General features: G+C 53.7%; 47 protein-coding genes. 28 read left to right on the forward strand and 19 right to left on the reverse strand.

Annotated features, from left to right (window positions below; all coding sequences use genetic code 11):
- Positions 1 to 66 precede the first annotated feature (66 nt).
- Positions 67 to 999, reverse strand: coding sequence for a 50S ribosomal protein L3 N(5)-glutamine methyltransferase (prmB, locus tag B4U49_RS15070; protein ID WP_078085434.1), 933 nt, complete (start codon positions 997 to 999; stop codon positions 67 to 69).
- A gap of 199 nt (positions 1,000 to 1,198) precedes the next feature.
- Here prmB and folE point away from each other — a divergent pair, with 199 nt between their 5' ends.
- Both folE and B4U49_RS15080 read left to right on the forward strand, forming a co-directional pair.
- A complete protein-coding gene (folE, locus tag B4U49_RS15075; protein WP_078085435.1) occupies positions 1,199 to 1,738 on the forward strand; it encodes a GTP cyclohydrolase I FolE in 540 nt (179 codons plus the stop codon).
- 28 nt (positions 1,739 to 1,766) lie between these two features.
- Positions 1,767 to 2,123: a 5-carboxymethyl-2-hydroxymuconate Delta-isomerase gene (locus B4U49_RS15080; protein WP_078085436.1), complete on the forward strand. Its 357-nt coding sequence runs from the start codon at positions 1,767 to 1,769 to the stop codon at positions 2,121 to 2,123.
- Here B4U49_RS15080 and B4U49_RS15085 read toward each other — a convergent pair.
- The 8 genes from B4U49_RS15085 to B4U49_RS15120 form a co-directional block, all read right to left on the reverse strand.
- A complete protein-coding gene (locus B4U49_RS15085) occupies positions 2,120 to 2,983 on the reverse strand; it encodes an alpha/beta fold hydrolase (protein ID WP_078085437.1) in 864 nt (287 codons plus the stop codon). The two genes, B4U49_RS15080 and B4U49_RS15085, sit on opposite strands and share 4 nt — an antisense overlap.
- 93 nt (positions 2,984 to 3,076) lie before the next feature.
- Complete coding sequence (gene sixA, locus B4U49_RS15090; protein WP_078085438.1) at positions 3,077 to 3,535, reverse strand: phosphohistidine phosphatase SixA; 459 nt, start codon at positions 3,533 to 3,535, stop codon at positions 3,077 to 3,079.
- Positions 3,536 to 3,581: 46 nt separating this feature from the next.
- Positions 3,582 to 4,196, reverse strand: a complete 615-nt coding sequence (locus B4U49_RS15095) for a DUF4389 domain-containing protein (RefSeq protein ID WP_078085439.1) — start codon at positions 4,194 to 4,196, stop codon at positions 3,582 to 3,584.
- Between the two features lie 102 nt (positions 4,197 to 4,298).
- Positions 4,299 to 4,577 (reverse strand): DUF4389 domain-containing protein, encoded by a 279-nt coding sequence (locus B4U49_RS15100; protein WP_078085440.1) that lies wholly within the window; start codon positions 4,575 to 4,577, stop codon positions 4,299 to 4,301.
- 37 nt (positions 4,578 to 4,614) lie between these two features.
- Entirely contained in the window at positions 4,615 to 5,664 is a 1,050-nt protein-coding gene (locus tag B4U49_RS15105; protein WP_078085441.1) for an NAD(P)H-dependent glycerol-3-phosphate dehydrogenase, read from the reverse strand.
- A 270-nt stretch (positions 5,665 to 5,934) separates the two neighbouring features.
- A complete protein-coding gene (gene htpG, locus B4U49_RS15110; RefSeq protein ID WP_078085442.1) occupies positions 5,935 to 7,848 on the reverse strand; it encodes a molecular chaperone HtpG in 1,914 nt (637 codons plus the stop codon).
- 132 nt (positions 7,849 to 7,980) lie between these two features.
- Positions 7,981 to 9,180, reverse strand: coding sequence for a serine hydrolase domain-containing protein (locus tag B4U49_RS15115; protein ID WP_239692659.1), 1,200 nt, complete (start codon positions 9,178 to 9,180; stop codon positions 7,981 to 7,983).
- 444 nt (positions 9,181 to 9,624) lie between these two features.
- Entirely contained in the window at positions 9,625 to 10,227 is a 603-nt protein-coding gene (locus B4U49_RS15120; RefSeq protein WP_078085443.1) for a peroxiredoxin, read from the reverse strand.
- 372 nt (positions 10,228 to 10,599) lie between these two features.
- Between B4U49_RS15120 and B4U49_RS15125 the strand changes: the two genes are divergently transcribed.
- The 3 genes from B4U49_RS15125 (at position 10,600) to bfr (ending at position 13,137) form a co-directional block, all read left to right on the forward strand.
- A complete protein-coding gene (locus B4U49_RS15125) occupies positions 10,600 to 10,812 on the forward strand; it encodes a bacterioferritin-associated ferredoxin (protein ID WP_078085444.1) in 213 nt (70 codons plus the stop codon).
- A gap of 219 nt (positions 10,813 to 11,031) precedes the next feature.
- Positions 11,032 to 12,348, forward strand: coding sequence for a DUF2254 domain-containing protein (locus B4U49_RS15130; protein ID WP_158078637.1), 1,317 nt, complete (start codon positions 11,032 to 11,034; stop codon positions 12,346 to 12,348).
- A 306-nt stretch (positions 12,349 to 12,654) separates the two neighbouring features.
- A complete protein-coding gene (bfr, locus tag B4U49_RS15135) occupies positions 12,655 to 13,137 on the forward strand; it encodes a bacterioferritin (RefSeq protein WP_078085446.1) in 483 nt (160 codons plus the stop codon).
- A gap of 116 nt (positions 13,138 to 13,253) precedes the next feature.
- Here bfr and grxD read toward each other — a convergent pair whose 3' ends face one another.
- Positions 13,254 to 13,586 (reverse strand): Grx4 family monothiol glutaredoxin, encoded by a 333-nt coding sequence (grxD, locus tag B4U49_RS15140; RefSeq protein ID WP_078085447.1) that lies wholly within the window; start codon positions 13,584 to 13,586, stop codon positions 13,254 to 13,256.
- 247 nt (positions 13,587 to 13,833) lie between these two features.
- Here grxD and B4U49_RS15145 point away from each other — a divergent pair, with 247 nt between their 5' ends.
- From B4U49_RS15145 to B4U49_RS15170, 6 genes are all read left to right on the forward strand, one after another.
- Positions 13,834 to 15,021 carry an aspartate aminotransferase family protein gene (locus B4U49_RS15145; protein ID WP_204903058.1) on the forward strand — a complete coding sequence of 396 codons (1,188 nt, stop codon included), beginning with the start codon at positions 13,834 to 13,836 and terminating at the stop codon, positions 15,019 to 15,021.
- 18 nt (positions 15,022 to 15,039) lie between these two features.
- A complete protein-coding gene (argF, locus tag B4U49_RS15150) occupies positions 15,040 to 15,954 on the forward strand; it encodes an ornithine carbamoyltransferase (protein WP_078085448.1) in 915 nt (304 codons plus the stop codon).
- An 882-nt stretch (positions 15,955 to 16,836) separates the two neighbouring features.
- Entirely contained in the window at positions 16,837 to 19,782 is a 2,946-nt protein-coding gene (locus tag B4U49_RS15155) for a ribonucleoside-diphosphate reductase subunit alpha (protein ID WP_078085449.1), read from the forward strand.
- Positions 19,783 to 19,985: 203 nt separating this feature from the next.
- Positions 19,986 to 21,257: a ribonucleotide-diphosphate reductase subunit beta gene (locus B4U49_RS15160; protein WP_078085450.1), complete on the forward strand. Its 1,272-nt coding sequence runs from the start codon at positions 19,986 to 19,988 to the stop codon at positions 21,255 to 21,257.
- Positions 21,258 to 21,386: 129 nt separating this feature from the next.
- The gene (locus B4U49_RS15165; protein ID WP_078085451.1) at positions 21,387 to 22,232 is read left to right on the forward strand and encodes a hypothetical protein; all 846 of its coding nucleotides are present in this window, start codon (positions 21,387 to 21,389) and stop codon (positions 22,230 to 22,232) included.
- Positions 22,233 to 22,293: 61 nt separating this feature from the next.
- On the forward strand, positions 22,294 to 23,103 hold the full coding sequence (locus tag B4U49_RS15170; RefSeq protein WP_078085452.1) for an NYN domain-containing protein: 810 nt from the start codon (positions 22,294 to 22,296) through the stop codon (positions 23,101 to 23,103).
- A gap of 118 nt (positions 23,104 to 23,221) precedes the next feature.
- Here B4U49_RS15170 and B4U49_RS19130 read toward each other — a convergent pair whose 3' ends face one another.
- A complete protein-coding gene (locus tag B4U49_RS19130; protein WP_158078638.1) occupies positions 23,222 to 23,446 on the reverse strand; it encodes a hypothetical protein in 225 nt (74 codons plus the stop codon).
- A 144-nt stretch (positions 23,447 to 23,590) separates the two neighbouring features.
- Here B4U49_RS19130 and B4U49_RS15180 point away from each other — a divergent pair, with 144 nt between their 5' ends.
- The 8 genes from B4U49_RS15180 (at position 23,591) to B4U49_RS15215 (ending at position 32,112) form a co-directional block, all read left to right on the forward strand.
- Positions 23,591 to 24,178, forward strand: coding sequence for a class I SAM-dependent DNA methyltransferase (locus tag B4U49_RS15180; protein WP_078085454.1), 588 nt, complete (start codon positions 23,591 to 23,593; stop codon positions 24,176 to 24,178).
- A 160-nt stretch (positions 24,179 to 24,338) separates the two neighbouring features.
- Entirely contained in the window at positions 24,339 to 25,043 is a 705-nt protein-coding gene (locus B4U49_RS15185) for a tetratricopeptide repeat protein (RefSeq protein WP_078085455.1), read from the forward strand.
- 397 nt (positions 25,044 to 25,440) lie between these two features.
- Positions 25,441 to 26,121: a zinc metallopeptidase gene (locus tag B4U49_RS15190; protein WP_078085456.1), complete on the forward strand. Its 681-nt coding sequence runs from the start codon at positions 25,441 to 25,443 to the stop codon at positions 26,119 to 26,121.
- A gap of 65 nt (positions 26,122 to 26,186) precedes the next feature.
- The gene (locus tag B4U49_RS15195; RefSeq protein ID WP_078085457.1) at positions 26,187 to 27,047 is read left to right on the forward strand and encodes an alpha/beta hydrolase; all 861 of its coding nucleotides are present in this window, start codon (positions 26,187 to 26,189) and stop codon (positions 27,045 to 27,047) included.
- Positions 27,048 to 27,214: 167 nt separating this feature from the next.
- A complete protein-coding gene (locus B4U49_RS15200) occupies positions 27,215 to 28,546 on the forward strand; it encodes an erythromycin esterase family protein (protein ID WP_078085458.1) in 1,332 nt (443 codons plus the stop codon).
- 123 nt (positions 28,547 to 28,669) lie between these two features.
- Positions 28,670 to 29,152: a YcxB family protein gene (locus tag B4U49_RS15205; protein WP_078085478.1), complete on the forward strand. Its 483-nt coding sequence runs from the start codon at positions 28,670 to 28,672 to the stop codon at positions 29,150 to 29,152.
- A gap of 123 nt (positions 29,153 to 29,275) precedes the next feature.
- Positions 29,276 to 30,325, forward strand: a complete 1,050-nt coding sequence (locus tag B4U49_RS15210) for an oxidoreductase (RefSeq protein ID WP_078085459.1) — start codon at positions 29,276 to 29,278, stop codon at positions 30,323 to 30,325.
- Between the two features lie 149 nt (positions 30,326 to 30,474).
- Positions 30,475 to 32,112 carry a thioredoxin domain-containing protein gene (locus tag B4U49_RS15215; protein ID WP_078085460.1) on the forward strand — a complete coding sequence of 546 codons (1,638 nt, stop codon included), beginning with the start codon at positions 30,475 to 30,477 and terminating at the stop codon, positions 32,110 to 32,112.
- A 72-nt stretch (positions 32,113 to 32,184) separates the two neighbouring features.
- On the opposite strand, the gene B4U49_RS15220 is transcribed toward B4U49_RS15215, so the two are convergent.
- A complete protein-coding gene (locus tag B4U49_RS15220) occupies positions 32,185 to 33,114 on the reverse strand; it encodes an SGNH/GDSL hydrolase family protein (protein ID WP_078085479.1) in 930 nt (309 codons plus the stop codon).
- Between the two features lie 241 nt (positions 33,115 to 33,355).
- Here B4U49_RS15220 and B4U49_RS15225 point away from each other — a divergent pair, with 241 nt between their 5' ends.
- Entirely contained in the window at positions 33,356 to 34,729 is a 1,374-nt protein-coding gene (locus B4U49_RS15225) for a S41 family peptidase (protein WP_078085461.1), read from the forward strand.
- A gap of 59 nt (positions 34,730 to 34,788) precedes the next feature.
- On the opposite strand, the gene B4U49_RS15230 is transcribed toward B4U49_RS15225, so the two are convergent.
- A complete protein-coding gene (locus B4U49_RS15230) occupies positions 34,789 to 35,703 on the reverse strand; it encodes a LysR family transcriptional regulator (RefSeq protein WP_078085462.1) in 915 nt (304 codons plus the stop codon).
- A 148-nt stretch (positions 35,704 to 35,851) separates the two neighbouring features.
- Here B4U49_RS15230 and B4U49_RS15235 point away from each other — a divergent pair, with 148 nt between their 5' ends.
- Positions 35,852 to 36,343 (forward strand): DoxX family protein, encoded by a 492-nt coding sequence (locus tag B4U49_RS15235; protein ID WP_078085463.1) that lies wholly within the window; start codon positions 35,852 to 35,854, stop codon positions 36,341 to 36,343.
- Positions 36,344 to 36,413: 70 nt separating this feature from the next.
- Entirely contained in the window at positions 36,414 to 37,361 is a 948-nt protein-coding gene (locus B4U49_RS15240; RefSeq protein WP_078085464.1) for a glutathione S-transferase family protein, read from the forward strand.
- 65 nt (positions 37,362 to 37,426) lie between these two features.
- Here B4U49_RS15240 and B4U49_RS15245 read toward each other — a convergent pair whose 3' ends face one another.
- The 6 genes from B4U49_RS15245 to B4U49_RS15270 form a co-directional block, all read right to left on the reverse strand.
- Positions 37,427 to 38,326 carry an ExeA family protein gene (locus B4U49_RS15245; RefSeq protein WP_078085465.1) on the reverse strand — a complete coding sequence of 300 codons (900 nt, stop codon included), beginning with the start codon at positions 38,324 to 38,326 and terminating at the stop codon, positions 37,427 to 37,429.
- 9 nt (positions 38,327 to 38,335) lie between these two features.
- Entirely contained in the window at positions 38,336 to 40,714 is a 2,379-nt protein-coding gene (locus B4U49_RS15250; protein WP_078085466.1) for a tetratricopeptide repeat protein, read from the reverse strand.
- Positions 40,714 to 42,309, reverse strand: a complete 1,596-nt coding sequence (gene xrtD / locus B4U49_RS15255; RefSeq protein ID WP_143735689.1) for a VPLPA-CTERM-specific exosortase XrtD — start codon at positions 42,307 to 42,309, stop codon at positions 40,714 to 40,716. The genes B4U49_RS15250 and xrtD overlap by 1 nt, the downstream gene beginning before the upstream one ends.
- Positions 42,310 to 42,473: 164 nt before the next feature.
- Positions 42,474 to 43,034, reverse strand: a complete 561-nt coding sequence (locus B4U49_RS15260; protein ID WP_143735690.1) for a hypothetical protein — start codon at positions 43,032 to 43,034, stop codon at positions 42,474 to 42,476.
- 130 nt (positions 43,035 to 43,164) lie between these two features.
- Entirely contained in the window at positions 43,165 to 44,595 is a 1,431-nt protein-coding gene (locus B4U49_RS15265) for an undecaprenyl-phosphate glucose phosphotransferase (protein ID WP_078085469.1), read from the reverse strand.
- Positions 44,595 to 45,443 (reverse strand): helix-turn-helix domain-containing protein, encoded by an 849-nt coding sequence (locus B4U49_RS15270; protein ID WP_078085470.1) that lies wholly within the window; start codon positions 45,441 to 45,443, stop codon positions 44,595 to 44,597. Before B4U49_RS15270 ends, B4U49_RS15265 begins: the two co-directional genes overlap by 1 nt.
- A 940-nt stretch (positions 45,444 to 46,383) precedes the next feature.
- On the opposite strand from B4U49_RS15270, the gene B4U49_RS15275 reads away from it, so the two are divergent.
- The 6 genes from B4U49_RS15275 to B4U49_RS18900 form a co-directional block, all read left to right on the forward strand.
- Positions 46,384 to 46,962, forward strand: a complete 579-nt coding sequence (locus B4U49_RS15275; RefSeq protein ID WP_078085471.1) for a polysaccharide biosynthesis/export family protein — start codon at positions 46,384 to 46,386, stop codon at positions 46,960 to 46,962.
- A 32-nt stretch (positions 46,963 to 46,994) separates the two neighbouring features.
- Complete coding sequence (locus B4U49_RS15280; protein WP_078085472.1) at positions 46,995 to 48,125, forward strand: hypothetical protein; 1,131 nt, start codon at positions 46,995 to 46,997, stop codon at positions 48,123 to 48,125.
- Between the two features lie 5 nt (positions 48,126 to 48,130).
- Positions 48,131 to 49,720: a GumC family protein gene (locus B4U49_RS15285; protein ID WP_078085473.1), complete on the forward strand. Its 1,590-nt coding sequence runs from the start codon at positions 48,131 to 48,133 to the stop codon at positions 49,718 to 49,720.
- A gap of 9 nt (positions 49,721 to 49,729) precedes the next feature.
- Entirely contained in the window at positions 49,730 to 50,560 is an 831-nt protein-coding gene (locus B4U49_RS15290; protein ID WP_078085474.1) for a CpsD/CapB family tyrosine-protein kinase, read from the forward strand.
- Positions 50,561 to 50,691: 131 nt separating this feature from the next.
- On the forward strand, positions 50,692 to 53,082 hold the full coding sequence (locus tag B4U49_RS15295) for a discoidin domain-containing protein (RefSeq protein WP_078085475.1): 2,391 nt from the start codon (positions 50,692 to 50,694) through the stop codon (positions 53,080 to 53,082).
- Between the two features lie 325 nt (positions 53,083 to 53,407).
- The coding region (locus B4U49_RS18900) for a PQQ-dependent sugar dehydrogenase (RefSeq protein WP_143735691.1) at positions 53,408 to 57,523 on the forward strand (4,116 nt) is incomplete at its 3' end.

Here is a 57,523-nt window from a genome sequence, read left to right on the forward strand (position 1 = left end):
TCACGGCGTGTCTCACAAGGCTGCGCCCGGTAGCATCACCGCCACCCACCTTGCTGAAGAAGCAACCTAACTGGACGCACCCGCCTCAAACATTTCACGACAGGCCAGCAGATCTTCGCGCGTCAGCACAAACACCCCGTGGCCTCCGTCCTCCAGCTCCGGCCAGAAGAACGGCACCCGCGGATAGGCCTCTTCCAGCGCTTCCCAGCTGTTGCCCACCTCGCATACCAGTACACCTTCCGGCTGCAGGTAATCCGGCGCCTCCAGCAACAGGCGGCGGGTAAAGTCGAGACCGTCGTCGCCGGAACCCAACGCCAACCCCGGCTCCGCGTGGTATTCCGCCGGCATCTCCGCCAGATCCCGCGCATCCACATAGGGCGGGTTGCTCACGATCAGGTCGTAACTGCAGCCCTGCAGCCCGGTAAACAGGTCCGACTGTACCGCCCGCACCTCATCATTGAGCTGATGGTTGTTGATATTGATCTGGGCCACCTCAATGGCATCAGGGGAGATATCACTGAGGTCCACCCGTGCGCCGGGGAATGTCTCGGCACAGGCAATGCCAATACAGCCACTGCCACAACAGAGATCGAGGATCGCCAGCGGCTCCTGCTGCAGCCATGGCTCGAAGCGATGGCGGATCAACTCACCGATGGGAGAACGGGGCACCAGTACGCGCTCGTCCACATAGAATGGCAGGTCACAGAACCAGGCCTCATTGGTCAGATAGGGGGAAGGCAGGCGTTGCTCAACGCGCTTGTCCAACAATTCCATCACCGCACGGCGCTCATCCATGGTCAGGCGTGCCTGCAGGATCTCCGGCTTGCTATCCACCGGCAGGTGCAGCGCGTGGGTAACCAGCAACACTGCCTCGTCCCAGGCGTTGTCGGTCCCGTGACCAAACCACAAGTTTTCTTCATTAAAGCGGCTGGCGCCCCAGCGTACATAGTCCAACACAGTGCACAATTCGTGCAGATTGGACTCACGTTTCTCTATCATTAGCCTGATTCCTCGAATTTTGGCGCTTTACTACCGCTACACAAAGGCTTAGGGTAGCGCACCCTCCGGAGTCTCCGTGACTCCTCTGTGCCGCCGGGTTACCGGCGATATCGACGCCCCATCATCTCCAGTGTCTGTGTGCCTGGCGAGCTGGCAACGCTATGTTAGTCCCGGGGCGAGACGTTGGAAGCTGACAGACATGAAAGAACAATACGCGCAAATTATCGAAGCCATTGGTGAAGACCTCGATCGTCCGGGTCTGAAAGACACTCCCCTGCGCGCCGCCAAGGCCATGCAGTACCTCACCCGCGGTTATCAGCAGACCCTGGACGAGGTCGTTAATGACGCCCTCTTCCCCTCTGACTGCAGCGAGATGGTGCTGGTCAAAGACATCGAACTTTACTCGCTGTGTGAACATCACCTGCTGCCATTTATCGGCAAGGCCCACGTGGCCTATATTCCCGACGGCAAAGTAGTTGGCCTGTCCAAGGTGGCGCGCATTGTAGACATGTTTGCCCGCCGTTTGCAGATTCAGGAACAACTGACCGTGCAAATTGCACAAACTATCCAGCAGGTGACCGGTGCCGCCGGCGTGGGCGTGATCATCGAAGCGAAGCATATGTGCATGATGATGCGCGGCGTGGAAAAGCAGAACTCGGTGATGAAAACCTCTGCAATGCTAGGCTCGTTCCGCAGCCAGCAGGCCACCCGCAACGAGTTCCTGTCCCTGATTCGTTAACCATCACAGACGCAAGGAGAGTCCGGCGATGCCACATCTGGTGATTGAATATTCACAAAAACTGGAAGACAGCATTTCCATCGCAGCCCTGGTCAGTAATGGCCAGCAGGCAATGAGCGATACCGGACTCTTCAATGCCGGCGCGATCAAAACCCGCGCCCTGCCCTACCGGGATTTCGTGCTTGGCAAAAGCCACGAGGGCTCCAGCAATCTGTTTATCCACGCGGAAGTCCGGATTCTGGAAGGGCGCACGGTGCAGCAGAAAGAAGACCTGAGCGCAGCCATCTTCAACTACCTGTGCGAAGCGGCACCGGAAGTGCCGGAAATTTCTGTGGAAATCCGTGAGATGGAAAAGGCCAGCTACTCCAAGCGGGTTCCCTTCTAACTGGCCTGCTCCAGAAACGGCAGAAACCAGTGCGCGATAGCCTCGGCTCCCTCTTCCATATGCAGGTGGTGACCACCGGGGAATTCGCGAATCACAATATTCGGGTGCAACTCTGCCAGCGGCCGGATACGTTCGATCATCCCCTGAATTCCGTCCTCACCCAATGCCAGGCAAATGGGCATGGTGGCCCGCGCCAGAAAAGCCCTCACCTGAGCTTCATTCAGTTTGGCCAGTGAGCTCGCCATCAGTTGCGGATCGTTGCTCCAGGTGTAGCCACCCTCGCATTCACGTACCCCTCGCGCCACCAGGCGACGTGCGGCATCATCGGTCAGTTTGAACAGGCCATTCCGGCGCGCAGCCACCGCCACTTCCAGCGATTCGAATACTTTTGACTTCCGATCACGATACCGCGCGCGCTGCTCGATACCCCGGCGCAGTGTCTCCGGCGCCTCCTCGTCGGTGGTCGGTGGCGGCACCAGTCCATCGATCAGTGCCAGGCGCTGTATGCGCTCGGGGAAAGTGGCAGCGGCAATCGTGGAAATAACCGCACCGCGCGAATGGGCCAGCACGGAGAAAGACGCCCAACCCAAGGCGTCAGCGATACCGAATACATCTTCGATTTCCGTCCAGATGTTGTAGTTGGCATCCCGGTGACGATGATAACTCTGACCGTGGCCGGCGAGATCCACCGCCACCAGATTGAGACTATCCAGAAATGGCGCCATGGCATCAAAGCTGGCGCAATTGTCCAGCCAGCCATGCAGCGCCAGCACCGGCACGCCATCGGGGTTACCCCACTGGCGGCCGGCAATGGTGTTGCCCTGGATATCGAGAGTGATTTCGCGCGGAGATTGGCTCATTGGAAATACAGCATTGTCTGACGTTGGCACAAATGCTGACAGCGGCGCCCCGCGACCTCAATGGCCACAGGGTTCAGATTGCGTGGCCGCGATTTACGGCCGGTGTTGCAGCCATTCCAGTTCGGCGCAGTCCCGCGCCCAGACATCGGCCCTCAGGCAGGCGAGACTGGCGGTGCCCATCGGGTGCTCATCGCCGCTGCCACAGAGGCCGTTAACCAGGCTGCCGACGAGGGGCTGGTGGCTGACCAGCATCAGCGGGAAGACGGACGCATCTGCCTCCCCGAGCGCCTCCAGCAAGGCGCTTACGGGCGTTTCGCTGGTGAGTAGCTCCTGAAATTCGACCTGCAGTCCGAAGGTCTCAGCGACGATCTTGGCGGTCTGCCGGGTGCGTACAAACGGACTGGCCCAGATGGTTTTCAACTGTGCCAGCTCCGATGCCCGCTCCTTGCATACCGCGGCAACCTCAGCGCGACCTTCTTCGGTCAGCGCCCGGGTCTCGTCGCTTTTACTAAAAGGCTCCGCATGGCCATGACGCATGACAAACAACAGCACTACCGTCTCCCGTCAATTCAAATACAGCGGACCAAAAGCGACCCGGTTACTTGTGCTCACCAGAAGGCTTGTCTTCACTCTCGGAAGATGCCGTCTCGGTTGCCTCGGCGGTATCCTCTTGAGCGTCAGCGCCCAGTTCGATCACGGCTTCGTCTTCCGACTTCTCGGTTTTCTTCGCCTTGGCGGACTTGCGCTTCGCAGGCTTCTCTTCTGTCTTTTCCGGCTCCAAGACGGACTCGGTTTCTGAGATCACCTCTTCAGCTTCCACCTCTTCTACTTCCGCTTCTACAGCGGCTGTCTCTTCGGCGACCTCAGCTTCCTCCTCGGCAATGACTTCGCCATCGAGCTCTTCCGCGCTTTCGTAGGTGGAAAGATCTTCCTCCTCCGACTCCGGCCACTCGGAAAACGGGAATGGCTTCTCTTCGGAGTTGTAAATCAAAAATTGCAGAGTCTGGTAGATATACGAGGCAATCTGGTCACCCAGGCGACGCAGGTTGTCATTGGCACCACCGGAGACGATGGCAAACAGGAATTGGGCAATGACCACCGCCAGCATGACAAAGCCGGCAATTTCCAGCAGTACAGCGAACAACACCATATAAATCAGGCGCATCCACTGATTAGAGGAGGTCAGGTTCTGTTTCAGTTCTTCATTGCTCATTGGGCGATCACCAGTCCGTTGTTGGGCACCAAAAAATGGATTGGCCGGCGACTGCCGGCCGCGGGTACGTTTTTAAAAGGCCGATCATAGATCGGAAAAATGTCAGGGCTGTGGCCACTCCGCAAACGGGAATGGCTTTTCTTCGGTGTTGTATATCAGGAATTGCAGGATCTGATAAATATAGGATGCAATCTGGTTGCCGAGCTGTCGGAGATTGTCGTTCGGGCCGCCAGAAACGATCGAAAACAGGAATTGCAGTACGATCGTGGCCAGCATCACTACCCCGGCGACTTCCAGCAGGATCACAAACAACACCATAAACAGCAGCCGCAGCCAGTGGTCGGTAGAGGTGAGATTGTGCTTCAGCTGTTCATTATTCATGGCACGTCCTATCAGTAGAAATTGTGAGCTGTGAGACTCAGGGCTTGGCCGAATAGGCCACATCAAACGTCTGCTCGCCAGACATCAGCTCGCGGATGACCGTAGGAATCGGGGTACCTTCAAATAATATGGCGTGAATTGCAGAAACCAAGGGCATGTAGACGCCTAATTCATCGGCTTTCGCCTTAATCAGACGAACGGTGTTCACCCCTTCCGCTACCTGGCCGATTTCAGACACAGCTTCATCGAGCTTTTTGCCCTTGCCCACCAGATAACCCACCCGGTAGTTGCGACTGAGATCTGAAGAGCATGTGAGGATCAGGTCGCCGACCCCTGCCAGGCCGATAAATGTCATCGGGTCCGCGCCCACCGCCTCGGCAAAGCGCATCATTTCCGCCAGGGCGCGGGTAATCAACAGACTGGTGGTGTTCTGCCCCCGGCCCAGAGATACCGCCATACCGGTAACGATGGCGTAAATATTCTTCAGCGCACCCGCCAGCTCAACGCCGAAGACATCGTTGCTGGAGTAGACGCGGAAAGTCTCGGAATGCAGCACCTTCTGGATGGTGGTGCACAGGGATTCATCTTCGCTGGCAATCACCGTGGCGGTGTAGTGGCCGGCGACGACCTCCTTGGCAAAATTGGGGCCGCTCAGCACCCCCACGCGCATGCCTTCGGTTTCCGAGCGCAGGATATCGCTCATCAGGTGAAAGCTGTCGTGCTCGATGCCCTTGGTGAGGGAAATCAGCATGGTGCCCGGGGCCAGCACCGGAGCGGCGCGGTGCACCACTTCGCGGAAAGACTTACTGGGGATCGCAACAAATACAATCTGGCAGCCACAGACGGCCTGCTCCAGGTCCGCAGTTACATTGAGGTCCGGGTGCAGGGCCACACCCGGCAGGTAGTACTGGTTTTCGCGCTGGGCCATACACGCAGCAGCGCGCTCCGGATCACGCATCCACTGGCGGGTATCGTGGCCATTGCCGGCAACAATATTCGCGATGGCGGTACCAAAGCTGCCGCCGCCGAGGATAGCGATGGATTTACGAGATTCAGGGGCGCTCGAGGATACGTCTCTCTGGGTCATAACACTCTGTGTTGTTTGCTGTGCAGACGGGGATTATACGGAGCCTCGCGGCGGGGCCCAACGGCTCGGTAACAAATTGGTCATTTTTGCCAAGTTAACCCTCAAATGCCGTCTGATAACGACCATTTCGTGCAAAAAACCGGCAAGTAAGTAGTGAAGGAAATATAGCCCAGAGTATACGGGCTGCGCGGGTACAAAAACCCGGAAACAGACAGAAAGCGTCAGGAAAACGCCCGACCGGACGATGCCAGCCGGGCGCAAGGTCATCGCTTAGCGATTGAGCTCCAGCAGCAGCGCGTTCAGGCGACGCACGTAATCCGCCGGATCTGCCAACTGGTTGCCCGCCGCCAGGTTGGCCTGATCCATCAGGATATTGGTAAGGTCCGCGAAGCGATCCTCATCCTGCTCCTGATCCAGGCGCTGTACCAGCGGGTGACTTGGGTTCAGCTCGAAAATGGGCTTGGCATCTGGCAGGGACTGGCCAGCCTGCTCCAGGATACGGCGCATCTGCAGACCCATATCATTGTCGCTGGCAACCAGGCACGCAGGGGAATCCACCAGACGCGTGGTAGCGCGGACATCTTCCACACGCGCTTCCAGCACTTCTTTCACACGCTCTACCAGCGCACCGGATTCCTTCTCCACCTTTTCGCGCTCGGCCTTGTCGTCCTCGTTCTCGGCTTCGCCCAGATCCAGCGCACCTTTGGCCACGTCCTGGAACTGCTTGCCATCGAACTCCTGCATATGGCCAACGAACCACTCGTCCACCTGGTCGGTGAGCAGCAGTACTTCGATACCTTTCTTGCGGAAGACTTCCAGGTACGGGGAAGACTTGGCGGTGGCGAAGTTGTCCGCGCACACATAGTAAATGTGCTTCTGACCGTCCTGCATACGACCCACATAGTCTTCCAGGGACTGGTCCTGCTTGTCGCTGTCAGTGTGGGTGGTCGAGAAGCGCAGCAGCTTGGCGATTTTTTCCTTGTTGGAGAAATCTTCCGCCGGCCCTTCTTTCATCACCGAACCGAACAGATCCCAGAACTGCTGGTACTGGTCCGCGTCTTTCTTCGCCAGCTTGTCCAGCATATCCAGCACACGCTTGGTCAGCGCGCTCTTGATCGCGTCGGTGTTCTGGTCCTTCTGCAGGATCTCGCGGGAGACGTTCAGCGGCAGGTCATTGGAGTCCAGCACCCCTTTGACGAAACGCAGGTACAGCGGCAGGAACTGCTCGGCGTCGTCCATGATGAAGGTGCGCTGTACATAGAGCTTGAGGCCGCGGGCGGCGTCGCGCTGGTACAGGTCAAAGGGCGCACGCGCCGGGATGTACAACAGGCTGGTGTAGTCCAGCTTGCCTTCCACACGGTTGTGGCTCCAGGTCAGGGGGTCATCGAAATCGTGGGAGATGTGCTTGTAGAACTCCTTGTACTCCTCGGATTTCACCTCGGAGCGCGGACGGGTCCACAGGGCCTGGGCGGCGTTGACCGCTTCGAATTCAGGCGCCTTGGCTTCCGTCTCCTCGCCTTCTTCTGAGGGCGCTTCCTGCTTCAGCATCTCTACCGGGATGGCAATGTGATCGGAGTACTTCTTGATGATGGAGCGCAGGCGCCAGTCGTCGGCGAACTCTTTGGCCTCATCTTTCAGGTGCAGTACGACACGGGTACCGCGATTCGGCCACTCGACGTTTTCAACTTCGTACTCGGCTTCACCGCTGCACTCCCAGTGCACGCCCTGGCTCGCGTCGGAGCCCGCGCGGCGGGTGAACACATCCACCTTGTCGGCGACGATAAATGCGGAGTAGAAACCAACCCCGAACTGGCCGATCAGGTGAGCGTCCTTTTTCTGGTCGCCAGTGAGGTTCTGCATAAAACTGGCAGTGCCGGAACGGGCGATGGTGCCGAGGTTTTCGATCACCTCGTCGCGACTCATGCCGATACCGTTATCGCTGATGGTGAGGGTCCCGGCATCCTTGTCAAACTCGATGCGGATACGCAGATCCGGATCTTCCGCCAACAGTTCCGGCTTGGAGAGGGCTTCAAAACGCAGCTTGTCCGCGGCGTCGGATGCATTGGATACCAGCTCGCGCAGAAAAATCTCCTTGTTGGAGTACAGCGAGTGGATCATCAGGTGCAGCAGCTGTTTGGCTTCTGTCTGGAAGCCGTGGCTTTCTTTATGCGCCTCAACTGTCATGAATCGGTTCTCCCCTATTTAAATCATCTACAGCAGATCAGGTCAGGAGAGGTGATATTGGGCCACAATCAGCCAATTCAAGCACTGATTGCGACCCGCCTGTCGGGGAGGGAGCCGGTGGGGAGGTAACGTTTACTTTTTGGCCGCGGCGATCGCCTGGACCAGCTTCCCGCGGCCGGTGATATCGGCAATGAAATTGCCGGTCAGGTCTGAGATAACACGAGACTCGGCGTTCATCAGGATCGCGATACCCACTTTGCGCTTCTCGGAGTAAGCCACCGCAGCGCGGAAGCCGGCCACCCAGCCGCCGTGGAAGATGATGCGATCATCGCCCACGGAGTAGAGCCGCCAGCCGAGGCCGTAACCGGCGTGGTCGATATAGTCTCGCCAGATCCGGTGGCGCAGGTGGCGGCGGGTTTCCACGCGCTCGGTGGTCAGATCATCAATAACGTCGTGGGACAGCACATCCGGGTAATACCCCATCTGCGCCTTCAGCCACTGCCCCATATCGCTGATGCTGGCGTTCACTCCCGCGGCCGGGGCCGCCAGATAGTATTCCTTCTCCACCTTCACCGGACGCCAGCCGCGTCCGGTCTGCACATGGGGAGCGGCACGATTGTTGGCCGCCATAAAGCTCTCCCATCCCAGGGAGGCATCTTCCATTTCCAGCGGCGTAAAGAAGCGATCCTTGAGCTGTCGGCTGTAGGGCACGCCGGTGGCCTTCTGGATGACATCTTCAATCAGGCTGAACAGTACATTCTGGTAGCCGTAGCACTTGCCCGGCTTACAGTGGGGATCGATGGTGGCGAACATCGGCAGGATCTTGGACAGAGGCCGATTGTCTTCCAGATAGTTGTCGTAGGCGTTGGGCGTCAGCCCGGAGGAATGGCTCAGCAGGTGCTGCACCTGCAGCTGCATGGAAAGCGCCGGGGTCTTGAAGCTGAGCTTGGGCACATAGCGCACCACCTTGTCGCCCCAGCTGAACTTCTGCTCGTGCTCCAGCACGGCGGCCATACTGGCGGCAAAGGTCTTGGACACCGAAGCCAGGCGGAACACGGTATGTGAGGTGACCTTTTCGTGCTTGCCCTTGACCCGCACCCCATAAGTATTCATCGCCACCACCTGGTCGTGATCGACGATCACATAGGCGGCCCCGGGAATCCCGTGCTGCTCCAGCAACTGGCGGAAATAGCGATCAAATTCTTTGGCACTGGCCTGGACATCCTTTCCCACCGCCTTGCCAGCGGTGCGCGCGGATTTTTCCTGGCGTGCGGCATCCGCCACCACCTGGCCCGCAGCCAGCAGCGACAACATCGCCAGGAATGGTATCAATCTACCCCGGAGGCCCCGGAAACTGTTGGAAATGTCCTGAATCACCGTGAAAAACACCATGTGCCGTACTGCAGACTGCCCCGGCGGCGACGACCTACTGTGGGAGGTGTCCTGCCGAATATTTGTCGTGGAACTTTTATTAAGACTAGCAGCCCCGGAAAAAATTCTTGGCGATCGCACCTTTTTGCCGGGCCAGCGAACGCCACATATTCCACGCCTCAGCCACCGGTCCCCGCGGGTCCTGTCGCAGCTGCGCGCACATTGTAATAAAACTGGCACAAACGCGCACTGTTACGCAATTTTCACCCAGAGCCCATCACAAAACCCGGCCGAACACCGCGCCCGGCGGGCAACCCGCAGCAGATTCTGCGGGCACAAAAAAACCGCCTCGCGGCGGTTTTCGAGCGCTGGAGGGCAGTAACTGCCCTCCCTCACGACCAGGCCTTACAGCTTGTCGGAGTTCTCGCTCAGGTAAGCAGCAACGCCTTCCGGAGAAGCGTTCATGCCTTTGTCACCTTCCTGCCAGCCAGCCGGGCAAACTTCGCCGTGCTCCTGGTGGAACGCCAGCGCGTCAACCATGCGCAGCATTTCGTCAACGTTACGGCCCAGCGGCAGATCGTTCACTACCTGGTGACGAACAACGCCTTCTTCGTCGATCAGGAAGGAACCACGGAAAGCAACACCGCCTTCGGACTCAACGTCGTAGGCCTGGCAGATTTCGTGCTTGGTGTCGGCAACCAGGGTGTACTTGACCGGACCGATGCCGCCGTCGTTCACCGGGGTGTTACGCCAGGCGTTGTGGGAGAACTGGGAGTCGATGGAAACACCGATAACCTCAACACCACGCTTCTGGAACTCTTCCAGACGGTGGTCGAATGCGATCAGCTCAGACGGACATACAAAGGTGAAGTCCAGCGGGTAGAAGAAGATTACCGCTTTCTTGCCCTTGATGGTTTCCGCCAGGTTGTAGGTGTCAACGATCTCGCCAGTACCCAGTACTGCAGCTGCAGTGAAATCCGGAGCGGGCTTGCCTACTAATACGGCCATGAGAACCTCCTCAATGAGATATGTGATTTACTTTGGAATTGTTCAATTTATAACCTTCGGCTATAGATTGATAAAAGCTTGATAGGGGGCCGCTATGATACACAGGCGCCTATGCCAGTCCCATTAAATTTTTATATAAAGGCGATAGCAGGCGCCACCACTCCCGGTCCCCGCAGGCAGCGCTATTTCTCCCCCGCATTCGCACAGAAAATGCCGCCGACCAACCAGTCAGGCACAATCCTACCGACCACGCAACCAACAACTAGAATACTTACTGAACAGTCGAATAATCTTATTGACACTTATTCTCATTAACAATAAGATCAATCCTCCGTTCGATAGAGCATTGTTTTTGCGCCAGGGTTACCCGCGATGTACGTATGTATCTGTAAAGGCATTACCGACAGTCAGATCAAGGAAGCCGTCTACGATGGCTCCACTTCCGTCAAAGCCCTGCGTCGCCACCTGGGTGTTTCCTCACAGTGTGGCCGCTGCGCCGAGCTGACCCAGGAAATCATCGACGAGACCATGACCGCCGGTGTAATGGCTAGCGCCAACAGCGCCCTGTTTTATTCTGCGGGCTAAATACTCCGCGGGCTAAGCCGCCCTCTTCCAGACGCCAGATCTGAAGCGCGCGGCGCGGCCCTGATGGCACCGACTCCTCCGGTGCCTGCTCTCCCCCCCGAACCCAACTGCACTTCTCCTCCGGCCTATATCTGGCATCCCCACAGCCCTGACCTATCTTTAAAGCCTCGGCCGCAATGCCATTTGCCGGCTATCGCTTGCCAATTGTTCCGGGGCGCCATGAGACAACAGCTACTGCATCTTGCCGAACGCCTGCGCGCCAGCTTCTGGGTAATTCCGGCATTGATGATGGTTGCCGCGATTATCCTGGCGCAGATGTTCCTCGCGATTGACCAGCGCTGGGATATTCACCACATTCCCGGCCTCAGCTGGCTGCGCTTGCGCGACCCGGACAGTGCCCGCGCCCTGCTCTCCACCATCGCCGGCTCCACCATTACCGTGGCCGGCACGGTATTTTCCATCACCACGGTGGCGCTGACCCTGGCCTCCAACCAGTTTGGCCCGCGCCTGGTGCGCAACTTTATCCGCGACCGGCGCACCCAGGTTTCCCTGGGAATTTTCCTCTCCACCTTTGTTTACGCGCTGCTGGTGATGCGCGGTATCGACGCCAGCGGATCGGACAACCGCCAGACCCTGGTGGTGACCTTCGCGCTGCTGCTGGCACTGGCGTGTATCGCCTACCTGATTTATTTCATTCACAACGTTGCCCAGTCGATCCAGATCGACAACATCACCTTTCAGATCAACCGGGAGTTCCGCAATGCACTGGACGCGATCTACCCGAACGAAGACTGTCGCGATCCGCGCAATCACCGCAAGGATCTGCGCGAGGTCCACCTCGGCGATGACTGCCTCTGTGTGCCGGCAAGCAGCGGCGGATATGTGCAACTTATCGACCGCAATAAACTGATCCAATGGGCCAGCGAGCACCAGTGCACCATTCGCATGGAATGCCACCCGGGCACTTTCCTTTTCCACTGGAGCTGTATCGCACGGGTATTTGATCCACCCCGCGACATCGACAGCCAATCTATCGCCGACGCCATTCAGGGAGCGATTACCCAGGGCCCGCAGCCCACTGCAGAACAAGACGTCATTTTTTCTGTGCGGCAGCTAGCACAGATCGCCGTGCGCGCCCTTTCTCCCGGCATCAACGATCCGTTTACCGCCTATACCTGTATCGACAGACTGGTCGACGGTATCGGCGTCATCCTGCAACGCCCGCCCCTGCCCAATTGCTTTCACGATGATGCGGATAAATTGTGCCTGGTCACCAGCGAACTGGATTTCGCCGATGTGCTGGCGGCGGCACTGGATGAAATTCGCGAGTACGGTCGCGACAGCGGCGTGGTGATGCGACACCTGCTTAACGCACTCCATGCACTGGCGGAACTCTGCAGCCGACGGGAAGATCGCCACGCGATGAAATTCCTGATTCAGCGCCTGGTAGAAGATTGCGAAAACAGCGTCGATGACAAGTTTGATACTGCCGCTTTACAGAAGCAGCTTTCCGCCATGCGAAAAACTCTGAGCTGACACTCCAGCTGCCACAGAATGCCGGGATGCGGAACAATCTAAACGGCAATCGTTCTCGTTGTAGTTTTCGGCCTTTTTCCCGTTAATTTTCCCGCTTTTTTCACGCAAGATCGCCGATATTCGGCGCTTGACTTGTGGTTTTCAGCACCGCAAACTCCCTCCAATCTCGCGCGGTGACTCTACAATTTCAAAGGTGCCCGACATTCGACACCAACAGAGTTTTCGCTGCCGATTAATTGATTACCGACGAATACCAATTAATAAAATCCCGCACAGGACACAGCCATTCGGCTCAAGGAGACAACCATGAAGGGCGATCCCAAGGTCATCGAACACCTGAACAAAGCACTGGGCAATGAGCTCATCGCCATCAACCAGTACTTCCTGCACTCGCGCATGTTCAAGGACTGGGGCCTGAAGGAACTGGCCGACAAGGAATACCACGAGTCCATCGACGAGATGAAACACGCGGATTGGCTGATCGAGCGTATCCTGTTCCTGGAAGGTATTCCCAATCTGCAACACCTGGGCAAACTGCTGATCGGTGAAAACACCGAGGAAATGCTCAAGTGCGACCTGAAACTCGAACAGAAAGCCATTCCCGATCTGCGCGACGGCATCGCCTACTGTGAATCCGTGCGCGATTACGGCAGCCGCGAACTGCTGGAAAAAATCCTCGAGTCAGAAGAAGAGCACGTGGACTGGCTGGAAACCCAGCTGAGCCTGATCGACAAGGTCGGCATCCAGAACTACCTGCAGACCCAGATGGTCAGCGCCTCGGAAGAGTAATTCCGAACCGTAGGAGCCAGCCTGCGGGCGAGCTCCTACAAAATATCTGGAAGAAATTCCGGGCATAAAAAAACCGCGGTCATTGCCGCGGTTTTTTTATTGGCGGTAAAGGTCGATTACTCGCCTTCGCCAGCACCCTTGGACGCTTCTTCGATCAGGGTCTTCAGCTCGCCGCTCTCATGCATTTCCATGATGATATCGCAGCCACCGACCAGCTCCTGCTTTACCCACAGCTGCGGGAAAGTCGGCCAGTTGGCGTACTTCGGCAGTTCCTGGCGGATATCCGGGTTGGACAGTACATCCACATAGGCAAAGCGCTGGCCGCAGGCCATCACGGCCTGGGATGCGCGCATGGAAAAGCCGCACTGGGGCGCATTCGGGCTGCCCTTCATATAAAGCAGAATGTCGTTGTCTGCGATCTGCTGCTTGATGTTTTCCAGAGTATCCATAGTGGAAGCAAACCTCGGGTTGGGAAATTTCCGGCACAGGCGCTCGGCGCCGATCCGTCTCGAAAGCGCGCATTGTACCCGATTCCGCTCGCCGCGCACGTCTCGCAGGTGGTACTGCCACCTATCGACTTTAGGATTAACAGGCCCTATATTGGCCGGCTTCCCGGGAAAAGCGCGGTCAGAATACGTCAAAGACGAATTTTCTGCGGTTTCCCTATCCATGGCCCACTTACAGAGGAGATTTAACGTGGCCAGTCCCGCATTAATGCAAAACTACGGTAACAGAACCCTGACCCTGGTCAGAGGTGAAGGCAACTACCTGTGGGACGACAGTGACCGACGTTATCTCGACGCCCTCTCCGGAATTGCCGTGTGCGGCCTCGGCCACTGCCACCCGGCAGTCACCCTGGCCATCCAGGAGCAGGCCAACACCCTGCTGCACGTGTCCAATCTGTACAACATTCCCCCCCAGGAACAGCTGGCAGAAAAGCTGGTGTCCCTGTCGGGCATGGACAATGTGTTCTTCTCCAATTCCGGCGCAGAGGCCAATGAGGCAGCCATCAAACTGGCACGCAAGCTCGGCAACGAGCGCGGCCTGGCCTGCCCAAAGATTATTGTGACCGAAGGTGCGTTCCACGGTCGCACACTCGCCACCCTGACCGCCACCGGCAACCCCAAGGTACAGCAGGGCTTCGCACCGCTGCCGGAAGGTTTCCTGCGCGTCCCGTACAATGATGTCGCGGCCATCGAACAGCTGATCGATGCACACAACGACATCGTCGCCATCCTGGTAGAACCGGTGCAGGGCGAAGGCGGTATCCGCATCCCCGATGCCGACTACCTGCCGCGCCTGCGCAGCCTGTGCGACCAGCACGACTGGCTGCTGATGCTGGATGAAATCCAGACCGCCAACGGCCGCAGCGGCAAGCTGTTCGCCTACCAGCACTGCGACGACCTGCTGCCGGACGTGGTCACCACCGCCAAGGGACTGGGCAACGGCGTGCCCATCGGCGCCTGCCTGGCACGGGGCAAAGCCGCGGAGCTGTTTTCCGCAGGCAGCCACGGTTCCACCTTTGGCGGCAACCCGCTGGCCTGCCGCGCCGCCCTCGCCGTTCTGGATACCCTGGAAAGCGAGTGGCTGATCGAACGCGCACAACAGCTGGGCACCCAGCTGCTGGACCAGCTGAACAGTGAACTGGCAGACTGCCCCCACGTAAAAGAGATCCGCGGCCTCGGCCTGCTGATCGGTATCGAACTCGACCGCCCCTGTGGCGAACTGGTGGATCTGGCCCGCGCTCAAGGCCTGTTGATCAATGTCACCGCCGGCAACGTGGTACGCCTGTTGCCGCCGCTGACCCTGACCGACGCCGAGTGCAGCCAGATCTCCACCACCGTCGCCGCCCTGGTGCGCGACTTCGCCCAACAAGCCGCCTGACCTACGGAGAAATTACCCATGGCAGTCAGACATTTTCTTACCCTCCTGGACCTGAGCAAGGAAGAGCTGCACGGCATTATCGAGCGCGCCATCGAGCTCAAGGCCCTGCGCAACCAGGGGGTGGCCAGCGAGCCGTTCCGCAACAAGGTGCTGGGGATGATTTTCGAAAAATCCTCTACCCGTACCCGGGTTTCCTTTGAAGCCGGCATGGCACAGATGGGCGGCAGCGCCCTGTTCCTGTCCCCCCGCGACACCCAGCTCGGCCGCGGCGAACCCATCGAAGACAGTGCGCGGGTCATCTCGCGCATGGTGGACATGGTGATGATCCGCACCTTTGGCCACAACGTGCTGGAGCGCTTTGCCGAGTACAGCAAGGTGCCGGTGATCAACGCCCTGTCCGACAGTTACCACCCCTGCCAGCTGCTGGCGGACCTGCAGACCTATGTAGAGCACCGCGGCAGCCCCGAAGGCAAGGTGGTGACCTGGGTGGGCGACGGCAACAACATGTGTCACTCCTATATTAATGCTGCACGTCAGTACGACTTCGAGCTGCGCATTGCGTGCCCGGAAGGATACGACCCGGACGAGAGCATTGTGGCCGCTGCCGGCGACCGCGTTTCCATTGTGCGCAACCCGGTGGATGCGGTGCGCGGTTCGGACTGGGTTGCCACCGACGTATGGGCCTCCATGGGTCAGGAAACCGAACAGCAGCTTCGCCTGAAAGCATTTGAAGGCTTCCTGGTCGATCACGAGCTGATGAGCCACGCCAACAGCGATGCCGTATTCATGCACTGCCTGCCCGCGCACCGCGGTGAGGAAGTCAGCGGCGGGCTGCTGGAAGACGAAAAAATCTCGGTAGTCTGGGACGAGGCGGAAAACCGCCTGCACGCGCAGAAAGCCCTGATGGAGTTCCTGCAGGACAACAGCAACTGATATCGCGCCCCGGCACCGCAGGGGCGATATCCACGGGGGCGCCGGAAGGTATTCTGGCGCCCTTTTCTACTCGCAAAACAGCGCGAGTCGAGCGCCCGCAAACGGCGCGCGGCAGACGCAAAAATGCACCACTTTCCAGCAACCAAATTGACCTGCGAGTGCCGGTTTGATCAGGGAATAATCAACCGCTTTTTGTTATTGCCCCGCTTAATTTGAGACCTGGTTACTATTAAAAAATATTCTTAAAACCGCCCACAGCCCCCACCTCCTGTTCACTTTTTATACCCACCCAGTAATGACGGGCGCTGGCGAGGGGAAAAATCCACGTCGCCCCGGCTACCCACACTTTATCCACAAGTAACCCCAAAGTTATCCGCCTTGAATTAGCCCCTCAATCGCATTATCTTGTTGCTCATCCGAGGTCACACCCCAACATATAGGGTTCTGGTAGAAAACAGGGACTAATATCCCCAGGGAAAACGGCGCACCGCGTCCCCACCGGACCACAATATGTTGTGTTTGGCCTCGTCCGTACCAACAAGCTTCAAGCTGAAGCCAGCCCACAGGCTGGCGCCGGAACGGTGGATAAGTTCGCGCGAATGCAATCGCCAGTACACAACTCCACCAACTGCCCTCCTCTGCGAGGCAATCCGGCGACGGGACGGCATCCATGTTCAGACGCAGTATCAAGCAGTACCCCTCAAGTGTTATCCGAGCGGAGCCCAGGCTTCGCCGTCAGCGCTTGCGCCTGCTGAACTTCTGAACCGGTGCTTCCGGTACGGCACAAAGGTTTTACGGCCACAAGCCGATTGATCGCAAAAAACCAAAGCAAAAACCAAAGCAAGTCGACCAGACACGCGCGCAAACTTTACGGAGAAATTCATGCACACAGAGACAGGGCGCTCTAAGTCTGTGCCAAACGGCACTACCAAGGATTCGGTAACAGACCAGGCCAGCAGCAACACTTCCCTGGCTGCCACTGCCCCCGGTCAGATCCGCGTCATCAAGCGCAACGGCACCGTCGTGCCTTACGCGGACAGCAAAATCTCCGTGGCCGTTACCAAGGCGTTCCTCGCGGTAGAGGGCGGCACCGCTGCTGCTTCCAGCCGCATCCACGAACGCGTGGCCGACCTGGTTTCCCACATCAGCGCCACCTTCAAGCGTCGCATGCCTTCCGGCGGCACCATCCATATTGAAGAAATCCAGGACCAGGTAGAACTGGAACTGATGCGTGCCGGCGAGCACAAGATTGCCCGCGACTACGTGCTCTACCGCGAAGAGCACGCGCGCCTGCGTGCAGAGAAAGAAAAAGAGAAGCCGGCTGCCGAGCCCGCCGCCGATACTCACCCGAGTATCCGCGTGAAAATGGAAGACGGCAGCCTGGTACCGCTGGACATGGAGCGCCTGCGCACCATCGTTCGCGAAGCCTGCGAAGGCCTGACTGACGTAGACGGCGAGCTGATCCTGAACGAAGCGCTGAAGAACCTGTACGACGGCGTTTCCGAAACCGATATCAACACCGCACTGGTGATCACCGCGCGTACCCTGGTTGAGCAGGAGCCCAACTACACCTACGCCACCGCCTTCCTGCTGCTGGACAAACTGCGCGCCGAAGCCCTGCGCTTCCTGGACGTGGCCGAGTCCGCCACCCAGCAGGAAATGAAAACCCTGTACAAGCCGGCACTGGCCGCGTACGTGGCAAAAGGTATCGAGCTGGAACTGCTGGATCCGGCACTGGCCAGCTTCGACCTGGAAAAACTGGGCGATGCGATCAAGCCCGAGTGCGATCACCAGTTCACCTACCTCGGCCTGCAGACCCTGTACGACCGCTACTTCCTGCACTCCGACGAAATCCGTTTCGAACTGCCGCAGCTGTTCTTCATGCGTGTTGCCATGGGCCTCGCCATAAATGAAGACAAGCCGAACGAGCGCGCCATCGAGTTCTACGAACTGCTGAGCTCCTTCGACTACATGAGCTCCACCCCGACCCTGTTCAACGCCGGCACCCTGCGCCCGCAGCTGTCCTCCTGCTACCTGACCACCGTGCCCGACGACCTGCACGGCATCTACGGAGCCATCCAGGACAACGCCATGCTGTCCAAATGGGCGGGCGGCCTGGGTAACGACTGGACGCCGGTGCGCTCTCTGGGTTCCTACATTAAAGGCACCAACGGCAAGTCCCAGGGTGTTGTTCCTTTCCTGAAAGTAGCCAACGACACCGCGGTAGCAGTGAACCAGGGTGGCAAGCGCAAGGGCGCCGTGTGTGCGTACCTGGAAACCTGGCACCTGGACATCGAGGAATTCCTCGAGCTGCGCAAGAACACCGGTGACGACCGTCGCCGTACCCACGACATGAACACCGCCAACTGGGTGCCGGACCTGTTCATGAAGCGTGTGTTCGAAGACAAAGAGTGGACCCTCTTCTCCCCGGCAGATTGCCCGGACCTGCACGACCTGTTCGGCGATGCATTCGAAGAGCGTTTCACCCACTACGAAAAACTGGCGGCCGAAGGCAAACTGAAGCTGTTCAAGAAGGTGCGCGCGCTCGACCTGTGGCGCAAGATGCTGGGCATGCTGTTTGAAACCGGCCACCCCTGGATCACCTTCAAGGACGCCTGTAACCTGCGCAGCCCGCAGCAGCACGCCGGTGTGGTACACAGCTCCAACCTGTGCACCGAGATCACCCTGAACACCAAGGCGAACGACGAAATCGCAGTATGTAACCTGGGCTCCGTAAACCTGTCCCAGCACATCGGCGAAGACGGCAAGCTGGATACCGGCAAGCTGGAAAGCACCGTGAAGACCGCCGTGCGCATGCTCGATAATGTGATCGACATCAACTACTACTCCGTGGAAACCGCGCGTCAGTCCAACATGCGCCACCGTCCGGTGGGCCTGGGCCTGATGGGCTTCCAGGACGCGCTGTACAAGGCCGGCATCTCCTACTCCAGCGATGAAGCCGTACAGTTCGCCGACACCACCATGGAAGCGATCAGCTACTACGCCATCTCCACCTCCAGTGACCTGGCGGCAGAGCGCGGCAGCTACGGCAGCTACGAAGGCTCCCTGTGGAGCCAGGGCATCCTGCCGATCGACTCCATCGAAATCCTGGCCAAGAACCGCGGCGAGCAGTTCATCGACCAGGACACCAGCAGCACCCTGGATTGGGATGTCGTGCGCAACAAGGTTTCCAGCCAGGGCATGCGTAACTCCAACGTGATGGCCATCGCCCCGACGGCCACCATCGCCAACATTACCGGCGTTTCCCAGTCCATCGAGCCCACGTACCAGAACCTGTACGTGAAATCGAACCTGTCTGGCGAATTCACCGTAGTGAACCCCTACCTGGTACACGACCTGAAAGCCCGCGGTCTGTGGGACAAGGTCATGGTCAACGACCTCAAGTACTACGAGGGTTCCGTACAGAAGATCGACCGTATCCCGGAAGACCTGAAAGCCAAATACGCCACCGCGTTTGAAGTGGAGCCGCGCTGGATCGTGGACGCCGCCAGCCGCCGCCAGAAGTGGATCGATCAGGCCCAGTCCCTGAACCTCTACATCGCCGGCGCCAACGGCAAGAAGCTGGACCTGACCTACCGCATGGCCTGGTACCGCGGCTTGAAGACTACCTACTACCTGCGCGCACTGGCCGCCACCACCACGGAGAAATCCACCGTGAACAGCGGCACCCTGAACGCAGTAAGCGCCGGTGGCGGCGCACCTGCAGCCAGCGCAGCGCCACAGGCCCAATCCCAGGAGATGGGTGCACCGGCAGCCGTGCCACAGGCCTGCTCTCTGGACGATCCAGACTGCGAAGCCTGCCAGTAAGTTAAAGACTCTCGGGGGAGAGCACCGCGAGGAGCCGCCGACAACAGCGGCCCCCACGCAACCAAGACCATAAGCGCCGCCCCGGTACGGGCGAATTACTCCCAACAGGAGTAAACGCCCGCGCCGGGTGCAGGCCGCACACCAAACACTCGCTGGATTGCCCGTTTAGACGGGGAATCGCACAAAAGACAAGGGGAGCACTCATGCTGAGCTGGGACGATATCGACACTCAAGCCAAACCCGAACCCAAAAAAGCCGAACCGCAACCGGTGCCGGGCGCACTGCAATCCGAGCAGCAGGCAGTCACCGAACCCGGCGCTAACTACCAGGTAGATAGCGCCAGCAGTGCCCCGGCATCGACCGCGGCCCAGGCGGGCTCCTCTTCTGCAGTAGAAGCCGCCCGCGCCGCCGTTAACGACCTGGACCCGGCCCCGGGCCTCGAAGAACTGGAAATGGGCGCCGCCCGTATCCAGGTAGACGAGAAGCGCATCATCAACTGCCGCGCCGACCTGAACCAGCTGGTACCGTTCAAGTACGACTGGGCCTGGCAGAAATACCTCGACGGCTGTGCCAACCACTGGATGCCGCAGGAAGTGAACATGAACAAAGACGTGTCCATGTGGAAAGACCCCAACGGTCTGACCGAGGACGAGCGTCGCATCGTGGAATACTCCCTGGGTTACTTCTCCACCGCCGACTCCCTGGTAGCCAACAACCTGGTGCTGGCCATCTACCGCCATATCACCAACCCGGAATGCCGCCAGTACATCCTGCGTCAGTCGTTTGAAGAAGCCATCCACACCCACGCCTACCAGTACTGTGTAGAGTCCCTGGGGATGGACGAAGGCGAAGTCTTCAACATGTACCGCGAAGTACCGAGCGTCGCCAAGAAAGCCGCCTGGAGCCTCGCGCACACCGGCTCCATCAGCGACCCCAACTTCAAGACCGGCACCGTGGAAACCGACCAGGAACTGCTGCGCAACCTGATCGCCTTCTACGCGGTTACCGAAGGTATCTTCTTCTACTGTGGCTTCACCCAGATCCTGTCCATGGGCCGCCGCAACAAGATGACCGGCGTTGCCGAGCAGTTCCAGTACATCCTGCGCGACGAGTCCATGCACCTGAACTTCGGCATCGACGTCATCAACCAGATCAAACTGGAAAACCCGCACCTGTGGACCGAAAAGTTCCAGCAGGAAGTGACCCAGATGATCCTGGAAGGTATGGAACTGGAAGTGGCCTACGCCCGCGACACCATGCCCCGCGGTGTACTCGGCATGAACGCGGCCATGATGGAGGAATACCTCCACTTCATCGCCAACCGTCGGCTCTCGCAGCTCGGCCTGAAAGAACAGTTCCCGGGTGCCCAGAACCCCTTCCCCTGGATGTCCGAAATCATGGACCTGCGCAAGGAAAAGAACTTCTTCGAAACACGGGTTATCGAATACCAGACCGGCGGTGCGCTGCAGTGGTAAACCACCAGACACATCGACTGTAGAAAAGGATTTACTACAACAAAGAGTCGCTCACAGGAAGAGAGGTATTGAAGCGGGCGAAAGCCCGCTTTTTTTATTCAGAGAATACGACACGACACCCCATAAAAAATGAAAAAACTGTTTGAGTTTTCCCCTAATAAAAGCTTCATAGAGCTACCTATTGTTTGGTTCACCATAAGCATTATTTCGTTTATATCTATTGCATGCGCAGCATTTATCACAGCCAATGGAGGCTACAAACTCACTCTAAACGCTAATGGGTTCAATTTTTTTCTATCTGAATTCAAGTTTCCACTAGGCATACTCGCCCTAATAATACCTGTAGTGGCACTGCTAGCAGCCAATCATCGATCAGAGCAAACAAAAGCACAAATCCATGCCACAAATTCACAAAACCTATTCACGAACTACTACAAGCATATTGAGGAGTTCGAAAAATACATTTCAAACCACCAAAACCTAAAAGAAAACATTAAATCTCCCAGAAACCTCCACAAGAAAATATACCCAAAAGCACGATTGGGAGAAACGAGTGTCTCTAGGGAAACTATAGATAAAATAGAAAGAAGATCAGCCGCTATAACTCAAGTAATGATTCAATTTTCAACATGCCACAGGGGCACTCAAAACGATTCCATCTTTGATCTGAACTCAAAAATCGATGAGTTAGCAAGCGAACTAAATGTAACTTACAATTTTAAAAATGGAAAAAATTTAACATATAAAGGGATGACAATATCCCTACCTAACCTGGAACTTAAATATCTTTTTATTAGAGCCCGGAGAGTTGCGCAGCTGATTGACACCCTTCTTTCTTTTGACACCCAATTCGAGCCAACACACAGCCTGCGGAAAATTCTAAGTATAAATATAGAGAGGCTACCTTCATACCAAGTAAACGAATCCTATAACGCTCCCCCGCTAGAACTACCAGAGCTGTCAAAGGAATACTAAGTAAATACCACCAAGATCATGCAACATATGAAAACATCGGCAATATAGCGTTAGGACAAAAATGAAAGACCTAGACAGCCATAAAAAAATTGCCGTTCTGATCGATGCTGATAATGCCCAGTACTCCAAGGTAAAAGCCATCTTGGACGAAATATCTGCACATGGTCATATCGTAATCAAACGTGCCTACGGCGACTGGTCGAGCGATAACCTCAAGAACTGGAAGAAATCCCTGAACGAGCTGGCCATCCAGCCAGTTCAGCAATTCGCCTACACCACAGGCAAAAACTCCACCGATGCCTCGATGATCATCGATGCCATGGACCTGCTCTATTCCAAGCGCTTTGACGCTTTCGCCCTGGTCTCCAGTGATAGCGACTTCACCAAGCTGGCCTCGCGCCTGCGTGAGGACGAGTTGTTTGTGTTTGGTGTTGGCGAACGCAAAACACCCATCCCCTTCCGAAACTCCTGTGACGACTTTATCTTCACCGAGAACCTCGGTACTGACGATGAAGCCTCCCCAAGCAAGGAAACAGGCAAGCACAAAGAGCAGGAAGCAAAGAAAATCCTGAATGACCCAACCGAATTGATCCCGCTACTTACCAAAGCTTGGGAACAGTTCCAGGACGACAGCGGCTGGGCCAACGCTTCCGTCGCAGGTAGCTTCCTGAAGCGCTCCATGCCCGACTTCGACCCCCGTTCTTACGGAGCTTCTAAGTTTTCGCAGCTGCTGGAGAGCCTGAAGGGGAAGCTGGATATCGATAAGAAGGAAGGCAATCAGATTTCTTATCGAGTGAAACCTAAAAAGCCCAAAGCTAAGAACAAGCCTCAAGCCAAGAATCAGCAAATGAGAACCGAAGAATATGCATGAGATCAAGGCGAACTTGTACCCCTGTAAACACTGCAATGAGACGGGAACATGCACGACGGGAAAAGATGGCGCTAGCTGTAATGCCTGCGCAAAGGATCATGAACTGCGCAAAAACCAGTCATATTTTGGTCTTTCCTGCTCTGCCTGCAATGGCATAGGCCAGGCCGAACCCAGAACCGAAAGAATCAACAAGCGAGTAAAGCCTGTATTGGCAATGGGTATTGTATTTCTCTTGCTCATTTTTATCTTTGCTCTGGCAATGGCTGGAAACCGGCATTTCCCGGAATTCCTGGCATTTGCTGGGACACTGATTGGAAGTATTACTGCCTTCTACTTTACCCACAATAAAAGCACATAGAGAGAAATAACTGGGGTCAGATCAAACTTTTGGCGTTCAAACACCCAACACAAAAATGAGCCAATAGCTTCACTTTACCGACTACCGACGCCCCTGAGCTCGCACTGATCACTAGAGATGTAACCCGCAATGACCGACAACAGCTGGGATAGTTATGCCGAGGGATGGGACAGTAATAGCGACGTGATCAGCTATTCGGAGCGCGCCTTCCGGTCCCTTACCGACACCCTGAACTGCAAAGGCGCCCGAATCCTGGATTTCGGCTGCGGCACGGGCCTGCTGACGGAACGCCTCGCTCCACTGGCAAGCAGCATCGTCGCCCTCGACCCATCGGGGAAAATGCTTGCCGTACTGGAGGCCAAGCAACTGGGCAATGTTACTACCATACAATCCAGCCTGACTCGGGAGCTGATCGACAAGAACAGGCAACTGCAGGACAAGTTCGACCTGATCGTCGCTTCTTCCGCACTCGCTTTTGTCCCGAACTACAAGGACACAGTACGACTGCTGGCTGAGTTACTGAATAGCAATGGCCGCCTGGTTCAGTGGGATTGGCTGAAGGAGGACGGTAACGAAGATACCGGATTTACCCGCGAGGACATCGCAGCCGCTTTCAGGGAGGCAGGCCTGTCCGACATCCAGGTAACCCTACCCTTCTCCATGGGAACAGGTGAAAACCGGATGGACGTTGTAATGGGCACAGGGATCTATCAATAAGACTATGTGGGCTCTGAGCAAGGGCAAGAACGCCTCCGATATCGCGCTGGTCAGGGATGCCAGGAAAAGCAAAAAGAGTTAATAGAGAATATTGCGGCAAAGTAAAATATTGGCGCCTCATCGGGCTCACAATAACCTACCAACTTTGAAAGAAACAACTATGTCGCCCATCGAGAAAGCCAGGAAGCACTGGCGGCACAACGAAGATCAGGCAGCGATCGAGATTCTCGACGTCGAAGAACTGGCCACTTCGCCGGAAGCGCTGTTTATTCTTGGCAATATTTATAACTGTGCCGACGCCAGCATTGGCGGCGTTCGCCAAAGCTACCCCAAAGCCCGAAGATACTGGCTGGAAGCCTTGAAACATGGTTCGACGGAAGCTGCCGTTGAGCTGGGAGACCTGTATTATTTTGGAAACGGCGTTAAACAGAGCTTCAGCAAGGCGGAGCACTTCTGGATGATTGCAGCCAGCGCCGGAGATGAAACAGGGATATTCAAGCTTGCTGGCCTCTACTGCGATCATATGCCCGAGAAAATTCACGATGCCATCGCGTATTTACAGGCGTTGGCTGACGGTTCGTCATTCGCTGACAATGCCTGCTACAAACTTGGAAAAATCTATAATCGCGGCATTGGCGTGGACAGAGATCCGGTACAAGCAGCATCGTGGTTCGAAGCCGGTGCAAAACACAACCATGGCAGCTGCCTGCTGGACCTGGCATTCCTTCTCTACAAGGGTGACGGGGTGATAAAGAACGTTGATCGGGCGATACAACTAGCTGAACGCGCCGAAAAAACGGAGTGGTTAAAAGATGTTGCCCCCGTATTTATTGAACAAATGCGCAAAGGCACCCTACTCCATTGATTCATTGTTTTAACAGCTCCATCTGCGCTTCATAAGTCATTTATGAGCTCAGGGCCTGGATCGGCGCCAGCCTGATACTTTCCCCTAAAGCCTATCGCTAATTGGGCGAAGAAGACCTGAGCGCGTGCGAGTATGAGACACAAGGTGGAGTCCCGATTCAATTGCTCAACCTCGCTTTCAAGGACTCGGCGCAAGGACTCCCCGTTTTCAAAACCTGTTTCGAGTCCTGTTTGACCGTATTCTGTAATGCGCGGTTTATGAATGCCGTAGAGGACTTTAGTCTGACCGGTGTGGTATTCGATGAAAATCTTGTGCCGCAGTACTGAGTGCGCGGAGATTGGTGGTAGAGTAAAGCTTAGACACCTTAACCGACTCTATCCTAAGCACACCAGCCCAAATGCCCTACGTACTGATCACTCTGGCCATAGTCGCCCTTATCGTCGGCCCCCAGCTATGGGTACGCTTTGTGCTGTGGCGGCACTCCACCGAAATCGGCGATATGCCAGGGTCCGGCGCCGAACTGGCCAAGCATCTGATCGAGCGCTATAAGCTCGACGGCGTTAAGGTAATAGAGGCCGGCAAGGACCAGAACTACTACTCACCGTCTGAGAAAATCGTGGCGCTGAGCCCGGAGGTTTACCACGGCAAGTCGGTGACTGCGGTGGCGGTGGCCGCCCATGAAGTGGGCCATGCGATGCAGTCCTGTCGCGAGGAACCCATTTCCAAGCTGCGGGACAAGTACCTGGGCCGGGCCGGCCAGATCCAGAAAATCGGTGGTTATATCCTGATCGCCGCCCCTATTCTCACCCTGCTGATCAAGTCGCCGGTGATCTTCCTGTGGATTGGCGTGGCGGCGGTGATTACCATGCTCGCGTCCGCACTGATGTATGTGGCGATACTGCCGGAAGAGTACGATGCGAGCTTCAACAAGGCCCTGCCGATTCTCCGGGAGGGCTACCTGCCGGAACACCTGTTGAGCAAGGCCCACAGTGTGCTGAAGGCCTGCGCCCTCACCTACGTGGCCGGGGCCCTGCTGGATGTACTCAGGCTGTGGCGCTGGATACGATTTTTGCGATAAGCGCATTCCGTCAATGGCATCCCCGGCTGCCTACTTTCCCCAAATAACGAATTTATAAAACCCGTATGTCCAGAATTACCGCCCTCTTGTGCGCCGCCCTCCTTTCCCTGTCAGCCTACGCCGAGCAAACGGTTTCCAGGAAAGGCCATCTGTTCGAGATCAAGAGCACCGAAATATTCACCATCGAATCCAAAGTGCTCGGCCGCAAATACGATGTTTACATCAAGGTGCCCGCGGGTTACTCAGATAAGGGACACAAAGAGACGTCTTATCCGGTTCTGTACCTGAACGATGCGCCCCATACGTTCAAGGTTGCCACTGGGGTCACGCATTTCAAGAGCATGAACCGGGCCATTGTCGTGGGTATTGATTTTGCCCACGGCGAGCATGGGCAGTTCAGCCGGGTGCGCGACCTTACACCCGAGCGGGATACAACCTGGGTCAAATACACCACCGGTGGTGCGCCGGACTATTTACAGTTTATCCGGGACGAGCTGATCCCGTTTGTGGAAGGCAACTACCGCGCAGATCCGGCGCGACGGATCCTGTCCGGCCACTCTCTGGGCGGCTCATTCGGCGCCTGGGTGCTGCTCACACAACCGGAACTGTTCTCCAGCTATATCCTGACCAGCCCTTCCCTCTGGTATAAGGACGACCTCATCTTCGAGTTCGAAGAGGAATACGCGAAACACCACCGGTCACTGAACGCCAACCTGTTCGTCGCCACCGGTGACCTGGAAACCGCAGAAAACGGGATGCGCAACGATATGGTCGACGGCCACCGCCGCTTCCTCAAGCGCCTGCGTTCGCGCAACTATGAGGGGCTCAATATCAAAGATGAGGTGGTTATTGGTACTGATCACGAATCCACGTTTCCCGTGGGGCTGACCAAAGGTCTTCGCTGGATTTACCAGGATTTATGGTAGGTGCGGGTATTGGGATCCGCATATCGTAATTAGATAGACCGCGGATGCCCGTTCAGCCAGGCATCCCTCCCCTCATCACCGCGCGGCCGTCACGCTACACTTCTGTCCAGGCGGTTCTGCTCTTGCTGCGAACCCACCGGTTTTACCCGTTTGGAAGGGGAAGGTTTATGACCAGTTCCCACGCGTCACTGGCATCCATTCAGCGCCACGCCCTGCCCCTGAACGGCAGTTCCGGCGACTACGATGCACTGCTGGCAAAAGCCGCCAGTCGCCAGTTCATCCTGCTGGGCGAGGCGAGCCACGGCACCCATGACTTTTATGCGGCGCGGGCCGCGATTACCCAGCGTATGATCGAGGAACAGGGCCTGGATGCGGTGATCATCGAGGGGGACTGGCCCGACGTGTATCGCATCAACCGTTTTGTGCGAGGGCTAGATGGCGACGCCAGTGCGCGCGATGCACTGGGGGATTTCGAGCGTTTTCCACTGTGGATGTGGCGCAATACGGTGATGGAGCCATTTATCCAGTGGCTGCATGACTGGAACACCCAAAGGCCCAAAGCACAGCAGACCGGTGTTTACGGCATGGATCTGTACAGCATGTACCGCTCCGCCGATGCGGTGGTGTCCTATCTCGACACGGTCGACCCGGAAGCTGCGCAGCGCGCGCGCAGCCGCTATGCCTGTATGAATCACCACGGCGACCCGCAACGCTACGGCTACACCGCCGCCATGGGCATCAGCGAATCCTGCCAGCAGCAGGCGGTGGAACAGGTACTGGAGATGATGCGTGCGCGCAGCCAGTGGCTGCAACAGGGCGGCCTCCTCGCCGAAGACGAGCAGTTCTATGCGGAGCGCAATGCACATGTGGTGCAGCATGCAGAGGCCTACTACCGCGGCATGTTTTCCACCCGTGTGAACACCTGGAACCTGCGTGACGAACATATGGTGGACACCCTGCTGGCATTGCGACGGCACATCGAGCGGCAGCGGGGACAACCGGCACGCATCGCGGTGTGGGCACACAATTCGCATCTGGGCGATGCGCGGGCCACGGAAGCCGTGCAACGGGGGGAACTGAATGTCGGCCAGCTGGTGCGCGAGAAAACTGCGGACGAGGCATTACTGGTCGGATTCACCACCTACACCGGACATGTGACGGCCGCTCAGGAGTGGGGAGACCCTGCCGACCATCGCTGGGTAAGGACGGCGCTGGAAGGAAGTGTCGAGGCACTGTTTCATGAGAGCGGGCTTGGCAGTTTCTATCTCGACATGCGCCAGTTGCAGGGCGATGCGCTGCGCGAGTCGCTACTGGAGCGGGCCATCGGCGTTATCTACCGGCCCGAGACCGAGCGTCAGAGCCACTATTTTTACGTGGATGTTCGCGACCAGTTCGATGCGGTCTTTCACCTGGACGAGACCACCGCCCTTGAACCCCTGGACCTCACCGAAGGCTGGGACGAACAGGAGCCGCCGGAGACCTGGCCGTTCGGGATATAAATCACCGATACCGAATGCGCCACACGGCAGAATTGGAGAAGTCCCGGGCTGACCTATCCAGAATCATCGGCAGAAGGTATAACTTCAGGCCTGACCACCAACCAAAAACAACCAGTGACGTCCGTGCAGCCATTTACTACCCGATTTACCTTGTCCCGCGACTACCTTGCCGAGTGCTTCGACCAGTCTTTACCCTATGGGAAAAGCGCCAAGCCCAACTATCTGTTCCCGGTATTGTTTTTTGCCGCGGGTACGGGGTTACTGTTGTTCAGCGAGCAACCCAAAGTCGCCAGCTTCACATTGATCGCCCTGGCGATTCTGGAACTGCTGCATATCCGATACCGGCGCGCCTGGTGGTTAACACGGCAGATGTGGGGAAAAGGGGCCGGTACCGAGGTGAAATTAACCGTCGATGAAAATGGTATCCAGACACAGAACGCCGATACACAAACAACGCTGTTATGGCCGGATATCGAGCGGGTGATTGAAACCGATTTGGGGCTGATTCTGGTCGCCAAATCCGGCAGCCGGCAATACCTGTCCAAATCGCTGTTTACTGCTGATGTGTTGAGCGAAATTATGGCCAAAACCAATGGGGAGGCTTGAACCGCGGACAACGCCATAGCAGGCAATGACCAGGACGATTACTTGCCGGCGCCCTGCTGGATGTGTTCAGGCTGTGGCGCTGGATACTATTTTTAAGACACGCACCGCGGAGCCCGCTTTACCTTGACTACAACCACCGAAATCAAAACCGCCATTATCGGCTACGGTTTTTCTGCGACGACTTTTCACCTGCCGTTTATCCTGAACCTGCCGCCCTTTCGCTTTACCGCGGTCAGCACCTCCAAGGGTGAGCTGGTGCAAAAGCAGCACCCGGAGGTGGAGGTCTATGCTGATGCGGAAACGCTACTGAGCCGGTGCGATGCCGACCTGGTGATCATCACCGCCCCCAACGCAGCACACTTTGCCCTGGCCAAGCTCGCCCTGCAGCAGGGCAAACCTGTGGTACTGGAAAAGCCGTTTGTTACGCGTGTTGAGCAGGGCGAGGAGCTGATCGCGCTGGCGCGGCAGCAACAGCGGGTACTGAGCGTCTACCATAACCGCCGCTGGGATGGTGACTTCCTCACGGTACAGAAACTGATTGCCGAAAACCGCCTGGGCGCCGTGCGCTATTTTGAAAGCCACTTCGACCGCTTCCGCCCCGAGGTGCGCAAGCGCTGGCGCGAGTCCGATGTGGAGGGTGGCGGTATCCTGTTCGACCTGGGACCGCATATGCTCGACCAGGCCCTACAGCTGTTTGGCCCACCCACGGCGATCACCGCACAGGTAAAGACGCTGCGGCCACAGGCGGAAGTGGATGACTTTTTCCACCTGACGCTGCATTACCCACAGCACCTGGCCGTGCTGCGGAGCAGTCCCTTCTGCGCATCGCCCACCCTGCGCTTCGAGGTACAAGGTGAGGCCGGGAGTTTTATCAAGCACGGCCTGGACCCGCAGGAAGAGCGCCTCAAATCAGGTGTGCTGCCGGTGACCCCAGGTTGGTCACAGGAAAATTCCGAGCAGTACGGCCAGCTGTACACTGCAGACGGAGCACAACCCGTCACTACCGAGACCGGCGGCTATCAGCACTATTATCACCAGCTTGCCGGTGCCATTCTCGACGGCAGTGAGATTCCGGTAAGTGCCGAGCAAGCCCTGAGGAATATCCGCCTGATCCACCTGGCGCTGCAAAGCAGTGCCAGCGGGCAAACAGTTGCGGTAGACAGTAAGGTTTAACGAACTGCCCAAAGCGATATCAACAACGCCCACATCATGGTGGCGTTATCTTTCCCGCCACAATGCGCTGCGCGCTATCGGGTTGGTAGAGACTCAGTTGGCCATATGCTAGAACTGCTCACAGAATAATAACGAGTGGATCTAGCACCATGGATGAACTGGATAACCGGCACTACCGCCCTGCCCTCCGGCTGCTGCCCATTTGCCTAGCAGCCCTGCTTACCGCCTGCGGCTTTGGTACAGATAAAAACCCCGGCGCAAATCAGGAAGATCAACAACAAGATAAACCACAAGATAAACCACAAATAGTGGCGCGCATCGGCGATAGCGCGATCACCCTGCAACAGGTGGATGAAAAAATCCGCCTAGAACGGCACGACCTGGCACTGGCGGAGTACCAGCTGCGTTTCAATACGCTCAAATCCATGGTGGATGCACAGCACTCTTCGCCAGCGTCCGAAGGAGAAGCGCCCACTGTGGAGTGGCTGCTGCCCCATCCCCAACCTCCCAGACTGGACATAGATAATGGCGACCGTCGCCTGCGCGGCAACCCCGAAGCCCCGGTAACCCTCGCGGTATTCTGTTCCTACCAGTCGGTTCACTGCGCCACCACCAACCTGGTGCTGCGGGAATTGCTGGATCGCTACGCCGGCTGGATTGCCGTGGTGCCGTTCGACTTTCCCATGCACTACCACCGGCAGGGTACGCAGGCCGCCGCTGCGGTGCACTGCGCCGGCCTGCAGGACACGCCCTGGGCCTACGCGGATGGTCTCTACACCCAGGCGAAAGCAATGGATGGGGAGACCTTCAGCCAGCTCGCGACACAGCAGGGATTGTCGCGGGATGCGTTCAACCGTTGCCTCGACGATCTCGAGGGCAGCGACCGGGTTGCCGCCGATACCACCCTCGCCCGCTCCCTGGGCCTGCAAAGCGTGCCGGTGGTGTTTGTGAATGGGCTCTATGTCAAAGGCCCGCGCCCCCTGGAGCACTACGCCATGTGGATTGACCAGGAGTTGCAACGTCTGGGGCACGATCCGGCGAGCGCCCATGCCGATGCCGCCCGCTGGCGACAGTCCGGTGAGCGGATTGCCGAGACCGAATTGCCGCTGCGGCTAAACGGCACCAGTGTTTCCTCACAGCCCGAACAGTCCACGGCCCTGATCGGTATCCGCGATGCCTCTGCCGGGCAATTCTCCCCCGGTGACACGCTGATGGACGGCGTCACCCTCAAGCGGGTACACGAGCGCTACGCCATCCTGCAGGTCAGCGACCACCTGGAGCGATTGACCCTGCGCGGAGAGGATGGCGATTACGTGCGGGTGCCCATGACCACCACAGCACAGCGCGACAAGGCCACCATGCGACGGATCGAGCAACCAGACGGCGAGTCCCGCAAACTGATCCCGCCTTCCGGCGTATTGACCCTGGGGCAGGCGTGGCTGGAACAGCAGCTGCAGAACCGCGCCGAGCTGGAAAAGAAATTCGTCCCCGCGGAGCATGTGGTCGACGGGCACAACCTGTTGCGACTCGAGGGCATCGCAGACAACGAGTTCTTCACCGCACTGGGCTTTGAGGAAGGCGATGTGGTGGTGCGGGTGAACGACACCTGGGTGCACAGTGGCCAGAACCAGCTCTGGGATGCACTGACCAGTGGCGAGGTGGTCGATGTGACCTATATGCGCAACGGGCTACCGGAGCGGGTGCAATACGTTGTCGAGGAAGAGAGCTATTTCGAGCAGGACAGTAGCAACGAAAGCGACCAGGATAATGCTGGCGATGACGAGTGAGGTGCTGTTGAAATGTATTTGTGCTGACGCGAATTGAGGGCTCCTTACGGAGCCCTGTTCACCGCCCGCGATTTACTTGTCCGGGTTACCGTTCCACATCAGGTTCGCTACCGTGTTCTGGCCCCGCACGCTGGGATGGAAGCAGTCCCCACCATCAATATCATCTTTGCCGAAGGTGAAGGTGCCCACATTGGTCTGGTTCGCTCCGGAGTATTCCGCAACTACCTCCACACCATTGGTGCCGTTGTAGGCCGCGGCCTCCTGCTGTAGGACCTCGTTATACAGGCGCTGTGCAGCATTGATTCCCGCGTAACGTGTGGCAAAGGATTCTCCGTTCATGGTGCCGCCGTTGGTGGCGATGCGGCAAATACCGAAGGTCGACCAGACGCTTTCACAGTTAACCCGCCAGTTACCGCTCTGCTTGGCGACACCCGCCGCGCGCAGATCCTGCACCCGGGGCACCGAACCGAGCACTACCGTAGAGCCGCTGGGCAGGCCGCCCACCAGCTTGTCGAGCCCGGCTTTCACCGCCCCGCGCCATTGGTTTTCCGTCAACAGCGGGTCTGAGCAGTTGGCCGGGTCGACGCAGTCGCGGTTGCAGATATCATTGCCGCCGAGCACCACTTCCACGTGATCGGCAACCAGCGTATCCGCAAGGATCCGGTCCGCCTGCACGCTGAAATTGTCACTGCCGCCGCGCATCTCCGAACCGGAACGGGCGGCGTTCTTGTTGGCAGCAACATTCGGGTCTATGGCTTTGTATTTGTCGTGGACACTGTTGACACTACCGTCCCAACCATCGAACCAGCTGTGTTCCGGCTGGTCGCCGCCCAACAGGCAGAAAAATCCGCCAGTAAAAAACGTATTGCCGGTACAGTCGGCCGCGAACCCCATGGTGATACTGTCACCGGCGGCAGTGCCTTTGGCAGGCGCCCCCAGGGTATTGATAGACCACAGCGCCGAGGTAATGGCGAGGGAAACAAAAAGACTGGCTTTATGCATTGTGTTTTCTCCGATCATCATATTTATGACTTTATTTTTTTAATGCGGTGAACGGAGACAGGTTAGTTGGTCACGCTATTACCCGCGGATGGGTTACATGCCGTCTTATTCAGTCTGAGATGTAAATCTCAGTCCTGTCGCCCAAAGCGTTTGCCGAGTGCTGCAAAATGCGAAGGTGCTTCGGCGCCAGAAATCACTCCCGTCACGCCGCCGACAACCAACCCGTGAGAGCCGCCAGACAATGAAACGCACCCTCGTGAAAATCTTTGCCGGATATATTCTGTTCAATCTGTTACTGGCTGCAGTTTTTATTTCTGCCGGCGGCTGGCAAATGCTAAAAAAACCGAAGATTCCGCCGACGGCTTCCGAGCCAACACTGCAGTCTGACCTGGCGTTTTTTCACGACATCGTTCTCGCTAATGAAAAGGATATTACGCCGGAGCAAGCAGCACGCTTCTCCAGCATTATCGATACTGCACCCACACCAACGAGCGAGGATGAGCTGACGCTCACCGCGCTGAGGGCGCTGGCAGTTTTCGACAACGCCCACACGACGGTACTGACCACCAGAATGTACCGGCTGCCGCTGCGCTTTCACTGGACCGCTGATGGCCTGATTGTCGTCAAGTCACGGCCGGAATACCCCCACCTTCTCGGCCAGCGGGTGCTGTCCCTCGGTGGCAAGGCGCCCGAGGCCATGCTTGAGGACACCGCCAAATTGACCGGTGGCGGTACACCGGGGTGGCAGCGCTATCGCAGCCAATTCCTGTTTTCAGCCCCCAGTGCCCTTGCCTTCCTGGGCGCGGAAGCGGAACTTCAGTCAACTGAAATCCGTACCGTGGATACGCAGGGAAATGAAGCCAGCATCGAACTTGCCGCAGACGAGAACACCATGCCCGGCGATCCCTTCTGGGACTTTCGCAATATTTTCCCCGACGACGAGCACTTCAATACAGAGGGATGGGTTTCGCTGCTGCACAGAGACCAGGAGCTTCCCCTGTACCTGCAGGAAACAGAGAAGCTCCACATACTGCGGAAAGTCCCAGGGCGCGATGCAGTCTACGTGCGCATGAATGCGAGCTTTGCGGACAAGTCGGAGTCACTCGATCAGTTCGAGCAGCGCATTACCAACCTTGTGGACGCTGAACAGCCGAACAATATCATTGTGGATTTCCGCTATAACCGGGGCGGTGATTACACCAAGGTCCTTCCCATCGTCCGCACACTATCCGACGCGGTCCCCCCTGAAGGCAGGCTCTATCTACTGGTCGGGCCAAACACATTTTCTGCCGGCATTATCGCCGCCAGCCAGTTCAAACGGTTCCTTCCCGATCGACTGACGGTGGTGGGCAGTGAAGTTGGAGACGAACTGCGCTTTCGCGCCGAGGGCTTCTATCCAACGCTGCCAAATTCTGGCATTCAATTGTATTTGACCAAGGCGTGGACGGATCTCGCAGATGGATGCGGATGGTTTGACGACTGCTGGCCGCCGAACAAGCTTTTTCTCGAGGAAATCGGCTCATTCGGCGTTGACCTGCCAGTGGAAAATACCTGGGATGCTTATCTGAACCGGGAGGATCTGGTGATGCAGGCGGCGCTGGACGATATCCCCTGACCCGCTCCGGTATTGCGAGGCCAAGTGCCTTGGCCAAACCAGACTCCACAGTTTGACGGCTAGCCATCAAACCCATCCCAATACGGCGGGTCACCAAAGTAGCTGCTGATAAAATCGATAAACACTCGAAGTTTGGTGGCCAGCAGTTTTCTGTGGGGATATACCGCATACAGTGCCAGCGGCTCGGGTTCAAACTTCTGCAGAATGATTTCCAGCTTGCCCGCCTTGATGGCTTCGCCGGCGATAAAGGTGGGCTGCAATACATACCCCTGCCCGGCAATCGCGGCCTGCATCAGGATTTCTCCGTTGTTACACGCGATCCCTGCCGCACCAACCGGCTGGCTTCTTTTCAACGCGGTCATCAGGCGGGAATCTCCCGGGCTCGATTCCATATAGCTGTAGCGCAGATAGTGTTCCGGATTTAAATTTTCCGGTGTCTCGGGCACGCCCTCCCGGCCCAGGTATTCAGGGGATGCGCACACTACCAGGCGTATCGGCGCCAGTCTCCGGGCAATCAGCGAAGAGCTTTTAAGCTTGCCGATACGCAAGGCCACATCAAACCCCTCCTCCACCACATCCACCTTGCGGTCATTGAGCTGCAGTTCGATGCCCACCGACGGGTGCTCCTGTTTAAAGTCCCCGATCAGTGGTGCCAGGTGGCGTGTGGCAAAGGTGACCGGGGCGCTGATACGCAGGAGCCCCTGGGCTTCGCTTTGCATCTGCCCCAGCTGGCGCTCCATATCCGTGAGGCTTTCCAGAATCTGCACGGCAAACTGGTAGCACTGTTCGCCCTCCTGCGTCAGATGCACGCGCCGCGTGGTGCGGTTGAACAGACGCACCTTGAGGTGCTCTTCCAGCTGCGACACGTACTTGCTGACCAGCTGGTTCGACAGCTCCAGCTTGTCCGCGGCCTTCTTGAAGCCCCCTTCGTCAGCGACCGCCACAAAGGCGTTCAGCGCGGTAATCCGGTCCATAGCAGCATAACCAACCATATTGCCAACAATACGTTGATAGTAGACCAACAAACTGTACGTTTATACCCCGCTACGTTGCCATTAAACTGATTTCCAAGCTGGTGAGGTTTGTACACCAAGCCCAACCCCAACAACTCGGAGAACGGTTATGACTACGCAAGTGATCAACAAAGTTTTGAACTCTAACGCCGGACTGGGCGCACTCGCCCTGCGTGTACCGGTGGGCATCATCCTCGCCGCCCACGGCGCCCAGAAACTGTTTGGCTGGTTCGGCGGCTACGGACTGGAAGGCACCGGCCAGTGGATGGCAAGCATTGGCCTGGAGCCGGGGTACCTGATGGCCCTGCTGGCCGGCAGCGCAGAATTCTTTGGTGGCCTCGCCCTGATACTCGGCCTGCTGACCCGCCCTGCCGCTGCGGTAAGTGCCGTCACCATGCTGGTGGCGATCTTCAGCGCCCATATCAGCAACGGTTTCTTCCTGACCAACAACGGCTACGAATATGCTCTGGCCCTGTTCGGGGCGACCTTGGCCCTGGCCATCCAGGGTGGCGGCGCCTTCGCGGTGGATAACGGCCTGAGCAATCTCCTGGCCGACGATCACGATCTGCAAGTGGCGCAATCCACAGGCCACACAGTCTGATAGCCAACTTTGACAATCCCCTCTTGCGCCCCCAGCCGGGGGCGCACGCATATCGAGAAGTGGTGACAGCATGTTAGTAAATGGCGTTTGGCAGGAAAATTGGCAACCGGTGCAACAGGAAGACGACGATGGCCGCTTTATTCGGCAGACATCATCCTTTCGCAACTGGGTGACCGTGGATGGTTCCGCCGGTGTCACGGGCCGAGCAGGATTCAAGGCAGAGGCCGGCCGCTACCACCTGTACGTTGCATATATCTGCCCCTGGGCGAGCCGCGCCCTGATGGCACGTCAATTGAAGGGCCTGACAGAGGTAATCAGTGTGTCGGTGGTCAATCCGGTCCTTACCGATCAGGGTTGGGCGTTCGGTGGCTTTAGCGGCAGCGACGAAGACACATTGAATGGCGCACGCTATATGCATGAGCTCTACACCCGCGCCGATCCCAACTTTACCGGGCGTGCCACAGTGCCGGTGCTGTGGGACAAACAGACAGGAACCATCGTCAATAACGAATCCGCGGATATCGTGCGTATGCTCAATAGCGCTTTCACTCATCTGGGCAACGGCGGCCCCGACCTGTACCCCGCGACGCTGGCAGAGGATATCGACGCGTTAAACAGATACCTTTACGAAAACCTGAACAACGGCGTTTACCAGACCGGCTTTGCCACCACACAGTTTGCCTATGAAGAAGCCTATGCTCGTGTATTTGCAGCGCTGGATGAAATGGAATCGCGCCTCGCCGATGGACGAAGCTTTCTCTTCGGGGATGCACTGACCGAATCGGACATCCGCCTCTTCGTTACCCTGGTGCGATTTGATGCGGCATATTTTGGCCTGTTCAAGTGCAACCGCAATGCGCTCAGGGAAATGCCCAACCTGCACCGCTTTATGCACCGGGTACTCGGATTAGAGGGAGTAAAAGAGACGGTGAAGCTGGATCATATCAAGGCCGGCTACTATTCAATCAAGGCACTCAATCCCACAGGAATTGTTCCGGAGGGGCCGCATAGTATTTGACGCGAATTTACCCGATGGAAGGATTCACTATTGTGATTGTTAAAGGCAAGCCTGGTAGAGTCTCGTTAGGGCTTCTGAGTGCGCGACGGAACATGTCTTCCCGCAGCTAACTCATCGATGGCCTTTGCAAGGTCATCCCGAGATACCATTGGGGAAAAAATACCAAATTCGAGTTTATCGCCAATTACTTCCTGAATAATTGGCTCATCAATAATTCGACGATCATAGGACATCCCGTAAATCAACGCCGTGTCGCACAGGATATTGATTCTACGCGGAACACCTTCACTGAAGCGGCCGACCGCTTTGCACGCTTCCCGAGTAAATAGTGGCTTTTTTCTTCCCGCGACCGACAAGCGAAACTCGATGTAGCTTTGGATCTCGGTTTCAAGCAGAGGTCGCAGCCGAAAATCCACGGAAATACGCTGAGCGAACTGTTGTGATTCCGGTCGTGAGAGAAGGTAAGCTAGTGCAGGCTGTCCTGTAAGGATCACCTGCAAGAGTAGGTGTTTATCTGCATTGATATTCGACAATAATCGCAGTTCCTCCAGTGCTTCTGGGCTAAGGTTTTGACCTTCATCCACAATCAGAACAACCCGTCTCCCCTCCCGGTATTGCGCCAAAAGAAAGCGCTGAAACCTGTCAAAGAGGCCTTGTGGAGATATCGCATCGAAGGGCTGCCCAAATGCCTGCATCACCCAAGCGAGTAGATTAGTCTGTGCCCAGTGCGTGTTATTAACCAAGCCAACAGTGGCTGACTCAGGCAAACTCTCAAGCAAACGGCGAATGAGGGTAGTTTTCCCGACCCCGACCTCGCCCGAAATAACCGTAAAGCCCGCTCGATTTTCTATAGCATATTCGAGCATGGTATATGCAAGCCTATGCCTACGACTAAAATAGAGGAACGCCGGGTCCGGCTGGATCGAAAAGGGCTTTTCTGTCAGGCCATAATACGATTCGTACATCTCGCTAACCTAAAGCCGTCTCATAGCCGCTTTAACTTCATCACGGAAAGGAAAACTATCCTCCGGACCAAGGTCAAGGGCCAACTGAAGTTCTCGCCGGGCGAGTTCATTCTCTTGAAGCGCCAAGTAGGTCATGCCGAGGTGATAGCGGAAAACCGGCATTGTTGGGGTTTGGCGCACAGCCCCCTCCAGAAAGCTACGGGCATCCTCGACTTTACCAAGTCGATAGTAGGTCCAACCTAGCGTGTCTTTGAAATGTGGAATATCTGAATTTTGGAAACGACGCGCGAGCTCATGTGCACGCTGAAGGCTCTCTCTGTCGTCTCTGTATTCAGACAAAAGACTAGCGAGGTTATTCACCACGATATCCGCATTAGGTCGGGCGTCTAGAAGACTTTCGTAGCTGGCAATAGCCTCATCATAGACGCGTCGGCGCTCTAGTAATACAGCTTTAGCCAGATTCAGGTTAAAATCGCCAGGGACAAGCGCGAGGCCGCGGTTCAGCGTTGCCAACGCTTCCTCCAAATCGCCCGTACGTTGCTTGGCCTGTGAAATGTACAGATAAGCCGCAGTATTTAGGGGATGGCTCTCCAAAACCCGGGAAAACACGTGAATTGCACTCTCAACCTCTCCCTCAGAAAGGTAAACTTGCCCCTTTAGTAATTGGGTAGAGACTTCTTCCTTACTGGCCTGAAGTTTCGAGTCGAGGAATTGATGGGCATCCTTTGACCTTCCGCTGCTTAGGTATGCGCCGACCAAAGACTGTAGTATGCGTTCCGACGATGGGGAAGCCTGATAGGCACGTTTGAAAGCTGCAATACTGCCGGTATAATCTTTCTGCGCTGCGTACAAAGCGCCCTGCACCTCGTCAGCAGCGGCTTCTCCAACATGCTCCCGCACAAGATTCACAGCCGCCTGCGCACCATCCCAATCCTCTGTCGCAATGCGTAAATTGGCCAAATAAGTGAGTGAATCTGCATGTCCGGGATGTGATGTTATGACTTTCTCGAGCACTTGCTCCGCTCGCTGCGGGCGCTGTAACTTAACCAGAAATTTGGCTAAAGGCAGCCCAAACTGAGGGGCCTGTGCGCTAGCCTCAAAAGCGCGAAAATACCGGTCTTCCGCAAGGTCTTTCATCCCCCCCAACTCGTGAGCTTTACCCAGCAGGAAAAGCGCTCGAGCTGAGTCCGGGTCATCACTGAGCACTCTTCGCAGGCTTGAAATCGCTTCACTGAAATTTCCCTCATCGATTAATCGATAGGACTTGATCAATAAAGCTTGCTCATTTCGCGGATCGTCCGTGAGTACAGAATCGAGTAACAACATGGCTTGGTCGTACTGACGATTAGCCAAATAATACACAGCGAGCAAACCTTGAGCCTTGTGTCTCTGCTCCAAAGAAGTCGCTGTTTCTCCAATAGCCTCCAAGTTCTGCACAGCACCTTCGTTATCTCCGGTACGGTGTTGTAATTGCACCATCATAAAGCGCAGATCAGTGGATGAAGGGGCCAACTCGATTAATTTTGCTAGCTCCTCAATGGCTGCAGACGCACCACGTGTCCGATTAATGAAACGAACTAGCTCCATTCGAGGCCGACTATCCTCTGGCCTCGCAACTACAAGATCACGGTATATACGCTCCGCCATACCTTCCTTCAATTGCTCGAGGTAAAAGCGTGCCAGCAAATAATGAAAAGCGTCAGTTTCTGGGTAAATCTCAATTAAATTTTTAAGCACAGCCTCTGACGATTCTACTCGGTCAATACGATTAAGCGCTTCGATCTTTATCAGCTGTAGTGCAACATTTTTTTCGTGGTGCGAAATCCCGCGATCAAGATACTCAAGCGCCTGCGCTACATCCCCGCTCTGTAGGCGCTCTGTCGCAAGAACGACAAGAGCGTCCGCGTTTTCAGGGTCAGCCTGCAATGCTCGACGTGCCAGGTCAACCGAACCTTCTATGTCTTTAAGTGTATATATAATAGCCGCTCGTAAAGCGAGCACTCGGGCGTCATCTGGTGCTAATTGCAGGCTCGCAGTACTTACCTCAAGAGCTCGCTCAAGCTGTCCCGCACCGAGTAATAGACGAACTTTCTCGATGTGAGCATCCAAATTTTGGGGATCTATTTCAACTACTCTATCAAGTAATGAAAAAGTATCCGACCAGTCGGAATCCATTTTGGCAACCTGTGCCAATCCATACCAGGCAGGGGAAAGCTTGTCGTCAATCTGCAACGCATTCTTAAACTCAAGCTCAGCTTTAACTGGTTCACCAGCCAGCAGAAGGGCTTCCCCCTTAACCAGGTACTGACGTGCCTGCTCTTCAGGAGAATCACATGCAGATAAAAACGATATATTGGCTATTATCAACAACCGCCAGAATATTCTCATCAGATAGTATCCTCATTAATCCACTGACCGCCCTGTTTTGGCACATAATTTTGGACGTGGGAAATCGCATCAGAGATAAAGGTGGCAATACGAGCATCCGCGTCAGCGACATCCTCATCATGTCCGACCACGGTAGTAACTCGAACTAATGCTCCATCGGTTCTATTTAGTTTGATTGAGTCAACGAGAAGGTACCATTTCATTAAATACTCATTGGCGACGCGCCGACCGCGCTGTTCAAACCAGTAGTAAACCAATTGTTTTTCAGAGTTGAGTTCAATCTCAGCACGGTTTATAGGAAAGTCACTACCGTCGGCCAGCGCATAGCTGACAGTCTTGAAATCTGTGATCTTCCACCCACCACCCGGAATACACAACCTGGGGGAATGTACAGAACGACCCTCATTTTGTGAGACGTAATACGCCATATAAAGGTTAACGTAATCGCCGGCCGTTGCTGAAAAATCGGCGATTAAGTAATCATCAGCAGCGAGGAGGTTTTCTATACCTTGTTCCAAAGAGTACGCGCTACCTGACCAGTCACCTAGATCCATCGGGAACTCTGAAAAAGTCGCTCGCTCCGGAATTAACATCCTGCGCTCTTCAAAGCGGAATACGAGCACAATGCAGATTGCCAGCATAACCGTGACGGACAACAACTTCCTGTTAATTGAAACGGCAGACCTCTCTTCCTGGATCGCGGTAAACTCAGGCACTGCAAGAAGCTCCCTCAGAGAACGTGCTTTACCCCACCGGTCCAACAGCCAAACTTCTAACAGAAGAAGCAGGACGCAAACCATGAATACGATCCAACCTTCAAAGAAATGCAAAAAACCATCAGCCATATTACTACCCCAGATACTGACCAAGAGGCCTATAACTGCAATACGAAAGCTATTCATCAATACAACGATAGGGATAACCGAAATAAGAATAAGCAGTTTCTTCCATAACGGAGCTAAATATAAATACGCAGCTATCGCTCCCAGACTCAGCAAAGGATACAGGTATCGTAAGCCGCTACAGGCTTCAACAACCTGCAACTTGTAGTAACCGAGATCAATCAGGTTACCCTGCAGGTGCACCGAAACACCGGCCATTCGCAACATATCGACGCCAAGTCGCGAGGAAAGTAATTGAAGTCCCCAAGACAGTTGGGAATCAATAAAATTCGGCAATGGGATGGCAAATAATAAAAACAGAACTGGCGCGGCACAGCACCGTAGTAGAGAAGCTCCCCCGACCAGCATAACCAGCCCGGAAAGGAAAAATATAAACCCGATCTGAACTAAAATTTCTACTGATCCAAGCTCGCCAATAACAAGCATTAATAGCGATGCCGTCACAATAAAAAAACCGATTATTGACGAGTTCCCGACGCTATTAATAATAACGTACCGCCGTCGCCAGAGCAGAGCCACACTAAGAATAGGAATAAAAATACCATGGCTATACTCTTCGCGGTCAGCCCATATCTTAAATAGATCTGCCAGCCCTCCCCCAAAAGCTGCCAGAGCAAAAATTGCAGCTAAAACTACGAGCATCCATTGAAAATCAACGCGCGCAAAATTTTCCCGGCTCACCCATTTCGACACAGCAACACTCGCAGTGCATCAGCATACTGCGTCAACGACTTACCGCTGCGCACATCTGACGACGCCATCTAAGATGAAAAATTGATTGATCTTCGAAAAAGCCGAATCACCAAAAGGCCGTTCGGCGCAGTATCAAGAATGTGACATCGGAATTTACCCGAAAATTAGACAGATTTTCGATTGGAAAGAAATACAAACCCTAGCAATGCAGAAGCGAACAACCAAAAAGCAGCAGGAAGCGGTACTGCACTTACTTCTATGTGCGTTTTTATCTTGGCAAAACATTCCCCTACGCACTGAATTCCAAGAACGTAATCCATGCCGCTCAGCAAAGTAGCTGTGAGGCTATTTACGGAGGACGCAAACCAGGTTAGTTCTGTCGGATCATTAAACTCGGACAGTGAATCGATACTAGCGAGACTGTACTCGATATCGACCTGCTTAAATTCGATAAAATCAAAACCGAAAATATTAAAAACTGCAGCGGATACATCGGCACCATCATTAACATGAATACCGACGTAGTCTCCCGGGCTCAAATGAGAGCTCTCCAACGACCATATCCATGCATCGCTACCAGGAGAAACTGTCACGGTCGTATCGAGTGACGCCGCATTCACGTGCATACTTTGCAAGCAAAGCCATATTAGAGGTCCAACTAGAAGAAGCCTCCAAGCATGGAACCAAGAGAAGAAATATTTACGATTATGATAAGGAATGGGCATAATATTCGACCTTTGAGTCGTGGCTCCGAAATTAGAACAATACGCGGCGAATAGACGAGTAACAATGGCCCACAAGGGCCATATATCTAGGTACAAATTGCGAAGAAAGACTAAATGGTTGAATCACCCGTCAGTAGGCCTGCTTACCACTAAACGCGAGTAACGTGCGTAATAAAATCGTAAAGTCTAGCCAAACAGACCAATTATTAATGTATTCAATATCAGACTCGATTCTCTGTATCATCTGATCAATTTGACCAGTCTCTCCACGCAATCCCCGAACTTGAGCTAAGCCTGTGATCCCTGGCTTGATATGATAGCGCGCAAAGTACTGCGCAATGCGCATCGAGTATTCTGCATCATGCTGAATGGCATGCGGTCTCGGACCAACAAGTGACATTTCGCCGCGGAGCACGTTAATTAATTGAGGGAGTTCATCTAAACTCGTTCTTCGGAGAAAAGCTCCAACCCTAGTGACTCTAGGATCATCTCGACTAGCCTGTATGACAGTATCATTTTTCTGCTCGCTAACATACATACTACGAAACTTACAAATACTGAAATTTCGACCATTCCAACCTGCACGCATTTGACGAAAAATCACTGGCCCCGGACTGTCCAGCTTTATCGCCATACTAATAATCAAAAGCAAGGGACTGACCAAAACAAGAATAACGGATGATATCACCAAGTCTTCAATCGATTTCCAAAGTAACCTGGTACCGGTTAGAGGAGTCTCAGACAGCGTGAGAACCGGGATCCCCGCAACTTCGTCAACCCCATGATTAACCAAACGCAGGGAAAAAATATCAGGAACCCAATGGATGGAAATATTGTGATCCAAAAGTGTGAAATATAGATCATTCAGAACCTGCGAGTTCTCCAGTGGAGTAACAATATAGGCTACTCGCACATCATGATTGGTCAATATTTCCACTATTTGAGAAACCGAGCCTAACAGTGGGATCTCCTCACCATCAAAAGCAAGTTTTTCGCTACTCCTTGCCTCCGGTCCGAGCGAAACAGAGCCTATTACCTTCTGCCCAAGCCATGGGTTCCCGCGAATTTTCATCGAAAGATAACCAGCTAGCTCGCCCTGGCCTACCACAATGACATTATCCAGGGCTTCCGAATCAACGAAACCCGATTTTCGCAAACGGTAAAATATGTAATGGAGGAAAGTAGTAAGAGAAAGTCCCGATAAATATAGTTGTGCAATTAATGGACGTGAGAACAGCTCGCTCTGCTTGAATGCAAAACCAATAAAAATAAGTAGCAGGAAGCTCAGGCTCCATGCCTTAAAAAGGTTGAATGCCCTAACGGTGAAACTTCGATTACTCCGATATATTCCCAAGTGATCGAATGAAATAGCCAAGCTCCCCAGCAACAACAGCATCATTGCCAAGTATTCACTGGTGAGTGTTCCACCGTGGAAACGCCCAAGAAACCAGGCACTGGCAATAATCACTACGCCATCCAAAAAAGACTGAATAGCACTGGAAATATTATTCCGGCGACGCAGCACCGATCTGCGGGGAAGCGATGATTCGAAGCTGGACATCAGATCGCACCAGCGCCACACTGAACATAGACCCCAACTGCCTGAGATCGTGCAGTTACCCCCATCTTGCTGAAGATTCGCTTAAGATGGTTTTTAACGGTGTTTAGGCTAATCCCCAGGATTAGACCAATTTCTTCGTTAGACTTTCCTTTACTTACCCAGTTTAATACTTCACGCTCACGTGCGCTCAAGAGATCGATATTAGGCACAGATGTATTAGATTTTACTCTGATCTCAACTGACAATGACTTTATTCTGCGCAAGGCGAGATCAACGTGTGGCATCAGGACATCAAGCAGCAGTTGATCGAACTCAGAAGGCTGCTTATCTATAAAAAACACATATAGACAATCCTTTTGGCTCCGCTCATCTCTAAGGGCATAGACCAGTAGCATACGCGTACGCGCCATTACCACCTTAAAAATCTTAGAATCTGTATCTATCCCGCACTCTTCGGCTAAACGATGAAAGTCCTTAAATAACAGCCAAGCGCCCCCCGCACGAGTCACTATATTGAAAAGACGCCCCATAGCGTTTTCAATACCCTTTAAATCGAATATCTTTTTGGCATCAAATCGCTGCGCAGAAGAAATAACATCGTAAGTGAGATCCCCCCTCCCGAAATCCCCCCAGGCAGCAAAAAAGCTCTCGTGTGGCAACAGTGGGTTTACGTCTGTGCGTAGCCAACGATGAAAGTCACGCCGACTTAAGACGGAACAAGAGGAGCGAAGAGCGTTAAAAATTCGTTCGCTACTTGTAAGATTACCAGCTTGATCAGCAGCCCCGCCCAAACAATCAAAACGCTTAATGACAGGAGCCTGTCCCTGCTCCTTGACCAAAGTATCCATTTTCCCCACCTGCGTTCTTTAACGTGACAGCGGGTCGCTGCCAGCGCTATTCCCTGAACCCCAAAGTAAAGTTTGACGCTGAATTTAATGCCAACTCAATGCGGCGTAAAATTCTACGCCTTTGTGTTGAATAATGACTGAGGTGGCTCAACGCGACTTAAATTAGCACCATTTGAGCGGCGTGTCACACTTTTAGGTTGAACTCAAACTCAAGCAAAAAAAATGAACAGCTGCACAATCAAGGCGCACCAAAATGCGACAAGGCATGCACCAAAAGCATTAACTACTTTTTATTTGTGTGATTAAACTGGCCTCAACGCCTAACTCACAAGTCGTGAAAATCAACGCAATCGAACCGGGCGTCGACATAGTCCGCTAAAAGATATTGTTCTCATTCTTCATTCGCAATAATTTAAGCGCCAGTTCGCTCTTTTAATACTCTAAATAAAAACAATATCTACCTGTTACTTAAGGCATAAATCGAGCCAAATTTTGAAAATCCAAATCTATCCGACTTACAATTAACCATTTATCTAGGCGCGAGAATCAACACTGGTTAAATTAGAATCAAAATTAGTAGTTGAAGCTAATAATCTGGAGCGCTTTATTCGAGTACGGGAATGTCAAATACATGGATAGAAAGTAGATGGACCATAGAATGTGGCCCAAGCGGGCCATTGTAAGCACTTAACCGTGTACGTACTCTCGGCGCTCAATAGAATTCAGAGAATATGGATTTCACTCTGGCGTCAAATCAATCCCTACTCCCTACTTGGGTGCACACCTATTGGAAAAGCTCGATCGGTGCGGTAATAAAGAATACTAGTTAATGTCACCGGAGACTACGGATGTGGCGAAAAGGGAACGGAAAAGGGAAAAGAGAGAGTTCAATAACGGATCTCTAGCGTTACTCATGCACCCGTACTACAGCATCTAAATCATGATCAACAGATTCCAGCTTCATTTTAGCCACACCCGAAAGGCTAGTTTATTTTCATTTTTTCTTGTGTTTTTAAGCATATCTATTAACGCTGCGCCGCTATACCTTCTGAAACCGGGAGATAGTTTACATATTTCCGTTTGGGGGGAGGAAAAGCTGGACCGAAATGCGCTTGTGTTGCCAGATGGCAGCGTCAGTTTCCCGCTTTCTGGCAGCTTGATAGTAAAAGGACTTTCTATATCAGAAGCGGAAGCCGTTCTGGCTGATAATTTAAAACAGTTTATCCCATCACCGACGGTTTCAATCGTTGTCGAAGAAACTGCAGGAAACCGAATCTTTGTTTTGGGAAAGGTAAAAAGTCCCGGGACATATATCATGAGTAGCCCGCTTAGTGTGATCCAGGCACTTAGCCTCGCCGGAGGCCTGGATACTTTCGCCGATGAAAATGAAATTCGTATTCTTCGCGATACCGGTGATGGACAGGAACAATTGGAAGTATTTTATAGCGACATTTTATCGGGAAAGAATCTTTCCAGTAACCATTCTCTCCATGCAGGCGACACGATATTGGTTCCCTGATGAAAATACGCGTCATGAGAATTTGACTCGCAATGAATAATGACAGCTTACTGTCACCCATATTACAGCCATCAAGCATTCTTCTAGTGGGCACCCTTTCTTTGGTTTTCGAAGCTAGAGCAGGTGTGTACCAGTCTGGCTACGATATCTCGATCTCCGAAAGGTACACGTCAAATCCATATCTTCAAGTTGACGCAAAAGACTCGGTCTACAGCAGTGCTTTGCAGCCTAGCATGTGGTTTCAGTGGGGGACGCCAAGCAGTGAACTCGAATTGAGTTCGGCATTAAAACTGGAGCGATCATCCAATGAGGACTTAGTGACAGACCGAAATGACCCGAGCCTGGCGATTACTTATACAAGGCAGGGGTCGCGCAGCCAACTTCAAACAGCCGCCTCTTACAAGGAAGTTTCCACTAGTACCGTTGAGATATTCGAAACAGGAAAAATAGATACGGACGGAACCAGAAAAGATACAAAGACCGATTTAATTTGGACCTACAAGCTTTCAGAGTTCAGTACGGCCGGACTCTCTGGGAGCTTATCCAAGGCAGACTACAAGGTTTCCGAGCTTACCGATTACAAGACCACCGATCTCGATGTATATTTCGAACACCGCTTTAGTGAAGAGATATCTGCAAAGGCAATCTTGAAAACCCAAACCTACTCACCTGGCGATGAACTGGGAGAATCTTCCAGGCTTTCTGGAATGATGACAAGCATTAATTTCCGTATTTCAGAAAATATAGAATCTGATTTTGGAGTTCAGACCGTCTACATGGATGAACCTCTGGGTCCTGAAAAAGAAAACTTTTTTAACGGAGTTTTCAAAATAGCCTTTAGCGGAGAAAGATCAAATTTGACCACTGTGCTTTCAAGAGAAACTATACCCACTGGTCTAGGACGGTTCATCACTGCTGATAATGCAACGTTAGATTATTCATACACGTTTTCGCAGAAAGCAAATATTGGGTTATCTGCTCAGTGGCGCGAAGCCGACTCGATTGATCACTATCAAGCATCGTTAATTGAATTACGCTCAGAGAGAAGACTTAATAATAGTTGGCGGGCAACACTGGGCTTGCAGCATAAACGGTTGGAACGTGACGAAGCAGCATATTCCAACATCATTTCAATTTCTTTGAACTACAGCCTGGTGGATTGATCACTATGATGGGGAATCGCTATGAGCTTTCACTGACCGACTATTTTGGCATTCTTAAACGCAGATGGCCTATTATGGCCGGTCCGTTTTTATTCTTGTTTTCTCTGACAATTATCATATCTCTTAACATACCGCCGACCTTTCGCTCAGAAGGAACTATTCTGATCGAATCACAGAAAATACCCGACGACCTTATTAGATCGACGGTAACGAGCTACGCTGACGAGCGGATCCAGGTCATACAGCAACTTGTAATGACCCGTGATCACCTCCTTAGAATAATAGAGAAATATGATCTATTTTCGGATATACGTAATAGTATGTCTGTTTCGGAACAGATTGACCTTATACGTGAAAAAATAACCATCACCAAAGTAACCGGTGATGCGGGCTCCAGCAGGGGCCGCACGACGCTCGCGTTTAAGGTGGGTTTCGAAAGTAATTCACCCAAACTTTCGCATTCGGTTGCTAACGAACTTGTTACTCTTTTTTTAGAGGAAAATGTAAAAGCTCGTACTCGGCGAGCTTCCGAGACCACCCAGTTTTTGACTCAGGAAGCTGGGAAACTGAAGTCTGAACTCGAATCAATTGAAGAAAAAATAGCAACTTATAAGCAGGAGTACAGCGATTCGCTTCCGGAACACCTGGATCTGCATATCAAAATGCTAGAACGGGCTGAAGCTTCAATTCTCTCACAACATAGGGATATTAAAGCAGCTGGCGACGAACTGAGATTCTTGCAGTTAGAGAAAACAGCTATCCAGAGAGGCGCGAGCCAGAATACTCAATCCGCTGCACCGGTCACACGCGAGCAGGCACTTACTGCTGCTCAGGATAACCTGGCGCGTCTTAAGGCGCGTTATTCACCGCAACATCCGGATGTTGTCCGCCAACAGCACCAAATCGACAAAATCCGGATGATGACTGATAGGGCCATCACCGAACAATCGCCCGACAATCTGATCATATCCTCCGTGGATTTGGACTCTGCTCGAGTTGGAGCGAAAATTGCATCAGCCATCGAGAAGGAAGAATCGCTTCAGCGCGAACTTGAACAGTTGGTAAACGAGCGCGACCGCCTGGAGAACATAATTATCCAGACGCCACAGGTTCAGCGAGCTCTTACCTCATTGAATCGAAATTACGACAATACGCTGAAGAAATACAAGGAAATTCAGTCTAAGGAGATAGAGGCGAAAATAGCAGAGAGTCTGGAAGAGGCAAAGAAAGCAGAGCGATTCTCAGTTTTGGAGCCACCTGTTCAGCCAGAAAAGCCAATTAAGCCCAATAGAAAAAAAATTGCGGCAGCCGGATTCGTATTTGCAATGGCCGCGGCTATTGCATTGGCTGTCCTGTTAGAATTTAAAAATGGCAGACTTTTTGGATCTAGGCCTCTAACTCAGTTACTAGGGGAAAAACCTCTAGTAATCATTCCATATATTGCAACCAGTAAAGAGTTGGCACATGCGAAAATGGTAAAGCGGGGACTTTTAGCCGGAGGCGCCCTTACCACAGTTACGGTATTAGTTGGCATTCACTTTCTATTTATGCCGCTAGACATCTTCATGTTCAAGTTGCTGGCCAAAATCGGGTAGACCAAGAGTATGGAAAGAATCAAGGAAGCGCTAGATAAAACCAGAGCACTCAAGACGCTCCAGTCTGAAACTACTGGTGCCGACCGAGTCATAGTGTCAGAGCTGCAGCCACTCCGTGGCACAGAACGTCTTGCCCTAAACGACAAGGAGCTCGAGCCGATACTATTGGATCCAGCTCATTTGGAAAAAAACTGCATATTTGCGCATAGTAAAAGCAATGAATTATGTGGAGTATTCGACCGCTTACGGACACACGTGCTAAACAGGATGTCTCTCAAGGGCTGGCGAACACTTGCCATTGTTTCTCCAGCACCTGGTGCAGGGAAATCCGTTGTCGCGATTAATCTAGCAATGAGCATCGCCCAATTACCCACCCGAAGGGCACTTCTCGTGGATCTCGATTTACGCTGCCCTAGCGTGTTGAGGTACCTGGGCGTAGGCGCAGATAACTCACTTAATGATTTTCTTGAGGATAAGTGCTCTTTTGAAGAGACACTTTTAAAACCACAACTTCCCAGACTATCAGTCACTGGTGCATCGCGTCGAATAGAGAATTCGACGGAACAATTGGCATCAAGGAAAATCCAGGATGTGGTCAGCTCTACAAGGTCAAATATAGGTGACGGAGTCGTTATTTTCGATCTTCCACCCGTGCTTTTTTCCGACGATGCAATATCTATACTTCCCAAGATAGACTGCGCACTACTTGTACTTCCAGATGGCGGTTACACCGAGCAGGAACTTGATGATTTCCTGCAGCAAACACCAGAGACAAACCTCGTCGGTACGGTATTGAATAAGGTTGCAGATGAAAAGGAATATGCGCCCTACGGATATTGATTACAGCGGTACCCGAACTACAAGAAGGCGAAAAGCCCGGTATAAGTTTCAGTAAAAAACTCACGGATGAGCTGAACCGCCCGATTGAATCTAGTTATTCCGTGCAAACGATTTGAAGTGAAGGAACACTCATGCGTAAGTTATCCATGGCCATATTGGCTCTTGTGACCGGAATGATACTCGTAGTACAACCAGGCTGTGGCTCGGATAAGGGAGGGCGAGGCCCAAGAAACCCGCCCCCGGACTCCAGCGAGAACCCGGAATCACCTGAAACCCCAGATAAAATCGTAATTAATGGTGTAAGCGACTCTAATAATGATGGCCACTTGCCCGAGTGGACGCTAGATAAAATTCTTGAAGAAGAGTCACGGTGGTCGGCGGAACCGGTGGATGGTCCCCCCCCCTGGATACAATTTAACTTATCAACACAAATGACTCTCGATTCATTAAAAATCGCGTTTTATAGAGGTGATTTAAGAAAAACAGAGTTCACTATAGAAACTTCTACGGATGGGTCTACCTGGGCGGAGACGTTCTCAGGTAGCTCTTCCGGAGAAACAACTGAGTTTGAGTTGTTTACCTTCAACCCTGTTCAGGCCTCATTTGTCCGAATTATTGGCCTTGGCAATACCGAAAATGATTTTACAAGTCTTGTAGAGGTCGAGATCCCCGGAGTTCCAGTCGAAGGGATAGAAATTTCTGATTACAATCCCTCTCCCGAAGACAATCCCGAGCCTCCCGACGCAGAAGACGATGTACAACCGGGCGATGGAAATCCTGAAGATGGGGGAAGCACGCCCCCCAAAGTCGGTTCACTTCCCGTTGATTTGCTTCTTGTCACCGATTCCAACAATGATGGTCATCTTCCCGAATATACCGTAGATGGCGACTTGGCCGATGAATCTCGATGGTCGGCGCAACCTGAATCCTCCGAGTCTGTTTGGATCAAATACGACCTTTCTGGCCCGATCGAACTCACTGAGATTCAAATGGCGTTCTTCCGGGGGAATTTACGCTATACATATTTTGACATATTGACATCCTATGACGACACAAACTGGACCCAAGTATTCTCTGGTGAATCTTCGAGTGTGGCCGATGGATTTGAAGTGTTTAGTACTTCGCCCAGCATCGCCACATCGATAAAGGTAGTAGGTTATGGAAATTCCGAGAGTGACTGGACGAGTATCATAGAAGTTGATATTCCGGATGTCGACAAGAGTGAATTCCTGGCGGAAACACCCCCTCCGACTGAGCCAACCCCTGACCCAATCCCGGATCCGGACCCAGAACCCGAGACTGGCGAAGACCCGGAGCCCGATCCCGCAGACGAGCCGGCTACTGGAGACATAACAGTCACTAACAGCACGGAACTCGTCAATGCGTTAAAAAATGCAACTGGAGGGCAAGTAATTCTGTTGAAGGATGGCAACTATGGTCAGCTTTCAATTCCGAAACAGTATGATGACTACGTTATTTTACGCTCTGAGAACTTATTTGGTGCTGTTTTTTCAGACATCGAGATAAACGGGGCTAACAAAGGGTATGTGCATTTTGATCGCATTCTATCCGCCGGAATTGATGCGCGAAATGACGCACATCACCTGAAATATACGAATTCGAAATTCAGCTCTACGGTTTACTTCAAGTATGCTGATAATGTGGTTATCGACAACAACACTATTGACGTTGATGGCGGACTACATGCTTTACTCATTAACTCGGTATCAAACTTCACGGTAACCAATAATTACATTACACGAGCCCAAGAAGACTTGATGAGGGTTACAGGAAATTCACCGAATGGCCTGATAGAAAATAATGTATTTTACGATACTACACCGAAAAATATCCCTCATTCTGGAAATGCGTGTGAGTATCAACATACCGACGGCCTTCAGATGTTCGGCTTAAATGGAGAGAACCCGCGGGCTATTACGATTCGTGGAAACTACTTTTATGACAATCCCGAAAATAACGCAATCAGGCCCTCTGAGTGCACGGGCGGCAAATCAGGGGTACGACTCACGATGCAGGGAATATTCATGTCTGACCCAAGTAGCGGAGGCTATGAAGACATGGTCGTCGAGCAAAATTTTCTACAGATCGGCTCTCCAAACACCATATACATAAACGGTGCGACGAATAACGTTACTGTTAAAAACAATACCCTGTTAACCTGGTCAGGCGGTGCTGGAGGCTCGATTCGGATAGTTGAGAAAGCAGGAAAAAGTAATAAAGGGCTTTCACTCTCCGGCAATATATCTTCGGCAGTCAGCGACGAGACCTCTGACCTCAGCAATGGCATGCAAATCGGCGATAACTTTGTATATGAGAGAAACGACGCGTCCTCGCCAGTATACAAAAATGTACTGTTTGAAGGTGGTGGCGAGGGATCCCGTTGGCAGCACTTCCTACCCGTACCGGGAACCCCGATCGACTTCGGGAGTGGCTATGGCGCGCTAGATCGGCTTGGTGCCTTGAAAGATGGCAGCGAAACCATACCCACACCAAAAAAGTAAGCATATTATTTTATTTATTTTCTGCTGGGCCTACTCTATGAGGCCCAGCCTTCTCCAAGGAAAATAACTTTAAAAATACAGGTGAGTCACGATCGATAAGTGCTTCTAGAAGAATAGAAAAAATCAAACTTTCTATTGGCGAAAGCACTACCCGATCGGGCCAATGCCAATGCCTGTGGTACGTGTGTACTCTATACGAAAGATGTAATAGGCGAAATTTTTAGTAAGTTTTAGTAAATATATCCATTGCATATTTACTTAATGTCTAACTACCTTTTTCGCTTGAATAGCTTTATGAATCCTCGTATGGAGCCTCTATTTTCACATGCTATTTAATCGTAAATTAAGCCTTCATGGCGATCCTCGTACTATTCTAGTGAAGCTATTTAAGCGAACTATTGGCATCTTATTCCCCCTACTCTTACTGTCTCCCGCCATAGCGACAGCATTACCCCAGGGCTTCCAGAAAGAGCTTATTCTATCGGGAGTTGATCAACCGGTTTACCTCGCTCAACTTCCTGATTCGCGTATGCTTCTGCTCTCTAAAGTTGGCACGGTCTATATTTTCGATCCCAGTAGTGTTCCTGCTCAGGCTTCTGTCTATCTAACGCTTCCCGATGTGGATTCTGCGTCGGAGCGAGGCTTAACCTCCATTGCGGTAGATCCCGACTTCGCAAGCTCCGGCAGTATTTACATATTTTATTCTCATGCGCCCTCAAAACGCTTTCGGATTTCGCGCTTCACACACCAGGGAAACACTGCTGATTTAGCGAGCGAACAGGTAATCTGGCAAGACAATGAAAACGTTCGCGATTGCTGTCATTACGGCGGCGGCCTTCAGTTTGGTCCAGATGGTAAGCTTTATCTCACAACTGGTGAAGAATTTGATGGTCCTCAATCCCAGGATTTGACGCGAGCTGGCGGCAAGATCATCCGGATTAACAAAGATGGATCTGCGCCTTCCGATAACCCTTTCGCAGATGGGCCTGGTGGTAATCTGGATGAAATCTGGGCATACGGATTGAGAAATCCTTACAGGGCACACTGGGATCTGATAAAGCAGCGTCTATATATCAGTGAAGTTGGTGGGAACGTACAAGAGACAGCCCGGGAAGATATTCACCTTGGGAGAGCTGGTGCAAACTACGGGTGGCCATACTGTGAAGGAGAGTGTACAGACGAGACTTACGACCCCCCTATATTCAGTTATTCACACAGTGGATCAACCCCAAGCGGCGGTGCTGTTACAGCAGGTACAGTTTATCGAGGCGATCTCTACCCTTCCCTGTATAACGAAGTATTTTTCTTCGCAGATTATGCACAGGGTTTTATACGCTACCTTTCATTTAATTCACAAGGTGATGTAACTGGCGATTTTGGTTTCGCTAGTCGGGACGACGGTGTGATCGCACCCGTACACGTTATTCTTGGGGAGGATGGTGCACTTTATTATGTGGATTACTATTTAGGCTCCGTTAGTAGAATCACCTACAGCTCGGGAAATCAAGCCCCCGAAATCAGTAGTCTCGACGTCTCCCCCGGCTCAGGTCCCGCTCCTCTCACAGTCACATTCTCGGCAGTAGCTACTGATTTTGAGGGCGATCCACTCACATATACCTGGCACCTGGGTAATGGAACTACTGTAACTGGCCCTTCAATCCAATATACGTATGAACAGAATGGGTCATATAGTGTTTATCTGGAGGTCTCTGACGGAGATCGATCCGTAATTTCTTCGCCAACTAGTATTCAGGTTGGCTTCAAACCAGAAATCACAATTGACTCTCCAGCTGACGGCATGCTTTTCCGGGCTGGCGATACAATAAATTTTTCAGGTTCAGCCTACGATAATGACGGGATACTCGTCGATGAGTCCTTTGAATGGAATATAGACTTTCTTCATAACGCTCATACGCACCCAGTTCTCTCCGGTTATAATAGTGCGAATGGTCAACTCGAAATTAACACGAAAGGTCATGACTACCATGATGCTACTGGATATCGCCTCAAGCTGAAGGTCACTGACCAAGATGGCTTATCGTCAACGAGCCAAGTGTCTATTTATCCAGACAAAGTTGACTTGAATTTTGTCTCTGTTCCTGCCGGATTACCAGTCTTTATCGACGGAGTGCAGCATACTGCACCTTTTGTCTACGACTCCGTTATTGACTTCAATCACGTCATTTCAGTTCCGATGGCGCACTGCGTCGGCGATGTAGCCTATGAATTTGTTTCGTGGAGTAACGGCCAAAACTCGACCTATAACTTGCCCGTACCCGATACTGATACCACGTATGAGGCAGTATTTCAGGCGGTCGGTAGCTGTGGATCATTTCCTACTGACGGCTTAGTGCTCAGTCTGTCCGGCGATATCGGTGTTCAAACCACAGACGGCGTGGTAACCGATTGGCTGGATCAGTCTGGCCAAGGGAATCACCTCACGGGTACCGGAACGCCAATACTTCAACAAGATGCACTGAATGAGCACGACGCGGTAGTATTTGACGGTACATCCGCCGCAATGATGCGTATTGGAGATATTTCAGGCCTTCCTGTTGCTAGCTCTAACAGGACAATCATCGCCGTGGTCAATTACTTTGGTGTCGGCATGGGTGGTATTTCTTATGGAGACACTGGCTGCGGGCATACTTTTGGATTAGTCGTGGACTCAGCTGGTGATCTTCTTCTACAGGGCTGGTGTAATGACTTTCCTTCAGATTCCCGCGCATCGGGCAGTGGCTGGTTTACTCATTCTGTTGTCCTCGAAGGTAACATTTACCGACATTTCGTTGATGGTATCGAGGTTGATTCAGGTACATATGAATTTGATACGCTGGCAAATAAGATCGTTATCGGTTCAGAAATCGATGGCACACCACATGTCGATATGGCAGTAGCCGGTGTCTATATTTATGACCGGGCTCTTTCAAATTTTGAACTGGGAAATGCCCACGGCTATATCAATAAGACTTATTTTTCGGTACCCGACGGTGTATCACCTATAGCCGCCGATGACAACGCGAGTTTGGTACAAGGTGGAAACGCGATACTTGATGTCCTGGCCAACGACAGTGACTCAGATTCAACACTTCTACCTAGTAGTATCGATATCACCAGACAACCGCAATTCGGAAGCGCTGTCATTAACTATGTTGATGGCACGATCAGCTATACCCATGATGGTACGGCGAATTTTCAGGATAGTTTTGACTATACGGTTAGCGACGACCAGTACCTTGTTTCAAACAACGCCACTGTCAACCTCGTTATATCGGAAGCTCAATCCAGTATTGAAATACTTTCTCCGTCACAAGGGCAGACGATCAATGATACTCAGGTGACTATTGATGTATCAGTCGTAGGTGATGATTTCGACCACATTGAGGTTTCTATAGACGGCCAATCACCCATTGACCTATCCCCGTCAGCCGACACATATACATTCACAGGCGTCGACGCAGGCTCACGTACGATCACAGTGCAGCTTGTGAACGCAAATCACCAGTCCCTCGTGACCCCGAACGCCTCCGATTCGGCGACAATTACGGTCGAGAACAATGGTGTTCCACATGCTCCAGAAACCGAGAACGACATGGTGGCACTATCCATCGGTGAGACCGTCACAATTATGGTCCTGGAGAATGACAGCGACGCCAATGACGACCTGGACATCAGTAGTGTCGAAATTCTGACCCAGCCCTCCCTTGGTAGCGTGAGCGTCGACACGCAGGGCGTGGTGACTTACACCCACGACCAGATAGCAATCGGCTCTGACAGTTTCACCTATCGGGTTTACGACCTGACAGGGCTGGCTTCGAATGAGGCGACGGTCTCCGTGACAGTAACGGGTAACGGCCCGGCTGTATCCACGTCTGGCCTGGTACTGCGACTCGAGGCTGACGAGGGCGTTGCCTCTACCGAGGGCACAGTCACACTCTGGCAGGACCTGTCCGGTCAGGGTAACGACCTGAATGAGGTATCTGGTGATCCACAACTGGAGCAAAACACGCTGAATGGCCATGCGGTAATCAGCTTCGACGGCAGCGAAGATGAGATGCGTCGCTCCGCAGACTTCAGTAACCTCCCGGCGGGGTCTGCGGACCGGACCGTGGTGATGGTCGCCAACTACCGTAGTGTCGGGTACGGGGGATTTGCTTATGGTAATAATGCCTGTGGCAATACATTCGGCCTCGGTGTTACCAATACCGGCAACCTGTTTGTTCAGCGTTGGTGCGCAGATTACAAAAGCGAAACACCGGGAACCGGCGCTGGCTGGATGATCCAGGCGGCCACCGTGTCCGGCAATACGATGACGCACTACCTGAACGGAGACGTTATTGCCACTGGTGCGAACGGGTTCGATACACTAATCGACCGCATGGTGCTGGGAGCCGAGATTGATGGGACGCCGACGCTGGATATGCAGGTGGCGGCGATCTAC

This window comes from Microbulbifer mangrovi, from assembly GCF_002009015.1.
Classification (GTDB): domain Bacteria; phylum Pseudomonadota; class Gammaproteobacteria; order Pseudomonadales; family Cellvibrionaceae; genus Microbulbifer; species Microbulbifer mangrovi.

Coding starts and splice junctions, on each gene's coding strand:
- prmB (WP_078085434.1), bottom strand. CDS start 999: ATGATAGAGAAACGTGAGTCCAATCTGCACGAATTGTGCACTGTGTTG.
- folE (WP_078085435.1), top strand. CDS start 1,199: ATGAAAGAACAATACGCGCAAATTATCGAAGCCATTGGTGAAGACCTC.
- B4U49_RS15080 (WP_078085436.1), top strand. CDS start 1,767: ATGCCACATCTGGTGATTGAATATTCACAAAAACTGGAAGACAGCATT.
- B4U49_RS15085 (WP_078085437.1), bottom strand. CDS start 2,983: ATGAGCCAATCTCCGCGCGAAATCACTCTCGATATCCAGGGCAACACC.
- B4U49_RS15095 (WP_078085439.1), bottom strand. CDS start 4,196: ATGAGCAATGAAGAACTGAAACAGAACCTGACCTCCTCTAATCAGTGG.
- B4U49_RS15100 (WP_078085440.1), bottom strand. CDS start 4,577: ATGAATAATGAACAGCTGAAGCACAATCTCACCTCTACCGACCACTGG.
- B4U49_RS15105 (WP_078085441.1), bottom strand. CDS start 5,664: ATGACCCAGAGAGACGTATCCTCGAGCGCCCCTGAATCTCGTAAATCC.
- htpG (WP_078085442.1), bottom strand. CDS start 7,848: ATGACAGTTGAGGCGCATAAAGAAAGCCACGGCTTCCAGACAGAAGCC.
- B4U49_RS15120 (WP_078085443.1), bottom strand. CDS start 10,227: ATGGCCGTATTAGTAGGCAAGCCCGCTCCGGATTTCACTGCAGCTGCA.
- B4U49_RS15125 (WP_078085444.1), top strand. CDS start 10,600: ATGTACGTATGTATCTGTAAAGGCATTACCGACAGTCAGATCAAGGAA.
- B4U49_RS15130 (WP_158078637.1), top strand. CDS start 11,032: ATGAGACAACAGCTACTGCATCTTGCCGAACGCCTGCGCGCCAGCTTC.
- bfr (WP_078085446.1), top strand. CDS start 12,655: ATGAAGGGCGATCCCAAGGTCATCGAACACCTGAACAAAGCACTGGGC.
- grxD (WP_078085447.1), bottom strand. CDS start 13,586: ATGGATACTCTGGAAAACATCAAGCAGCAGATCGCAGACAACGACATT.
- argF (WP_078085448.1), top strand. CDS start 15,040: ATGGCAGTCAGACATTTTCTTACCCTCCTGGACCTGAGCAAGGAAGAG.
- B4U49_RS15155 (WP_078085449.1), top strand. CDS start 16,837: ATGCACACAGAGACAGGGCGCTCTAAGTCTGTGCCAAACGGCACTACC.
- B4U49_RS15160 (WP_078085450.1), top strand. CDS start 19,986: ATGCTGAGCTGGGACGATATCGACACTCAAGCCAAACCCGAACCCAAA.
- B4U49_RS15165 (WP_078085451.1), top strand. CDS start 21,387: ATGAAAAAACTGTTTGAGTTTTCCCCTAATAAAAGCTTCATAGAGCTA.
- B4U49_RS15170 (WP_078085452.1), top strand. CDS start 22,294: ATGAAAGACCTAGACAGCCATAAAAAAATTGCCGTTCTGATCGATGCT.
- B4U49_RS15180 (WP_078085454.1), top strand. CDS start 23,591: ATGACCGACAACAGCTGGGATAGTTATGCCGAGGGATGGGACAGTAAT.
- B4U49_RS15185 (WP_078085455.1), top strand. CDS start 24,339: ATGTCGCCCATCGAGAAAGCCAGGAAGCACTGGCGGCACAACGAAGAT.
- B4U49_RS15190 (WP_078085456.1), top strand. CDS start 25,441: ATGCCCTACGTACTGATCACTCTGGCCATAGTCGCCCTTATCGTCGGC.
- B4U49_RS15195 (WP_078085457.1), top strand. CDS start 26,187: ATGTCCAGAATTACCGCCCTCTTGTGCGCCGCCCTCCTTTCCCTGTCA.
- B4U49_RS15200 (WP_078085458.1), top strand. CDS start 27,215: ATGACCAGTTCCCACGCGTCACTGGCATCCATTCAGCGCCACGCCCTG.
- B4U49_RS15215 (WP_078085460.1), top strand. CDS start 30,475: ATGGATGAACTGGATAACCGGCACTACCGCCCTGCCCTCCGGCTGCTG.
- B4U49_RS15220 (WP_078085479.1), bottom strand. CDS start 33,114: ATGCATAAAGCCAGTCTTTTTGTTTCCCTCGCCATTACCTCGGCGCTG.
- B4U49_RS15225 (WP_078085461.1), top strand. CDS start 33,356: ATGAAACGCACCCTCGTGAAAATCTTTGCCGGATATATTCTGTTCAAT.
- B4U49_RS15230 (WP_078085462.1), bottom strand. CDS start 35,703: ATGGACCGGATTACCGCGCTGAACGCCTTTGTGGCGGTCGCTGACGAA.
- B4U49_RS15235 (WP_078085463.1), top strand. CDS start 35,852: ATGACTACGCAAGTGATCAACAAAGTTTTGAACTCTAACGCCGGACTG.
- B4U49_RS15240 (WP_078085464.1), top strand. CDS start 36,414: ATGTTAGTAAATGGCGTTTGGCAGGAAAATTGGCAACCGGTGCAACAG.
- B4U49_RS15245 (WP_078085465.1), bottom strand. CDS start 38,326: ATGTACGAATCGTATTATGGCCTGACAGAAAAGCCCTTTTCGATCCAG.
- B4U49_RS15250 (WP_078085466.1), bottom strand. CDS start 40,714: ATGAGAATATTCTGGCGGTTGTTGATAATAGCCAATATATCGTTTTTA.
- B4U49_RS15260 (WP_143735690.1), bottom strand. CDS start 43,034: ATGCCCATTCCTTATCATAATCGTAAATATTTCTTCTCTTGGTTCCAT.
- B4U49_RS15265 (WP_078085469.1), bottom strand. CDS start 44,595: ATGTCCAGCTTCGAATCATCGCTTCCCCGCAGATCGGTGCTGCGTCGC.
- B4U49_RS15270 (WP_078085470.1), bottom strand. CDS start 45,443: ATGGATACTTTGGTCAAGGAGCAGGGACAGGCTCCTGTCATTAAGCGT.
- B4U49_RS15275 (WP_078085471.1), top strand. CDS start 46,384: ATGATCAACAGATTCCAGCTTCATTTTAGCCACACCCGAAAGGCTAGT.
- B4U49_RS15280 (WP_078085472.1), top strand. CDS start 46,995: ATGAATAATGACAGCTTACTGTCACCCATATTACAGCCATCAAGCATT.
- B4U49_RS15285 (WP_078085473.1), top strand. CDS start 48,131: ATGATGGGGAATCGCTATGAGCTTTCACTGACCGACTATTTTGGCATT.
- B4U49_RS15290 (WP_078085474.1), top strand. CDS start 49,730: ATGGAAAGAATCAAGGAAGCGCTAGATAAAACCAGAGCACTCAAGACG.
- B4U49_RS15295 (WP_078085475.1), top strand. CDS start 50,692: ATGCGTAAGTTATCCATGGCCATATTGGCTCTTGTGACCGGAATGATA.